Below are 57504 nucleotides of genomic sequence, written 5' to 3'. Positions count from 1 at the left end.
GCGGGGCCGTGCCGTCGCCTTCGCCGTCGCCGGTCCTGGTGGCGGGCGCGGCCCCGCCGGTCCTGGTGGCCGAGGGCGTGGTGGACGGGGTGCGGCTCGGCGCGGTCGAGGACGGGGTGGCGGGCGGCGTCGCGGTGGCCGCCGTACCGGTGGTCGTGGCGGCGGTGGTGCCGGTGGCGCCGACGGCCCGCTGTTTTCCGTCGGCGGAAACCCCGCCGTTCCCGCCGTCCCAGGGCCGGTCCACGGCGAGGACCACGGCTCCCAGGACGGCGGCCACGGTGACGGCCGCGATCAGGGCGTGACGGCGGCGGCGTGACGGCGGTGCGGGCGCGGGCGTGCGCGGCAGGTCGGTGACGACGAGGTCACCGTTTCCGTCGGTCTCGGCCTTGGCCTTGGCCGGGGACCCGGCTTCTGCCCCGGCCCCGGTCTCGGCCCCGGCGCCCGCCTCCGCCGCTTGCGACAACGGCGCCGCCTGCTCCGTACCCGGTGCCGCTGCCTCCGCTGCCCCCGCTGCCGCCCCCGCCCGCGCCGCCGCGGCCTGTTCCGCGCGCCGGTCGCGCGCCGCGTCCGCGAGGATCCAGCGGCGGTGCAGCTCCATCAGTTCCTCGGGCGTCGCCCGGCAGACCCGCGCCAGGCGCTCGACCGGCGCGTACTCGTTCGGCACCGCGGTGCCGTTGCAGTAGCGGTGCAGCGTCGACGTGCTCATGTGCAGCCGCTTCGCCAGCGCCCCGTAGCTCAGGCCCGAACGGTCCTTGAGCTGCCGCAGCAGGGTCGCGAACTCGTTCGTCTCACCGGCCCCTGTTGCCACCGACATCAGTTCCTCCATCCCCCCGCGTCCCAGTCACGCATTCCAGGGGATGTGCGTTCCCCCTGCTCAGAGCCGGTTTCTCCATCCCAGCGTCCCCAACTGCCCGCCGACGGTGGTGGCTGGGACGGATTGCCCCGCAAGCTCCAGTCATCCAAGCAGCACCACCACCCGAACGACTAAGGGGCACCCGCCACATGTCCAGCATCCGGAACTCCCGTACCCGTACCCGCTTCGTCACCGCCGCCGCGACCGTGGCGCTCGCCGCGTTCGCCCTGACCGCCTGCGACGACGGGTCGGGCAGCAGGGACGAGGGCGCCTCGCCGGCCTCTTCGTCCTCCTCCGACGGCTCGCCCTCGGTCACCCCGACCCTCACTCCCGGTTCCGGCTCCACCACTGCGGACGCCGGGGGCACGCCGGTCGGTTCGAAGCCCGCCGCGGACGCCTCGACCAAGAAGCCCGTGGCCAAGGCACCCGCGCCGAAGAAGCCCGGGGCCAAGGACACGGCGGTCACCTGCCAGGGCTCCAACACCAAGACGGTCGCGTCCCCGCTGAACCGTCCCGTGAACCACATGCTGCTCACGGTCACCAACACCGGCGGCAACCCCTGCCTCCTCTACACGTACCCGTCCGTGCAGTTCACCGACGCGCAGGCCGAGCCGCCGGTCATCGAGGAGTCCCAGCCGCAGGCGGTCGTCACCCTGAACCCGGGTGAGTCCGGCTACGCCGTCATCGTCCTGGCCGCCGCCGACGGCAGCGCCGGGCACGGCCGCACCGTGAAGACCCTGAACGTCTACTTCCACGGCCGCTCCGGCAACGAGAGCGTCGGCACCGGCGCCCACCCGTCGCTGCCCGCCGGGGGCACCTACATCGACGACTCGCTCAAGGTCAGCTACTGGCAGCAGTCGATGAACGACGCGATCTCCTGGTAGCCGCCCCTTCGGGGGAAGGAGCCCGCCGACGCGGGGGCGGTTGGTTGACTGGTGCCATGACGTCATCGACCTCATCGCCCTCATCGAGCTCACCGAGTTCACCGACCTCAGGGGTCTTCGAGACCGTCGCTCCCGGCTCCGTCGTCTACCTCGACCGTCTCGCCGCGACCGACCTGGGCCGCTTCTACAAGGGCCGCATGCTCGACGCACTCGATGTCAGGACCGGCCAGACGGTCCTGGACATCGGCTGCGGCCCCGGCACCGACCTCGGCGCCCTCGCCGACGCGGTCAGCGGTACGGGCTCGGGCTCCGCCCCCGGCGCGGTCATCGGTGTGGACCACGACCAGGTCGCCGTCGACACCGCCAGGGAACGTACCGCCGACCGGGACACCGTCACCGTCCACCTCGGTGACGTCCACGAACTGCCCCTGGCCGACGGCAGCGTGGACCGCGCCCGCACCGACCGAGTGCTGCAACACGTCGCCGATCCCGTACGGGCGCTGCGCGAGGCCCACCGTGTGCTGCGGCCCGGCGGGCGGCTGGTGCTGGGCGAGCCGGACTGGGACACGCTGACCGTCGACCACCCCGACGACGAGCTGTCGCGCGCCTACACGCGGTACGTGATCGGCGAGGTGATCCGTAACGCCCGGATCGGCAGGCAGCTCCCCCGGCTGGCGGCGGAGGCCGGTTTCACGGTGCCGACGGTCGTCCCGGTGACGCCCGCCTTCCGGGACGTCGGCGCCGCCGACAAGGTCCTCGGCCTGGAGCGGACCACGCAACGGGCCCTCGCCGCCGGGTACTTCACCGTCGAAGGGGCCCGTCGCTGGCTGGACCACCTGGCCTCAGGGCCCTTCCTCGCGGCCGTGACCTTCTACATCGTGGTGGCGCAGGCGTAGCCGTGGCCCGGGCAGGTGGAGCCGGGGCGTCATTCCGCGAGCCCCTGAGGGGTCAGGGAACCCCGAGGGATCAGGCGGCCCGCACCGGCTGCCACAGCGCGTCGACGGCCTCCTCCGCCGCCGCGAGGCTCTTCTCGGCGAGCGGGATCAGCTCGGACATGGCCGGGGTGACCGGCGCGAGGGTCAGCTCGGCGGTGATGAAGCGCGGGACCAGGCCGGTCATGACCACGCCGTGCGGGAGCCACTGCTCCGCGTGGTCCCAGCCCTCGCGGGGGGTGCCGGGGGCGTAGCCGCCGCCGCGCGAGGCGAGGACGACGAAGTCGCGGCCGGTCAGCAGCGGGTCCCTCGTCTCGGCGTCGACGGAGAGACCGGGAACGATCAGGTGGTCGACCCATGACTTGACGCTGCTGGGCGCGCCGAAGTTGTAGACGGGCAGACCGAGCAGAACGGTGTCCGCCTCCTTGACCTCACCGATCAGCGTCTCGGACAGCGCGTAGGTGGCGGCCTGCTCGGGGGTGCGGTCCTCGGCCGGGATCATCGCCACGCCCACGGTGCCGGTGTGGATGTGCGGAATCGGGTCCTTGCCCAGGTCGCGGTAGGTGACCGTGCCATCGGGGTGGGCGGCCTTCCAGGCGGCGGCGGCCCGCGCGGTCAACCGGCGGCTGACGGATCGGTCGCCCTGGACGCTGGAATCGATGTGCAGGAGGTGAGGCATCTCGTTAACCCTTCATACTTGGTTTGTGTAACGCCAACGATTTATAGCACGTCATGATTCCACGCCGCCCGATAGACTGAGGAAGTGGCCTCACTGCCCGTGCTCAACCAGCCCCCGCGACGTTCAGGCGCGCTGCTCGAACAGCTGACGCGCCGGATGCGACTGCACGCCGAGTCCGTGCTGACCCCGCTCGGCCTGCGCCCACGGCACCTGGTGGCCCTCACCGTCCTGCGTGACCAGCACGGCAGCACCCAGCAGGCGCTCTCCACGACGCTGATGATGGACCGCGCCAATGTCGTCGGCCTGCTCAACGATCTGGAGGCGGACGGCCTGATCGAACGGCTCCGCTCGCCCGAGGACCGCAGGCGCCACCTGGTGCAGCTCACCGACGAGGGCGGCAAGCGGCTGGCCAAGGCCGAATTCGCGCTCGCCCGCGTCGAGGACGAAGTCCTCTGCGCGCTCGACACCGGCCAGCGCGACACCCTCTACGATCTGCTCCAGCTCGCCGCGTCGGGACACGGCGTGGACGGGACGGCGACGGACGCGGCGTTGAGCTGCGTGACCGACGCCCCGGCCGCCGTGCCGGAGTGCCTGGGCGAGGCGGGGGACACGGAGACCTGCTGACGGTGCCCGGGGAGCCACGGGCGGCGTCGGCCCGCGCACCCGGGCGGAGAACGGGGGCGTGATGTTCGGCATCCTGGGCGCGACGCGGGTGGTGGGCGCGGACGGCGCCGAGGTCGCGCTGGGCGGCCCCCGGCGGCGCGCGGTGCTCGCCCTGCTGCTGCTCGACGCGGGCCGGGCGGTGCCCGCCGAGCGGCTGATCGACGGCCTCTACGGCGACGATCCGCCCGCGGGCGCGGGGAACGCCGTGCAGTCCCAGATCTCCCGGCTGCGCCAGGTGCTGCCGGTGCCGCTCGAAGGGCTCCCCGCGGGCTACCGGCTCGCCGTCGCACCGGACGAGGTGGACGCCCACCGCTTCCGGCGGCTGAGCGCCGAGGGCCGCGCCGCCCTGGCCGCGGGCGACCCGGTCCTGGCCGAGCGACTGCTGCGCACCGCCCTCGCGTTGTGGCGCGGCCCCGCACTCGCCGACGTCGGCGCCGCGCCCTTCGCCGCCGCGCAGATCACCCGGCTCGAAGAGCTGCGGGCCGGCGCCGTCGAGGACCGAGTCGACGCCGACCTCGCCCTCGGCCGCCACCGCTCCCTGGTCGCCGAACTCGGCGAACTCGTCACCGCGCACCCGCTGCGGGAGCGCCCGCGCGGCCAGTTGATGCGCGCGCTGTACGGCAGCGGACGGCAGAGCGAGGCGCTGGAGGCGTACGAGGAGGCCCGGCGCGAACTGGCCGACTCCCTCGGCGCCGACCCCGGACCCGAACTGGCCGCCGTCCACCTCGCGGTGCTGCGCGGCGACCCGGCGCTGCTTCCACGGGACATCTCACGCGAGGCCCCGCGGGGCGCGCCGGGGGTCGCCCGGCGGGATGTTCCACGGGACGCGTCGCGGGCCGCCCGGCGGGATGTTCCACAGGACGCGCCGCAGGATGTTCCACGTGAAACAGACACGGCGGACAGGGTGGGCGCCGACGGACATGTTCCACGTGGAACATCGACGGAAGGCGCGGCAGGCTCAGGGGACGGCGCGCCCGCCCCCGCCCCGCCCCGGCACGAACTCCCCGCCCAGCTCACCAGCTTCGTCGGCCGGTCCGCCGAACTGGAGCGGATCGGTGAGCAGTTGGCGCGCCAGCGGCTCGTCACGCTCACCGGCCCCGGCGGCGCGGGCAAGACGCGCCTGGCGGTGGAGGCCGCGGGGCGGTACGCGCACGACGCCTGTTTCGTGCCGCTGGCCGGGCTCAGCGACGGCGCGGAACTCCCGCAGGCCGTCCTCGGCGCGCTCGGCCTGCGGGCCGGCGGGCTGCTGGCGGCCGGATCGGCCGCGTCCGGCGGCGCGGGGCACGACCCCGGCCCGCACGACCCCGTCGCGCGGATCACCGCCGCCCTGGACGGCCGCCCGCTGCTGCTGGTCCTCGACAACTGCGAGCACGTGGTGGAGGACGCGGCCCGGCTGGCCGAGCGGCTGCTCGCCGGGTCACCGCTGCTGCGACTGCTCGCCACCAGCAGGGAAGCCCTCGGCATCAACGGTGAGACGCTGTGCCCGGTGCCCACGCTCGACGTGCCCCGGCCCGGCACCGACCGCGAGCAGGCGCTGCGCTCCCCCGCCGTGCGGCTGTTCACCGAGCGGGCCGCCGCCGTACGCCCCGACCTCGACCTCGACGCGACCGCGGACCCGGCCACCGTGGACGCCGTCCTGCGGCTGTGCACCGCGCTCGACGGGCTGCCGCTCGCCATCGAACTGGCCGCGGCCCGGCTGCGTTCGCTGTCGGTGACCGACATCGCCGACCGGCTCGGCGCGCTGCCCGACGACGACGCCCCGTACAGCCTGGGCGTACGGCCCGACGCGCTCTTCCGGCTGCTGTCGCGCGGCAGCCGCACCGCCCAGCCGCGCCAGCGCACCCTGCGCGGGGTCGTCGACTGGAGCTGGGACCTGCTGCCCGACGACGAGCGGGCCGTGCTCCGCCGTGTCTCGGTCTTCGCGGGCGGCTGGACGCCCGCCGCCGCGGAGGCGGTGTGCGCGGACGGCGCGCGAATCCTCGCCGAGGACGTGCTGGACCTGCTGGACGCGCTGGTCGACAAGTCCCTGGTGGTGGCCGAGCAGCCGGACGGCGCGGGCCGGATTCGCTACCGCGCGCTGGAGTCGATCAGAGCGTACGGCGCCGAGCGGCTGACGGAGGCGGGGGAGCGCGAGGCGACGGTGCGCGCGCACGCCGCGTACTTCCTGGACTTCGCGCTCACCGCCGACCCGCACCTGCGCCGCGCCGAGCAACTGGAGTGGCTGCGGCTGCTCGGCGACGAGCGCGACAACCTCCAGGCCGCGCTGCACCGCAGCCTGGAGGCGGGCGAGGTGCGTACCGCGATGCGGCTGATCGCGGCCCTGTCCTCGTACTGGCTGCTGCGCGGCGTGCGCTACGAGGGCTTCGGACCCGCCCGCCAGGTCCTCGCCGCCCTCGGCCCGAATCCGCCGGAGGGGATGGAGGAGGAGTACGCGCTGTGCGTGATGGCGGTGGTCGGAATGCTGCCCGACCCCGAGGAGTTCGCCGACCATGTCGCGGCGGCGACCCGGGTGGTCGAGGCGATGCACCGGCTGTCCCGCCGCTACCCCGTGCTCACCTTGCTGTGGGCGCCCTTCGCCGGGGTCCCCGACGAGGGCATCGACGTCCTGGAAGCGGTCTTCGACGAGTTCCTCACCGAGCGGGACCACCCCTGGTACCGCGCGCTGATCCTGCTCGGCAGCGGATTCCAGTCCTGGCTGACGCGCGCCGACCCGGTCGCCGCGCGGATCCACTGCACCGCCTCCTACGAGGAGTTCCGCCGCCTCGGCGACCGCTGGGGCATGATCACCAACCTCAACGTGCTGGCCGACCTCGCCGACCACCGCGGTGAACTCGCGCTCGCCGACTCCCTCCTCGATGACGCGCTGCTGCTCGCCGAGGAGCTGGACTCGGCGCTCGACATGGCGGAGCTGCTCTGCATCCGCGCCGCGTACAGCACCAAGGCGGGCGACTACGCGACCGCCGCCGCGTACAGCGAGCGGGCCGTGGAGCTGTCCCGCCGGGCGGGCACCCCCGAGTGCCTGGCACTCGCCCACCTGGCGCTGGCCGAGTCCGTCCGGCTGCGCGGCGACGGCGACGGCGCCCGCGCGCTGTACGAGCAGGCGCTGGCCGAGTGCCCGGTCGGCTGGTTCTCCAGCAACGGCACCCGTTCCGCCGTCCTCGTCGCCCTGGGCCGGGTCGCCGTCGCCGACCGCGACCCGGACCTGGCCCGCGGCCACTTCCGCGAGGCGGTCACCCTCGACAGCGTCGCCATGCGGCTCCCGCTCAACGGCGCCGTCGCCGCCGAGGCCACCGCGGGCCTCGCCCTGCTCAACGGCGACGCGCCACGGGCCGCCGCCCTCCTCGGCGCCGCCGAGGCCCTGCGCGGCCGGCCGCCCACCGGGCCGGACGCCGCCGCGACCGTCGCCGCCGTACGCGCCGCGCTGGGCGACGAGGCGTACGAGCGCGAGCGCGCGCGGGCCGCCGCCCTCGACCGCGACGCGGCACTCGCCGTCCTGACGGCGTACCTCACGGCGGACTGAGCGGACGGCGAACCGCCCGCCGCGTGGGCGAGACCGGCCCCGAGACCCGCGCCCCTGACGCTCTCCGACCGCCTGCCGCGTGCGGCTCCCGTCCTGGGACCCGCGCCCCGGCCCAGCCCCGACCGCCCGCTGACCGGATCGCGCCCCGGCCCTGTCAGCCGACGGTGCGCCGGCCGTCAGCGGGCCGCCGCACGCTGCTTGCCATGACGACGACACCGAACGACGACGTGAGGGGCGGCGGGAGCGCCGCCGAACAGGCGCACCGGCGGCGCTGGGCCGTCCTGGCCATCTGCTGCGTGGCCGCCGCGCTGCTGGGCATCGACAACAGCGTCCTCAACTACGCGATCCCGTCCCTGTCCCGCGAGCTGGGCCCGTCCTCCACGCAGCTCCTGTGGATCGTGGACATCTACGGCTTCGTCCTCGGCGGCCTGCTGATCGTGGCGGGCAACATCGGCGACCGGATCGGCCGCAAGAAGCTCCTGCTGTTGGGCGTCGCGGGCTTCGGCGCGGCCTCCGCGCTCACCGCCTACGCCGACGGCCCCGGCATGCTGATCGCGTCCCGCGCGCTGCTCGGCCTGGCCGGGGCCACGATCATGCCGTCGACCCTGTCGCTGGTCCGCAGCGTCTTCGACGACCCCAAGGAGCGGACCACCGCGATCGGCATCAGCAGCGGCATCGGCGCGGCCAGCTTCGCGCTCGGCCCGGTCGTCGGCGGCGTGCTGCTCGACCACTTCTGGTGGGGCTCGGTCTTCCTGATCAACGTCCCCGTGATGGCCGCCGTCCTCATCGCGGGCGCCGTCCTGCTCCCCGAGTCCCGCAATCCGCACCCCGGACGGCTGGACTGGCCGAGCGTGCCCCTGTCGATCGCCGGGCTCTTCGGCGTGATCTACGCGATCAAGGCCGCCGCACGCGACGGCGTCGACGACCACGCCGTCTGGATCTCGGCGGCCGTCGGCCTCGCCGCCCTCGTCCTCTTCCTGCGCCGCCAGACCACCCTCGCCGAACCGCTGCTCGACCTGAGGTTCTTCCGCAACCCCGCCTTCGCGGGGGCCGTCGGCTCCAACGTCGTGACGCTGTTCACCGCCACCACCCTGTCCCTCGGCTTCTCCCTGTACTTCCAGGTGGTACGCGGCTGGTCGCCGCTGACCGCGGGGCTCGCGCTGCTGCCGGGACCGCTGTCCGCCGCCTTCGCCGCGCCGCTGTCCGCGCTGCTGATCCCGAGGATCGGCCGGGCCCGTACCGTCTCGTTCGGCCTGCTGCTCATGGCGCTGAGCACCGCCGCGTTTGGGCTGATCGGCGCCGACACCAGCTACTGGCTGCTGCTTCCGGCGCTCGTCGTCAACGGCGCAGGACTGATCTTCGTCTTCTCGGTCACCGCCGACACTCTGCTGGCCAGCGTGCCCAGGACCAAGACCGGTACGGCCGCCGCCATTTCCGAGACCGCCATGGAGCTCGGCGGCGCCCTCGGTATCGCCATCCTCGGGTCGGTCCTCAGCGCCTTCTACCGCAACGGCCTCACCCTGCCCGCCGGGCTCTCCCCCGACCGGGCCGCCACCGCGCGCGAATCCGTCACCTCCGGCGTCGAGACCGGCGCCGCCCTGCCCGGCGCCACCGGGCGGCAGGTCGTCGCCGCCGCCAAGTCGGCCTTCACTGACGGGTTGCACGGCACCCTCTACATCGCCGCCGCGCTGATGCTGGCCGGTGCCGTCGCCGCCCTGTTCGCCCTCCGCGGGGTCCCCGCCGTGCTCGACGTCCCCGAAGCCCCCGCGGAGCAGGCCCCCCAACCCGCCCCTGCCGTCTGACGACGGCGCACTTGTGCGCACGGTGGGTACGAGCCCAGAAGGGGCGCGGGGAACTGCGCGCTCAGCCCCCACCGGGCTTTCAGCCCGAAAACGACGGCAACCGCCCCGCTGGGGACGGTTCTCACCCGCGCCACGGCGCGATCAGCCGTGACGTGCCACACACGTCACGGCTGATCGCGCGATTCGTCCCTCGTCGGCGGTTAGGGGTAGGTGCCACCCCGGCCCTCGTCGTCGGGGCGGTCGGCGTCGGCCTGCTTGGCCTCGACCTCGGGGTCGAGGCCATCGGCCTCGAGGGAGCCGTCGACCTGGTCGATCGTGCCGTTCGGCGAGGACCCGTTGGGGTGGCCGACCGGCTCGACGACGGTGAGGGTGCCGCTGCTGTTCACGGGACCGCGGTCGGCGACGTCGGTCGCCTCGGGCGGCTCCACCAGCCAGTCCGGGTTGGTCTGCTTCGACCACCACTTCCAGGCGGCGAAGGCCGCACCGCCGACGAGACCGGCGACGACGAGCCCGCGGAAGACCCGGCCGGTGCGCTCGCGGCGCACCCGCCTGCGGACCAGCCCGTCGATCTCGGCCGCGGTCACCTGACCGCGCAGGGCGTGCAGCGCGGCGGCACCGCGCAGCACCGCCTCGTCCTTGGCCGGACCGGCGACCGAGCGGGTCGCGGTCACGGCGGACTCCACCTTGGGCGCGGTGTAGTCGGCCGCCGCCCGCACCTTCGGCGCGGTGTAGTCGGCGGCGGCCCGCGCGCCGCGGCGGGTCCGCTTGGCGGCGGTGCCGAGCGCGTCGGCGGCCTTCGGCGGCACGGCCGACTTCGCCTGTTCGCGGGCCTGGTCGACCCGGTCGGCGAGATGGGCGTCGTACTGCTGCCTGGCCAGTGCGCCGGCCTGCTGCGCGTAGTACGCGGCGTTGTCCTTAGCCGTGCTCGCGTACGGCGCCGCCACCTCCGCGGCATGCCGCACGCTGTCCTTGGTCACGTCGGCTGCGTGGCGCACGCTGTCGATGCGGGTCACGGGATCCTCCTCCTCGGTGGCGTACGGTTTTCGCCTTTCCACCCAGTTTGAAATCATGCCTGTCGATGGCGGGTCCGGCATGTGTGGACGCGCATACGGGTCAGGTACCCGTTCCGAGCGGTCCGTCCCGGTGTCCGGGAGGGCCTTCGGGACGCGCCGCCGGCTCCCTTGCCACGGACCCTCGGGGAACCCCGCGCGCGCCACCGCGTCCGTGAAAGGATTTGTCCCTGTCAGCGAAGACTATGGAAGGTAGACCGTGGCCGAGCAGCTCTACGCCACCCTGAGGACCAACCACGGCGACATCGTGATCCGGCTGCTGCCGAACCACGCGCCCAAGACGGTGGACAACTTCGTCGGGCTCGCCGAGGGCACCCGCGAGTGGACCGACCCCCGTACCGGCCGGCCTTCCACGGCCAAGCTCTACGACGGCACCGTCTTCCACCGCGTCATTTCCGGCTTCATGATGCAGGGCGGCGATCCGCTGGGGAACGGCACCGGTGGTCCCGGCTACGAGTTCGCCGACGAATTCCACCCCGACCTGGCCTTCGACAAGCCCTATCTGCTGGCGATGGCCAACTCGGGCCCGGCCACCAACGGCTCGCAGTTCTTCATCACGGTCGCGCCGACCACCTGGCTGACCCGTAAGCACACCATCTTCGGCGAGGTCGCGGACGAGGCCAGCAAGAAGGTCGTCGGGTCGATCATCGGCGCGCCGACCAACCCGCGCACCGACCGACCGCTGGACGACGTCATCATCGAGACGGTCGTGATCGAGAAGCGCTGACGCGGCCCGCCGCCCCGCGGCCCGTATCCCGTACCCTTCGGAAGCACCTTCGGGGAACGTCTCAGGGGAACGTCTTCGGGAACATCGCGCCCCGCCCGCACGTAGGAGTGGGCGGGGCGTCTCAGCGCCTCCGCGCCGCATCGCGAGGCGCTTCATTCAGGGAGAAGGCTCATGGACCAGGCGGTCTGCTGCTACCGGCACCCGGACCGGGAGACCGGTATTCGCTGCACCCGGTGCGACCGGCCGATCTGCCCCGAGTGCATGGTCAACGCGTCGGTCGGCTTCCAGTGCCCGGACTGCGTCAACGAGTCCAGCCGGCACACGGCGGCGCCGCGTACGGTCGCCGGCGGCACGGTCGCGGCCGACCCGTTCCTGATCACCAAGATCCTCATCGGCCTGAACATCGCGGTGTTCCTGCTGGTCCAGGCGGTCGGCGACCGGCTGGTCTACGACCTCGGGCTGTACGCGGTCTGCGGCAACGACCCGTTCGGACAGCACGGCTGCATCGGCGTCGCCCAGGGCCCCGACCAGTGGTACCGCCTCATCACCTCGGCGTTCCTGCACCAGGCGGTCCTGCACATCGGCTTCAACATGCTGTCGCTGTGGTGGATCGGCGCCCCGCTGGAGCGGATGCTCGGCCGGGCCCGCTATCTCGCGCTCTACCTGGTCTCCGCGCTCGGCGGCAGCGCGCTGGTGCTGCTGCTCGCCCCGTCCTCGCTCACCCTGGGCGCCTCGGGCGCGGTCTACGGCCTGTTCGGCGCGACGGCCGTCTTCATGCGGCGGATGCGCTACGACATGCGGCCGGTGCTGATCCTGCTGGCGCTCAACATCGTGTTCACCTTCACCTGGGCCGACGTGAGCTGGCAGGGCCACATCGGCGGACTGGTGGCGGGCACCGCGATCGCCATAGGGATGGCCTACGCGCCGCGCGAGCGCCGCGATCTGGTGCAGTGGGGGACCACGGCGGCGGTCCTGATGGTCTCGATCGCGCTCAGCGTGATCGCTGTGGCGCAGGTCACGTCCTGAGGGACGGATTCGCGGCCGTGGACCCGTGTCCATTGGCGTTGATCACACGTTATCCACAGCGTGTAGGCGGGTCTTCGCAAGTTGTGCACAAGTCGCCGGAAGACCGTGTTTCACGCCCGCGCAAGCCCAAGATCAGCGAAAGACCGGTGGCCGACGTCCTGGCCACCGGTCGTACCGGCGTCAACCTCGTAGAGGTTATCCACAGATCTTCCGACCTTTTCCCCACTGTGGATAACCGTGTGGACAAACGTCCGGCAGCACGCCGACGCGGCCCCCGGCACCCCGCTGGGGACGGCTACTTCCACTGGGTGGACACGACGAACCCACCCGCGATGAAGCCGAAACCGACCACGATGTTCCAGTTGCCGAACGCTTCGACGGGCAGACTGCCCTGCGTCACGTAGAACAGCACGATCCACGCCAGACCGACGATGAAGAACGCCAGCATGAGCGGCGCGACCCAGTTGCGGTTGGTGTTGAACTTTATGGCGGTGGCCGTCTTCGCCGGTGGCGGCGTGAAATCGGCCTTCTTGCGGATCCGTGACTTCGGCACGAGGGACGCTCCTGTCGATGCGCTGCGTAACCGCGCGGGTGTGCGGGGTAAGCCGGGCGGGTTCTGGGCCTGGTAAGGGTCACTACCGCTTCCGGGCGTCCGTTAGCGTAGTGCTTCCTCGGGTTATAAGGAGACAGGGTACGGTGACGGATTCAGACGGGGTATCCCCCACCCCCTCCTCCCGTCCTGCCCACCGCACCGTAGCGCTGCGGACCATGAGTGCGGGAGTCTTCGCGCTCGCCGGACTGATCTTCTGGACCAGCTTCAACACCGCCAAGGGCGTCGACATCCGCAGCGACGACCCGCTGCCGAAGCTGTCCGACACCGTACGTACCAAGAACACCCGTAATCAGCAGCTGGAGGACCAGCTCTCCGGGGTGCGCAAGGACGTGGACCGGCTGACCCGGCAGGGCGACGGCGTCAGCCCCGCCGAGCGGGCCAGGCTCGACGCCCTCGACAAGGCGGCGGGCACCGGCAAGCTGACCGGCCCCGCGATCGACGTGACGCTCAACGACGCCCCGCCGAACGCGACCGCGCTGGTCCCCGGCGTCCCCGACCCGCAGCCCAACGACTTGGTCATCCACCAGCAGGACCTCCAGGCCGTGGTCAACGCGCTGTGGCAGGGCGGCGCCCAGGGCATCCGCGTCATGGACCAGCGGCTGATCTCCACCAGCGCGGTGCGCTGCGTCGGCAACACCCTGATCCTCCAGGGCCGCGTCTACTCCCCGCCGTACCGCATCACCGCCGTCGGCGACCAGGCCAAACTGCGCAAGGCGCTCAACGACAGCCCGGCCATCCAGAACTACCTCCAGTACGTGAACGCGTACGGCCTCGGCTGGAAGGTCGGCGCGCAGAAGCGGACGACACTGCCCGGTTACTCGGGCTCGACCGACCTGCACTACGCGGAGCCGGCGTCGTGAGCGGCGGGCGTCCCCGGCCGAAGCATTGGCGAACGCATGCCGAAGCCTTTGTCCAGCCGGGCCCCCTATCACGCCGATCTCCCTTTACTCTGTTCCGGGGAAGAGGAAGGAAGGCAGCGCATGTACGGCTGGATCTGGCGGCATCTGCCGGGTAACGCGTGGGTGAGGGCTCTGATCTCGCTCGTGCTCGCCCTGGCCGTCGTCTACCTCCTCTTCCAGTACATCTTTCCGTGGGCGGAGCCGCTGCTGCCGTTCAACGAGGTCACCGTCGACAACGGGATGGCCGTCGTACGCGAGACGGGGACGGCCGCTGTCCGATGAGCGCACGCATTCTCGTGGTGGACAACTACGACTCCTTCGTCTTCAACCTGGTCCAGTACCTCTACCAACTCGGCGCCGAGTGCGAGGTGCGGCGCAACGACGAGGTCAAGCCCGCGCACGCGCAGGACGGTTTCGACGGCGTACTGCTCTCGCCCGGCCCCGGCACGCCGGAAGAGGCGGGCGTCTGCGTCGACATGGTGCGGCACTGCGCGGACACCGGGGTGCCGGTCTTCGGCGTGTGCCTCGGCCTCCAGTCGATGGCCGTCGCGTACGGCGGGGTCGTGGACCGCGCGCCGGAGCTGCTGCACGGCAAGACGTCGCTGGTGACGCACGACGGGACCGGCGTCTTCGCCGGGCTGCCGTCGCCCTTCACCGCGACCCGCTACCACTCGCTCGCCGTCGAACGCGACACCGTGCCCGAGGAGTTCCGGGTCACCGCGTGGACCGAGTCCGGCGTGATCATGGGGCTGCGGCACCGGGACGCGGCCGTCGAGGGCGTGCAGTTCCACCCGGAGTCGGTGCTCACCGAGTGGGGCCATCTGATGCTGGCCAACTGGCTCGCCGAGTGCGGTGATCCGGGGGCCGTCGGCCGCTCCGAGGGGCTGGCGCCCGTGGTCGGTACGGCGGGGGGCGCCGGAGGTTCGGGGAGTCCTGCGGGGAGGGCCGGGGCGTGACCACGCTCCGCCCGGAGCGCCCCTCGGACGGCCCGATGTCCTATGAGGACACCGGGCAGTTCAAAGCCGTTGTCGAGCAGCTCGACGACCCCCTGAACGACCCTCTCCCCGGAAGACCCCCCGCGGTTCCCGAGCCGTCCTACGACGAACCGGCGTACGAGAAGCCGGTGTTCGACGAGCCGGCCTTCCCGGAACCGGCGTACGAGAAGCCGGTCTTCCCCGAACCGGCCTACGAAGAGCCGGTGTTCGACGAACCGGCCGCGCCCTGGTTCGTCCCCGAGGAGCCGCCGCAGGCGGCCCCGCCGCCTCCTGCGCCGCCCCCGGTCCGGCCCGTCACCGCGGACGAGGAGCTGGACCTCGGCACGGCGACGGTCGTGCAGCCCGTCGTACGCCCGGTCGAGCAGCCGGCCGTCGAACCGCCCGCGGACGACGTACTCGAATCCGTCTTCCCCACCACGGAGTCGGCCCCGGAACCGGCCCCCGAGCCCGCGGGTCCCGGGCCCGGTCCGGCGCCGGGTCCCGTGCTCGGCCCCGACGGCGAGGGCGGGCGGGCCGCGCGGCGGAAGGCGGCGCAGGCACAGCAGCGCGGCGGCGCCGGACACGGCGGCCACCGCGCCAGGGGCCGTACGCCCGGTGGCGCGGCCGGTGCGGCCCCCGCCGGAGCCGTCCCGCTCAGCCGGGTCGAGGCCCGCAGGGCCGCGAAGGCCGCCAAGGAGAGCCCGGCGGTCGTCGTCAGCCGTATCGTCGGTGAGCTGTTCATCACCACCGGCGTGCTGATGCTGCTGTTCGTCACGTACCAGCTGTGGTGGACCAACGTCCGCGCGCACCAGCAGGCCAGCGGCGCCGCGAACAACCTCCAGCACCAGTGGGACGCCACGAAGGACGACCCGAACCGGGTCCCCGGCACCTTCTCGCCCGGCCAGGGCTTCGCGATCATGTACATCCCCAAGCTGGACGTCAAGGCGCCCATCGCGCAGGGCGTCTCGAAGCACAATGTGCTGGACAAGGGCATGATCGGCCACTACGACGGCGTGTTGAACACCGCGATGCCGTGGGACAAGTCCGGCAACTTCGCGGTCGCCGCCCACCGCAACACCCACGGTGAACCGTTCCGCTACATCAACCACCTGGTGCCCGGCGACAAGGTCGTGGTCGAGACGGCGGACACCTACTACACGTACGAGATCACCAGTTCGCTGGCGTCCACCCCGCCGTCCAACATCAGCGTGATCAAGCCGGTGCCGACCGGCTCCGGCTTCACCGGGCCCGGTCGCTATCTGACGCTGACCACCTGCACCCCCGAATTCACCAGCACCAACCGGTTGATCGTCTGGGGAAAGCTGACCGAGGAACGGCCGCGCAGCAAGGGCAAGCCCGACGCGCTGGTGGAGTGATCCATGCTCCAAGCGGAACTTGAGGAACGGAACGGCGTGACCACGACCAAACGCGGCGGCCGGGGGCCCATCGCGGCCACCATCAGCGTCATCGGCGAACTCCTCATCACCGCGGGCCTGGTGCTCGCGCTGTTCGTCGCCTACTCGCTGTGGTGGACGAACGTCCTCGCCGACCGCCATGAGCACAAGGCGGCGGACAAGGTCCGGCAGGACTGGGCCCGGACGCCCGACGCGGGACCGGGGAGCCTCGACACCAAGGACGGCATCGGCTTCCTGCACGTCCCCGCCATGGGCAAGGACTACGAGGTGCTGGTCAAGAAGGGCACCTCGACCAAGGTCCTCAACGAGGGCGTCGCCGGTTACTACACCGACCCCGTCCCCGCCGCGCTGCCGACCGCCAAGACCGGCAACTTCACCCTCGCCGCCCACCGCGACGGCCACGGCGCCAAGTTCCACAACATCGACAAGATCCACGACGGCGACCCGGTCGTCTTCGAGTCGAAGGACACCTGGTACGTCTACAAGGTCTACAAGATCCTCGACCAGACCTCGAAGTACAACGTCGCCGTCACCGACCAGGTCCCCAAGGAGTCCGGCAAGACCACGCCGGGCCGCTACATCACCCTCACGACCTGCACCCCCGTCTACACCTCCCGCTACCGCTACATCGTCTGGGGCGAACTCGTCCGCACCGAGAAGGTCGACGCGGCCCGCACCCCGCCGGCCGAGCTGCGGTAGGCGCGTACGGCGACCCACGTGAAAGGGGGGCGGCCCGCACACCAGGTGTGCGGGCCGCCCCCCTTCACGTACTGCCGGGGGTCAGCCGCCCCCGCCGTTGCCGTTGCCGCCGACGGCGATCAGCTTGACCGGCTGGCCCTCGGAGAGCTGCGCGCCCGCTCCGGGGTCGACCGAGATGACCATGGCGTTGTCGCCGACCGGGTTGCCGCCGGGACCGACCGCGGAGACCTGGAGGTTCAGGCCGAGCCCGTCGAGTTCGGCCTTTGCCTGACCCACGGTCTTGCCACCCAGATCCCCGGGCATCTGCTTCTGCGGGTCCTGCGTCTGCGGCGGGCCGGACGAGACCGTCAGGACGATCGAGGTGTCCAGGGCGATCGGGCCCGCGCCCGGGTCCGGGGTCTGGGCGGTGACGCTGCCCTTGGCGGTCGTGTCCGAGGGGACGTCCTGCGGCGCGCGGGTGATGTTGGTGAAGCCCTGCGCCTTGAGCTGGGCGACCGCGTTGTCGTACGGGACGCCCTTGACGTCGGTGGGCGCCTTCTTCTCGGGGGCCACCGCGACGGTCAGCGTGATCTTTGTGCCCTTGGGCTGCTTCGTACCGGCCTTCGGGGTCTGGTCGAGGACGGTGTCCGGGTCTTCCGTGGTGGTCGTCTTGTTCTTGCGGTCGACCTCGAAGCCCTTGGCGGTGAGCTGGCTCGCCGCCGAGTCGTACTTGTCGTTCTTGACGTCCGGGACCTCGATCGGCGCCTGGCCCTTGGACAGGACGACCGTGACCGTCTTGTCGTCCGGGATCGCGGCGTCGGCTGCCGGGGTCTGCTTGCAGACGAGGTTCTTGTCGATGCTGTCGCAGAACTCGGCCGGACCCTGGACGATCTTCAGATCGACGTTGGTGGCCTTGGCCTGCGCGTCGGTGAGGGACGCGCCGACCAGATTTGGCACGGTGCCGTTGTCCGCGGCGCCGCTGCCGCTGAACAGCGCCTTGCCCAGGAAGATCGCGCCGACCAGGACCAGGATGCCCGCGACGACCAGCAGCACCGTGGAGGTGTTGTTGCCGCCCTTCTTCTGCCGGCGGCGGTCCGGGCGGTCGTCGTAGCCGTAACCGCCGTCCTCCTCGCGCAGCGGCGGCAGCATGGACGTGTGCTGGTCGTTCTGCGACGGCATCGCCGTGGTGGCCTGGCTGTCCGGGTAGCCGTACCCGTAGCCGACCGAGCCCATCGCCGCCGTGGCGGCCACCGGCTGCCCGTCGAGGGCCGCCTCGATGTCGGCCCGCATCTCGTCGGCCGACTGGTAGCGGTAGTTCGGGTCCTTGGTCAGCGCCTTGAGGACGATCGCGTCCATCGCGGGCGTGACCTCGGGGTCGTACACCGACGGCGGCTGCGGCTCCTCGCGCACGTGCTGGTAGGCCACCGCGACCGGGGAGTCGCCGACGAAGGGCGGCCGCACGGTCAGCAGTTCGTAGAGCAGGCAGCCGGTCGAGTACAGGTCGGAGCGGGCGTCGACCTGCTCGCCCTTGGCCTGCTCGGGGGAGAGGTACTGCGCGGTGCCGATCACGGCCGCGGTCTGCGTCATGGTCATACCGGAGTCGCCCATGGCGCGGGCGATGCCGAAGTCCATGACCTTGACCTGGCCGGTCCTGGTGAGCATGACGTTGGCGGGCTTGATGTCGCGGTGCACGATGCCGGCCCGGTGGCTGTACTCCAGGGCCTGGAGGATGCCGACCGTCATCTCCATGGCGCGCTCGGGCAGCAGCTTGCGTCCGGAGTGCAGCAGCTCACGCAGGGTGGAGCCGTCCACGTACTCCATGACGATGTACGGGATCGAGACCCCGTCGACGTAGTCCTCGCCGGTGTCGTACACGGCGACGATCGACGGGTGGTTGAGCGAGGCGGCCGACTGGGCCTCTCGGCGGAACCGGGCCTGGAACGACGGGTCGCGGGCGAGGTCCACCCGCAGCGTCTTCACGGCGACAGTGCGGCCGAGCCGGGTGTCATGGGCGAGGTACACCTCGGCCATGCCACCACGGCCGAGCACTGAGCCCAGCTCGTACCGGCCGCCGAGGCGACGCGGCTCTTCCATAGCTCTGCCCTCTCCTCAAACCCGTTCTTGACCCAAAACCGGTAATGCCGTGCCCTGCGGATGCTCGGGCATACGCTACCGGGCGTTTCTGGTCCCTTCGCGCCCTGCCCGCCCGCCGATACCCGACCGGTACCTGTCCGGTACGTGCGCCGGTCCCGGGGGCGGTCTCCGGACCGTTTCCGGCGCCGGGACCGGGCCTGACACCGGGTTCGACGCCGGGCCCGGGAGCGTGCGGGGGACCGGGCCTGCCGGGCGGCCGGCCCTCACTTGTTGAGGACGGCCTCCATGACCTTCTTGGCGATCGGCGCGGCCAGACCGCCACCGCTGACGTCGTCGTGGTTGGCCGCACCGTCCTCGACGACGACCGCGACGGCGACCGGCGACCCCTGGTCGGTCATCGCGTACGAGACGAACCAGGCGTACGGCGTGCCCTCGTTGTTGATGCCGTTCTGCGCGGTGCCGGTCTTGCCGCCGACCTTGACGCCGGAGATCTTGGCGTTGGTGCCGGTGCCGGAGTTGACCACCGTCTCCATCATCGTCTGGAGCTTCTGCGCGTTCTCCGGCGACAGCGGCTGCGACATCTCGCTCGGGTTGGTCTGCGAGATGGTGCTCAGATTCGGCGCCACCAGCTTGTCGACCATGTACGGCTTCATCAGCTTGCCGTTGTTGGCGATGGCCGAGGCGACCATCGCCATCTGGAGCGGAGTGGCCGCGGTGTCGAACTGGCCGATGGAGGAGAGCGCGACCTGGTCCTTGGTCATCTTGGTGTCGAAGTTGCTGGCGTTCGCGCGGACCGGGACGAACTGCTCCTTGTTGAAGCCGAACTTCTCCGCCTCGTCGACCATCGCCTGGAGACCCACCTTGTCCGCGCCCAGGTGGCCGAAGACGGTGTTGCACGAAACCCGCAGGGCGTCGATCAGCGACGCTTCCTTGCAGGGGATGTTGCCCTCGTTCTTCAGCGGGGTCGTGGTGCCGGGAAGGATGTAGGGCAGCGGGGTGTCGGTCTTCGCGTTGATGTCGGTCACCGCGCCGTTCTCCAGCGCCGCGGCGGCCGTCACCAGCTTGAACGTCGAACCCGGCGGGTACGTCTGGCGCAGCGCGCGGTTCTGCGTCGGGTCGTCGGGGTCGTTCTTCTTGTCGAGCGCGACCCAGTTCTTCTCGTCGGTCTTGGAGTTGCCCGCGATGGTCGACGGGTCGTACGACGGGGTGCTCGCCATGGCCAGGATCGCGCCGGTGCCGGGGTCGAGCGCGACGACCGCGCCCTTCTTGTTCCCCAGGCCCTGGAACGCGGCCTTCTGCGCCTTGGCGTTCAGCGTCGTGACGACGTTGCCGCCCTGCTTCTCCTTGCCGGTCAGCAGGTCGATGGTGCGGTTGAAGAACAGCCGGTCGTCGTTGCCGGTGAGGAACTTGTCCTCGACGCCTTCGAGGAAGGTGGTGCCGAACGCCTGCGAGGCGTGGCCGGTGACCGGCGCCCACATCGGGCCGTCGACGTAGGTCCGCTTGAACTTGAAGTCGCTGCCCGTGGTCTCGGTGTGACCGGTGATCGCCTTGCCGCCGTCGACGATGATGTCGCCGCGCGGCTGGGCGTACTGGTTGATGGCGACCCGGCGGTTGTGCACGTCGTTGGAGAGCTGGTCGGCCTGGACGAACTGCACGTAGTTCACGCGCAGCAGAAGGGCGAGGACGAGCAGACCGCAGAAGACCGCGACCCGTCGGAGAGGCTTGTTCACTGGGTGCGCACCACCTGGGTCGGTTCGGCATCGGGGGAGGGAGCCGGGCTCGGGGCCGGACGGCGGGCGGTGTCGCTGATCCGCAGCAGGATCGCGACCAGCGCCCAGTTGGCGATCACCGAGGAGCCGCCCTGCGCCAGGAACGGCATGGTCATACCGGTCAGCGGGATGAGCCCGGTGACGCCGCCCGCGACCACGAAGACCTGGAGCGCGAAGGCGCCCGACAGGCCGATCGCCAGCAGCTTGCCGAACGGGTCGCGGGCCGCGAGGGCCGTCCGCACACCGCGCTCGATCAGCAGGGCGTACAGCAGCAGGACGGCCATCAGGCCCGCCAGGCCCAGCTCCTCGCCGACGGTGGCGAGGATGTAGTCGCTCTTCGGCGCGATGCCGCCGATCAGCCGGGAGTAGCCCTGGCCGAGTCCCGAGCCGAAGATGCCGCCGGAGCCGAACGCGTACATCGTCTGCGCGGTCTCGGTGACACCGCCGTTGGACGCCAGTTGCAGGGGGTGCAGCCAGTTGTGGACGCGCTCCTTGACGTGCGGCTCGATCGAGGAGACGACGACCGCGCCGCCCGCGCTGAGCAGCAGGCCGAAGACGATCCAGCTGGTCCGCTCGGTGGCGACGTACAGCATGATCACGAACAGGCCGAAGAAGAGCAGCGAGGTGCCGAGGTCGGTCTCGAAGACCAGGATCAGCAGGCTGATGCCCCAGATCACCAGGATCGGGCCGAGGTCGCGGCCACGCGGCAGGTACAGGCCCATGAAGCGGCGGCTGGCCAGCGCCAGCGCGTCCCGCTTGACCATCAGGTATCCGGCGAAGAAGACGGTGATGACGATCTTCGCGAACTCACCGGGCTGGAGCGAGCCGATGCCCGGCAGCGTGATCCAGATCTTCGCGCCGTTCACCCCGGGGAAGAAGATCGGCGCGACCAGCAGGGCCAGCGCCACCATCATCGAGATGTACGTGTACCGCTGGAGGATGCGGTGGTCCTTGAGGAAGACCAGCACGCCGACGAAGAGCGCCACTCCGAGCGTGGACCACATGAGCTGGTTGGGCGCCATGGCCTTGCCCAGCGACGGCTCCTGGTCGAGCCGCCAGATCAGCACCAGGCCGAGGCCGTTGAGCAGCGTGGCGATCGGCAGCATCAGCGGGTCGGCGTACGGCGCGAATTTACGGACCAGCAGGTGCGCGATCCCCGCGAGCAGGCCGAGGCCGAGGCCGTAGCTGAGCAGCCCCGCCGGGACCGAGTCGTTCTTGGCGAGCCCGACGTTGGCGTAGGCGAAGACCGGGATGAGCACCGCGAAGACCAGCAGCGCCAGTTCGGTGTTGCGACGGTTGGGCGCGCCGATCGACGTGATGGTGGTGGTGTTGCTGGCGCTCATGACGAGCCGACTCCTCCTGCTGGTCCCGCCGCCGGCGCGCTCGCCGGTCCCCGCGGGGCTTCCGGTGCGCGACCAGCCGCTACTGCTGGCTCGTACCGCACTGCTGGGCCAGCTTCTTCTCGTCGGGCGTCAGCGGCGGCGTGGGGTCCGCCGTCGGGGTGGCGCTGCTCTTCTTCGCACCCGGCGTGCCGGTGGTGCCCGCTGCGGGCATCTTGTCCTCGGCGGCCTTCGCCGCCGCCTTGGCCTGGTCGGCGAGGGTCTTGGCCGTCGCGACCTTCTTGCAGACACCGGCCTGCGTCGCCAACTCGTCGGCCTTGTCGTCGGCCTGGCCGAGGCTGCTGAGCGCGATGGTGTCCTGGACCTGCTTCTGCTGGTAGGCCGGTAGGTACTTGAGTTCGATGTCGGGGCGGTCCTTGTGGACCTTCGACAGCTTGATCCAGGCCAGCTTCTGGTCGATGCCCTGGTACACGGCGACGTGGTCGCCCTTGGCGCCGACGTAGTACTGCGTCTGCGTCCACGCGTAACCGCCGTACAGACCGCCGGCGATGACGGCGAGCACGATGACGGTGATCGCCGTGCGCTTGGGCCACTTACGGGTCTTGGCGGGCTTGGTCTGGCCGTCGTCGTCGTACGACCCGAAGGTGCCCAGCGGCGCGGCGCCGGCCGCGCCGGGTTCGCCGCTGCCGGGCGGGCCGAAGGAGCCCGCGGGGCCCTGCTGCTGCGGCGGGGGCGTACGGCCGAGTTCGGAGGCGCGCCCCGCCGGGGTCTGGAGGTGCCGCGGGTCGCTCAGCGGGAGCTGGGTCTCGGCGACCGCGCCGACGACCACCGGGGTGTCGTTGAGCTGCGCCGCCAGCGTGTCGCCGTCGTCGGTGTCCAGCACGTCCGCGACGATGCAGGTGATGTTGTCGGGTCCGCCGCCGCGCAGCGCGAGCTGGATCAGCTCCTGCACGGTCTCGTGCGGCGCCTGGTACCCGGCGAGGGTGTCCTCCAGCGTCTGGTGGCTGACGACGCCGGACAGGCCGTCGGAGCAGATCAGATACCGGTCGCCGACCCGCACCTCGCGGATCGACAGGTCGGGCTCGACGTGTTCGCCACTGCCCAGCGCGCGCATCAGCAGGGAGCGCTGCGGGTGGGTGGTGGCCTCCTCCTCGGTGATCCGGCCCTCGTCGACCAACCGCTGCACCCAGGTGTGGTCCTGGGTGATCTGGGTGAGGACGCCGTCCCGGAGGAGATACGCGCGGGAGTCGCCGACGTGCACCAGGCCGAGCCGCTGGCCCGTCCACAGCAGCGCGGTCAGCGTGGTGCCCATGCCTTCGAGCTGCGGGTCCTCCTGGACCATGTGCAGCAGTTGGTCATTGGCCCGCTGCACGGCGGTGCCGAGCGAGGTGAGGATGTCGGAGCCGGGGATGTCGTCGTCGAGCGTGACGATGGTGGAGATCACCTCGGACGAGGCGACCTCGCCGGCGGCCTGTCCGCCCATGCCGTCGGCAATCGCGAGCAGACGCGGACCGGCGTAGCCGGAGTCCTCGTTCCCCTCGCGGATCATGCCCTTGTGCGAACCGGCGGCGAAACGCAGGCTCAAAGACATGCGCACCTCCCCCGTCGGCTCCGGGTACATCCGCACGCTGCCCACCCTCTCGCTCGCGCGTCGTGGCTCCGCTCGCCCATAGTGCGACTACTTCCGCAGCTCGATGACGGTCTTGCCGATGCGGATCGGCGCACCCAGCGGGACAGGGGTCGGCGTGGTCAGCCGGTTCCGGTCCAGATAGGTGCCGTTCGTGGATCCGAGGTCCTCGACGATCCACTGGCCGTCGCGGTCCGGGTAGATCCTGGCATGCCGACTGGACGCGTAGTCGTCGTCGAGCACAATCGTCGAGTCATGTGCCCGGCCGAGGGTGATCGTCTGGCCCTGCAACGCGACCGTCGTCCCCGCGAGCGAGCCCTCGGCGACCACCAGTTTGGTGGGGGCGCCGCGGCGCTGGCGGTTGTTCTGCGGCTGCTGCCGCGGCTGGGCCTGCGCGGCGGCGGCCTGCTGCTGGCGCTGCTGCGGAGGACGCGACTGGCCGTCCCCGCGGCGCGCCGCTCGCTGGGTCACCCGGGTACCGAAGAGGTCGCTGCGGATGACCTGCACCGCGACGATCACGAACAGCCACAGAACGGCGAGGAAACCCAACCGCATGACCGTCAGGGTCAGCTCTGACATTGCCCCCGCTTCACCCTTCGGCTTGCCTGTACACGATGGTGGTGCTCCCCACGACAATGCGGGAGCCGTCGCGGAGCGTAGCGCGCGTGGTGTGCTGTCCGTCCACCACAATGCCGTTTGTCGACCCGAGGTCCTGGACCACGGACGGCGTTCCGACCCGGATCTCGCAGTGTTTGCGCGATACGCCCGGGTCGTCCACCCGCACGTCGGCCTCGGTGGAACGGCCGAGAACGAGCGTCGAGCGGGAGATCTGGTGGCGGTTGCCGTTGATCTCGATCCAGCGGCGGGTGGCCGCGCCGGGGGCCCCCGCGGGAGCGCCGGTGCCGGGCAGCCGCGTGACGGGCGCCACACCGTGACGGGCGCCACCGCCGCCGGGGGGCGGTGCGGCGGGCATCGGCGGCGGACCCGAGGGCCGCTGCGGTCCGCCGGGCTGCGCGTACGTCGGACGCTGCGGCGCCTGCGGCTGGTGCTGCGGGCTCTGCTGGTACGAGGGGGCGGCCGGGGCCTGGTGGGCGGCCTGGTGGGCGGCTTGGGGCGCGCCGCCCTGGTGCTGCGACTCGCTGGAGGCCAGCGTGCGGCTGCGCACCCGGTAGAGCCCGGTGTCCAGGTCGTCGGCCCGCTCCAGGTGCACCTTGATGGTGCCCATGAACGTGTAGCGCTGCTGCTTGGCGTAGTCGCGGACCATCCCGGCCAGCTCGTCGCCGAGCTGCACCGCGTACGGGCTCAGCCGCTCGAAGTCGCCGGAGCTGAGCTCCACGATGAAGTCGTTGGGCACGACGGTGCGGTCGCGGTTCCAGATCGTGGCGTTGTTGTCGCACTCGCGCTGGAGCGCGCCCGCGATCTCGACGGGCTGCACCTCGCTCTTGAACACTTTGGCGAAGGTGCCGTTCACCAGGCCCTCCAGGCGCTGCTCAAAGCGCTTCAGTACTCCCACGGGGCACCTCCCTCCTCGCGACCTTCCGGCCCAACGATTTCCGATACTGCTTACTGATCGTATCCACGCGCGGGAAAAACCTGTGGTTCCCCGAATCCCCTGGACCGGGCAGTGTCAACCCTCACACCGCCCGCGCCTCCTCCGCCGTCCCCCACTGGGATGGTAGATGCGCGTTCTGTCCATGGTGCCCGGTTCGCCGTCGTTCACCGCCGCCCTGTCCCCTCCCAGTGTCCCGCACCGCCCCCGGGTCCCTCTCCCACCTGCCCCCGCCCGGCTCCCGGCACTCCCCGGGCCGCCCGAACGCATGTGATTCCACCCCGGACCTCGTGCTAATCTTCTGCATGTCGGGAGGCCATCCCACACCACTCGGACCCACCGGTCCGGACCGTGTGTGAGAATCAAACGGCAACACCCATGCGCGGGTGGCGGAATAGGCAGACGCGCTGGATTCAGGTTCCAGTGCCCGAAAGGGCGTGGGGGTTCAACTCCCCCCTCGCGCACAAAGAGGTACCGACGACACGGGCCTCCGGAAGTGACGAAAGTCGCGACCGGGGGTCCGTTTCGCTTTGTGGTGCGCTGCGGGGGCCCCGGTCAAGGCCTGGGGTCTTGAGACAGACGTGACAGGGATCGCGGGAAACGATCGGGTCTGGTGCAAGGGTTGGGTGACAGGTTGACCTGCCCCATCTCTCAGGTTCAGTTCTGCTGGCTAACTGACGGCCTTCACGAGAGGCTGCCGGACATGCCCCGCGCCTACCCCACTGAGTTCCGCGCCCGCGCCGTCGCGTTGGTGCGGGCAGGAAAAGAACAGAAGCAGACCGCCGTCGACCTCGGCATCCATCCGGTCACGTCGTCGAAGTGGTTGCGCCAGGACGACATCGACAACGGCCGGCGCCCTGGCAGGGGCTCGGAGGAGTCCGCAGAGCTGCGAGCAGCGCGGCGACGAATCCGCGAGCTGGAAACCGAGCTCGAGATCGTCCGCAAGGCCGACAAATTCCTCGGCGAGGACAAGCCGGCCCCAAAAGGCTCTACCCGGTGATCGACCGTCTTGTCGATGCCGGGGCACCAGTCGACCGATGCTGCCGGATCCCCGGGGTCGCCCGGCAGAACTACTACATACACAAGCGCACCCCGACCACACCGCGGCAGCTGCGACGGGAGTGGCGGACCGGGCTGATCCGGGAGGTCCACCTCGCCTCACGCGACACCTACGGCTACCGCCGCGTCCACACCGAGCTCACCCTGGGCACGGGCATCCAGGTGTGCTCGAGGACCGTGTCGGTCCTGATGACACAGGCCGGGATCTACGGACTGCCCGGACCGGTGCGGATCAAGCGCCTGCGGGGTGTCGTCACCGCCGATGACCTGGTCAACCGGAAGTTCCATCGGCTGCGTCCCAACGAGCTGTGGGTCACCGACATCACGCAGCACCGCACCAGAGAAGGGTGGGTGTACTGCGCGGCGGTCCCGGACGCGTTCAGCCGCAAGATCGTGGGCTGGTCGATCGACTCCAGACAGGACTCCACACTCGTGGTCAACGCGCTGGACATGGCCATCCGCAACCGGCGCCCCGAACCGGGCGCGATAGTGCACGCCGATCACGGCACTCAGTTCACCTCCCGGGTCTTCGGGGAAAGGATTCGCTCCGCCGGGCTCCCACCATCGTTCGGCACGGTCGAAGACGGCTGGACAACGCGATGATGGAGTCGTTCTGGTCCTCGATGCAGATCGAACTGTTGAACCGCAAACGGTGGAAGACCCGGGTCAAATTGGCGAACGCGATGTTCGAGTACATCGAGGTCTTCCACAACCGACAACGGTGCCACTCAGCACTGGGCTACCGCACCCCGATCGAGTACGAGCTGCTCTCCGAACAAGACAGCATCCCCGCCGCCAGTTAGCCACCGCAGCTGGAATCCGAACCGTGGGGCAGGTCAAGACGTCACCCAAACCTGCACCAGACCCGGCCTCGGGTGCACGCGGTTGGGGTGCATCGGTTCGCAGCGTCCGGGAGTTCGTGGCGGCCATGAGTGAATCCTGTGCCGGTGCGGCGTTGTCCACGCGCCGCTCGATAGGAGATCACCGATGTGAGTGATCTGGAGGCGGGAGTTAGCCCCGGGCTTTCACGAGGTGAGCTGTCCAGGAGTTGATCAGAAACGCAGAAAGTTCCCTTGACCTGCAACGATTAGACTTGTTGAGGGTCCTGTTGGCTGCAAGAGATCGGCTTTGACCAGGCGATATCCACAGCCCTGGTGTCCTGGCGCAAGCCGCGGGCTGTTCACGATCCTGGGAAGATCCTTCTGGACCTTTCTCTCGCGGTCGCGCTGGGCGGTGACTGCCTCGCGGACGTCGCGATGCTGCGGTGTGAGCCGGCTGTCTTCGGGCCGGTCGCTTCCGATCCGACGGTCTCCCGCCTGATCGACGCCCTCGTCGGCTCCGACGAGAAGGCCCTGCAGCCATCCGGTCGGCACGGGACGAAGTCCGCAGCCGGGTCAGGTCGTTGGCGGGCAAGAACGCCCCGGACGCTGATGGACGGGTCACGGTCGACATCGACGGTGTTCTCGTGATCGCGCGCTCCGACAAGGAGGACGCGGCCGCGACCTGGAAGAAGACCTACGGCCGTCCCCCCTGACGGCCTTCGTCGACCACGGCCCGCGCGGAACCGGAGAACCGGTCGCCGCTTTCCCCAGACCGGGTAACGCGGGCTCGAATACGGCCGCCGACCACATCACTACCGCCCAACTGACCCTGGCTCAAGTGCCGAAGAAGTACCGGCGAGGACGGAGGACGCTGATCCGCACCGACTCCGCCAGCGGCACCCACGACTTCGTGTCCCGGCTCGCGAAGCGAGGCCGATGGCTGTCCTACTCGGTCGGCATGGTGATCACCGAGGCGATCCACAGCACGTGCTGAAGATCCACGGCCCGGCATAGACGGCGGCCGTCGAGGCCGACGGCCAGGTCCGCGACGGAGCCTGGGTCGCCGAGCTCACGGGCCAGCTGCTGGACGGCTGGCCCAGCGGCATGCGGCTGATCGTCCGCAAGGAACGACCCCACCCCGGCGCCCAGTTGGGAATCACGGACGCGGACGGCATGCGGATCACCTGCTTCGCCACCAATACGACCGGTCGGCCGATCGCCGAGCTCGAGCTTCGTCACCGTCTGCGGGCCCGGGCGGAGGTCCGGATCCGGGCCGCCCGGGCCACCGGCCTGCGCAACCTGCCCCTCCACCACACCGCGCAGAACAAGGTCTGGCTGGAGATCGTCCAGATCGCGCTCGACCTGCTGGCCTGGATGCCCATGCTCGCTCTGACCGGCAAAGCCCGACTCTGGGAACCCCGTCGCCTGCGGCTCCGCCTGTTCTCCGCAGCCGGACAGCTCGTCACCACCGGCCGGCACCGCATTCTCCGCCTCCCCACCACCGGCCCTGGACCCGTGACATCACCGACGGGCCCTCAGCCTGCCCGCCCTCCACCACCGACAACGTGATGGGCCGCCGACTTCGTCGGCGGCCCATCACGAAACTTCGTGGTTAACTGATCAGCCCCGGATTCATCCAGAATCCCATGGCCGCTGGCTGACGGCCGAACCCTCTCGCCAGGCAGCGGTTCAGCGGTGCGGATCGCGGCGTGGATGAGGGATACCAAAAGCGAGGTTAACGCTTTTTCAGAGCCCTAATGCTCAAGCGCTGAAGATAATATCGACTCGTTGATTCCTTCAGTGGCATCTCTTCGCTGCGAGCTTCCGGATGAGTCTCGATCATCAACCTGATCTCATTCCGAAGCTGCACAAGCGCACGGTCTCCCATCGCCTTGCTCAGCTCGAAGGATTCGGCGTCACCTTCGATCCGGGCATTGCGCAGCACCCGCAACTGCTCGTCGCTGAACTGCCGGGCCTTCAGGGCCGCGACCAGACGCTCTCGCGCCTCGGCGCTACTCATATCGACTTGAGGTTCTTCGGCCGAGGACTCGACGGCGGCGTCTGTCGCAACGACTGTGGAGCGGCTGCCGTCCCTGCGGACCCTGGCGACCCTGCCCCATGTCAACTTCACGACCGGGAGCGCCTGCTCGTTCCACCACACCCTGGCATGGGGCGCTACCTGCTCCACCCACTTGGCGATGGTGTAGACGAACTCCAGGAGCTCGATGATCTCCTCAAGCTCCAGCCGCTCATCGTCTAGAGAATCCGACGCGCGCTCATCGGTGACGTAGACGAAGACCGGCGGCGCATCTTGGATCGAGCCAGCTTCATCCTCGTCGTCAATGGAAAACAGCGTGGCATGCGTTTCGAGGTAATTCGTTTCGACATCGCGCGCAAGCGAGCTGTATCCAGCGGCGGTTCGCGACTTCGAGAGCCGAGCTCGGGTTGGATACTCGACCCACATGTTGAGTCGGGTTTTCTCCGTGACCAGCGGCTCGCTCAACACTCACTGATCTGGCTGCGGCCGAGACCCACTTCGCGAAGGAGGGATGCTTCTCCAACCACCGTAGACAGGCCGGGTCGGCCGCGTGGGGCGCGCCTTCCACGTGGTTGCCGTCGGAGCGGGCGGTGCCAACAAGTCCATGTTCATGAGCATCGTTATGGCTGCGTGCCCACCAGTCATGAACCAAGACCTGAGGCCCCGGCGGGGCGCGTTCCCTGAGCAGACGCTGGAGGTGATCCAGCCGGATCCGGTACCGCGCCCGTTGGCAGCCCTGATTGGGATAAGTGCAAGGCTGAGATCCCCGGAGCGCACCGTTTTGCAGTACGTCCCGAACGCGAAGGCTCCCTCGCCCCACTCTGGCCAAGGATTGTCGTCGGCTGGGGTACTGACCTCGATCTCTTTTTTTCCTCAACCCGATCGGAGTCTCCGGATACGGACCAGGTCCGGATCGTTCAGACCGTAGATGCCTTCGGCGGCAGGGAGGTTCTCGTGCAGGAGTTGGCGGGCCTCTTCGTGCTGGTCAGCTGCCGCGAGGCGTTCAGCGAGGAGAATGCGGGCTTTCGTCGTGAGGGGGTGCTCGGGACCCAGGAGGCGTTCGCGGCCTGCTACGGCTTCGCGCATCATGGCGACAGCTTCGTCATGCTGCCCGCCCAGCATCAGGGCCCAGCTCAGGACCAGTTTGGCGGAGTAAACCAGGGGGTGGTCCACGCCGTGGAGGCGGATGCGGGCCTCCACGGCACGTCGCGCTGCGGTTTCGGCCTCTTCGGGAGCGGCGGTGTGGAGCAGGCCGAGAGCGTAATTGCTGTAGGCGATGACGGTTACGGGGTGTTCGGGGCCAAGGGCGCGCTCGCAGGTGGCGACGGTGTCCGGGCCCTCGCGTACGAACGCGTCGGTGTGGCCGGTCTCGGCGAGGAACTCCAGGCTCAGGGCACGACTCTTGAGGGTGTCGACGTGGTCCTCGCCCAGGACTCGGCGCTGGCCGTCAATGGCGCCACCGAGCCAGGTCAAGCTTTCATCATGCCGACCGAGGAGGTAGAGCGGCAGGCTCACCAACGCCGCGGTGCGCAACGTGTCAGGGTGCTCACCGCCGAGGACTTCCGTGCGCTTTTCGTGGACGCGCCGCAGAAGCTGCTCGGCGTCGGCAAGCCTGCCAACCCGGCGTAGCGAATCGCCTTGCTGGTGCCGCGCGGTGAGAGTGTCGGGGTGCGTCGCTCCCTGGAGGCGCTGTGAGGTGTCGCCGGAGAGAGTGGTGAGGGCGATTGCAGCGGCGTAGTCGCCCATTTCGTGGATGCATTGGGCCACCTGCACGGACAGTTCAACGGCCGGAGAGACAGTGGCCTCGTCGACGTGGTGGAGTAGCGCGGTGACATGCGGTGTGATGAGCCTGAGTTGCTCGGCATCGACTGACGTGGTGTCCTGCGCTGGGGCAACTGCTCGCAGCAGGTTTGTGGCGACGCTTACGTGGCCGGGTCGGTGCTCCACGGGGATGCTGCTGTATACGCCCTCCAGAAGGAGACCGTGCACTTGGACGCAGCGAGTTCCGTCCGAGCGTTGGTGCATGGTGGCCAGCGAGTGGTCCAGCAAGCCCCGGAGCGCTGGCTCTAACTGTCTTGCATGGAGTGGTGGTTCGAGTGATTCAAGGTCGACCGTGTTGATTGCGTTGGATGCGAAGACCGTCAAGGGAAGGGGATCCGAGGCCCAGCAGGACAGAAGTCGCAGCAGCGTGGCGGCTTCGGGCAGGCCTTGAGTCGACAGGTTCTCCAGGCTGATCTGCCAGGTTCGGGAAATCAGGTGGCGGGAGTCCTGTACCTGTGCGCCCTGGTCGATCAGGTCAGCGGCGTCTTCTTCTTGTAGTCGATCGTGGTAGTCGCTCATCGTCCACGACTCCAGGAGTTGGTGGGCCAGATACGTTCCGGCGAGGTTCAGCGCCAACGGAAGGCAGCCCAGCCGGCGGGCGACGGTCTTCGCATCCTGGAGGCTTCCCGCATCTGGGGCGAGATCACACAGGACTTGCGCGGCATCATCCAAAGGCAGGACATCGAGTTGGTGCAGGCTGGCGCCCCGCCACAGCGTGGCGCTGGAGCGGCGGGAGGTGACCAGGACGGTTCCGGCCGCACTCGCGCGTAGCCAACCACCTTCATCCAAGACCGCTGGCTCGTCCGCGTTGTCGATGACCAGCAGCCAGGGCTGGAGCGAGCGGTCTAGGTAGTGCCACACCAAGTCAGCGGCTGCGCGCTGGCCGAGCTGGGCGGCAGCCACCTCTCCGGGATCAGCGCCGCGGTCGGCGGCAACAGCAAGCATCCCTGCCCGCAGCGTCACCCGATCCGATGCACTTACCCACAGTGCTATACGGCCCTGTTCCAAGGCCTCGTGAAAGGCCCAGAACGCGAGCGAGGTCTTCCCACAACCGCCCATGCCATGGACGACGTGGATGCCGTGGCCCTCGCCGATCGCCGCAGTGAGCGCGGCTCGCAGGCTTGATCGATTGCGGAGGATCTTCGGGGCTCGTTCGGCCAGTGCGACACGTACGGAGTCTGGTCCTGGCCATGGGTTGTCGGAGGAGGGCTGCGAATAGTGGTGGTGATGCTCGGTAATCAGCTGATCGCGGGCGGCTTGGTAGACGCGGCCCTGCCCGGAGGCTTGGCCTTCGATCGAAGCGCTGGAAGCCGGGTAGCCACCCGAGCCTGCCGGGTTCACGCCTCGGTGATGTGCTGGTCGCGGCCCGCCTGATACACCCGGCCGTGTCCGGTCGCGGTTGCCCTCATCCGAACCTCCGAGGCAGCGACCGGATCCTGCGGGGTGACTTCTTCCAGCAAGCGCAGTAGCTGATCGGCAACGGCGGGGTCGGCGGCTAGCAGTCTGCGGAGCCGTCCCTGCCATTCAACGCGCAACTCATCTTCGGATTGGTCGTCATGGGCGGCGCGGGCCGCGAGCAGGTCCGCACGCGTTGCCTCCAACTCGGCGTCGACGACATCCGCGCGGTCGGGATGGACCCGCCGCCACATGGCGACGAGTCCCTCGCGAGTACGCTGCCAGGCATCGGTAGCCATAAGTGTGACTACCGTGGTTCCCGCCGTACCCGCCAGCGCAGCAATCTCCGGATCCATCCAACCCTCCACTGCGACGTGACTCCGCTGCACTCAGTCCATCAGTTCGCGATGCCTTGGGCTGGGCTCCTCGCGATGTTGGCTCACAATCGCCCTATCGATCACCTTGCGCGTGGCACCGCCGGTCGGGTTGTGTGGCAACGCTCACCATCATCCCAAGGCGGAGGTACTTGTGGCTGACGTGAACTTCGATACTGCGCTCTGGCGCAAGAGCAACAACAGTGGCGACACAGGGTGCGTGGAAGTCGCGCTGAACACCCCTTCAATCGGGGTCCGAGACACCAAACAACACGGCACTGGACCCGTACTCGCCTTCAGTCGCCATGCATGGACGTCCTTCATAGGTGGCGTGCGAGCGGGCGATTTCGAATACGAGGAGAGCGCGACCTGAGTGCGAGCCAGGAGAACCACGCGGCACAGACAGCGGACCCACCCGTAAGCACGGTCGGCCCGGTCGGTCCGCTCCTGACCTCCACCGGGATCTCCGTCACCGGCGACGGCGCATTCATGGCCGCAGCCCCTCTGCTGGCGGCGTCCCTCACACGCAACCCGCTGGCCATTTCTACGGTCACCGCGGCCTTCTACCTCCCCTGGCTGCTTGTCGGTCTGCCCGCCGGGGCGCTCGCCGACCGCTGGCCGCGCAGGACCGTCATGATCACAGCCGACCTTCTGCGCGCCGTGGTCCTGGGCGCCCTCGCTGCGGTCGTAGTGAGCGGCCATGCCACGCTGCCGCTGCTCGCTGCGACGATCCTGATCGTTGGTGTCGCTCAGTGCTTCTTCGACGCCTCCTCACAAGCTGTTATCCCGCTCCTGGTGGGCCGGGGCAAAGAAGCACTCACGAAGGTGAACGGGCGGTATTGGGCCATCGACACCATCGGACGTTCACTGGCCGGACCGCCACTCGGCTCGGGCGCCTTCGCGCTTAGCCCCACGCTGCCCTTCGCCGCCGACGCCGCTTCCTTTATTTGTTCCGCCGCTTTCATCAGCCGCCTGCCAGAGATGGTCCCGAGCACGCCGCACACCGGGTCGCTCGCTACGGCGATACGCGCCGGACTCCGACACTTGCGCACGACCCCTGACTTGCGCATGCTCGCGGCGAGCATGGCCGCGTACAACTTCGCCTACAACCTCTCCATGGCGACCTTCGTGCTGTACGCGACCAGCAAGTTGCATGTCGCGACGGCTGGTTACGGCGTCCTGCTCGCAGTCGCTGCCCTTGGCGGAGTCGCTGCGGGCTGGCGCGCGGCCCCATTGACCCGCCCGCTCAGTTACCGACAGATGATGGCCATCGCCAGCGTGTTGCAAGCCCTCGCCTGGAGCGGCATCGCCGCAGTCCCCAACGCCTTCGCCGCGGGAGCCTTCCTCGCGATACTGGGTGCCGCTTCCACCCTCACCAGCGTCGCGGCGGGCTCCGCTCGGCAGGCGCTCACACCCGATGACCTCCTCGGACGTGTGGTCTCCGCCTTCCGCCTCTTCGGCGTCGGAGCCGCAGGGCTGGGTGCCCTGACAGGCGGCCTCGTCGCCGGCGAACAAGGCCTGCGTGCACCGATGTGGGGCGCGGCCGTGCTGCTGCTGGCATCTGCGGTTGGGCTGCGGCCATGGCGACGGCCCAGCTGACGGTACGTGAACGCATCGGCTGGTGATGGGCGGGCGGGAAGGGCAGCAGTGAGCGATTGGAAGCAGGACGGTCGGTACGCTGCTGGCTCCGGAGGAGTCAGCTCGGCGACGAGTTGATCCAGGTCATCGGCTCGCGCAGCACCGCAAGCGCCCCGTCCGCGTCGGCAATGCGCTCCGCCGGCGTCGCCGCGACCAAGTCGGGCGGTAGCACCTCGTTGAACTTCAATCCATCGAGGACCTTGATGTCGATCACGGGCGGCCGTAGGAGGACGCGCGGCCCGTCAGGGTCCAGCGATTCGCTGACGAGTCGATCGCGGGTGGTGGAAGGAAGGTCTTGGCGCAGCCGGAGTCAGTAGTCGCCGACCTGCTGCTCCGGATCTGCGTACTGGGGCAGCGAGGCTGCGAGGACGACGTTAGCCCGGCGGCCGGCCCAGGTCCACCTCGGGCGGTCAGCCGCACTGGTGGGTCGGCACCGAGGATCACATCACGTCGAGCTCGGCACATAGCGACGCTGGGCACCGCGCCACGTCCTGTCCACCGGGCGCGGCCGCCCGAACCGTCATACGCTTCCGCGAAGCAGCGTTGTCGCCGCCAGTCAATATGGGTGACCCGACAGGTGCGTCCTGTCAGCAGGATCAACCGGGGCCCGGGAACCTCCTCGACCAACATTCCCACCTCGACGAGCCCGATGTCGGCGCGCCCGGAGATGACGCGGAACTGGGGCGGAGCGCAGAAGACCGCAGTTATGCCCATGAAATGATGCCGCCCGAACTGCTTCTCCGCTTCCGGGCCGATGAACAGCATTTCGCTGTCCCACTCCAGAAAGCCTTCGTCGAGCAGGTGCTGGACGAAGCGGGATGTCGACTCGTCGAAGAGCGGCAGATCCCCCCACCACTCGCGCCACGTGCGTTCGCCGACCTGGTGCTCCTGCAGACATAGAGCCAGCAACTGATGGGCGACGATGTGCCGGGGGGGCGGACGGCGGCACGATCGGTTCGACATACCCGCGTGACCAGAGCAGGAACAGACCCGCAGCGTCGAGCAGCCCGGGCTCGGAGAGCGCGAGGAAGAGGCAGTTGCGGGTTGATCCCGTGCGCCGTCCCGTGCGGCCGAGGCGTCACATGAAGGCTGCGACGGTGGCGGGTGCGTCCAGCTGGAAGACTCGGTCCAGATCTCCGACGTCGATGCCGAGTTCAAGCGTTGAGGTTGCGACGATCACGCAGTCGCGGTCGTCGGCGAATGCTTGCTCCGCGCGACGGCGCTCGTCCTTGGAGAGCGAGGCATGCGACAGGTAGGTGCTGACACCGAGGGCCCGCAGCGCCTCACCGAGCTCTTCCACGCGTCGCTTGGAATCGCAGAACACCAGGCGTTTCTCACCTCGGTGGAGAGCGGCGATGACGGTGGCCGCATTGGCGATCGAGCCGACGAAATTCACTTCGACGTCGACGCCTTCTGTGGCCCCGACCGCTGTTCTAGCCGGTACGGCCGCGGATCGCGGGGCGATCACCTCGCCCGGCCGCGTCCCCACGCCAGATCCCTGGAGCCAAGTCAGCATCTGGTCGGGGTTGCCAACAGTCGCCGAGAGCCCTACCCGCTGGATTAGCCGACCTGCCACCTTTGTCAGCCGTTCCAGCACGGCAAGCAAGTGCCAGCCGCGGTCGTCCCCGGCGAAGGCGTGCACCTCGTCCACGACGATGGTCCGCACGTGTCGGAAGAGTTCGTGATGGTCGACCCGGGTGGAGACCAGCATCGACTCCAGCGACTCCGGTGTGGTGAGCAGGACATCGGGAGGCTCGGCGAGCATCCGCCGCCGCCCGGAGTCGCCGATGTCCCCGTGCCAGACGCTGACCGTGCGGCCCAGCCACGCCGCGTAGGCGGTCAGGCGCGGCTCCAAATTGTTGGAGGGGTGCAGTGCGTCGAGCGGACTGTCCGTCACAGGTCCAACTCCACGTCGTCCGCGCTGGAGGCTGTCGACGCACGGGCCAGGGCGCCCGCGGCGGCGCTGCGCTTTACATGGGTCAACTCGGTGGCCGATAGAGTGAGCCGATAGTCGCGGCGGGGGTCGAAGTCCTCGAACTCCTCCACGCGGTCGAGCACGTCGGCGATGAGCTTGCGCAGAAAGACGCGCGGCGCGACGCCGACCTTCCCGCCGAGGTCCCCGGTGACGGGGCGCGCCAGCTCGCCGAGGTAGCGGTCGTCCACACGCACCGCGATCCGCTCCTGGTGGCGGGCATCCACTGCATACAGGTTGCGGACTGGGCGTCCCAGCTCCTCCAGGCCGGCTAGGTCGAAACCAGCTAGCCGGATCTGCACCGCCCGGGGATTCTCGAACCGCGCGTCAGTGATGAAGTCCGTGCTGAGGCGCTGTGCCAGCGGGGCCAGGCGCTGCACGCCCTGAGTGCCGTCGTAGGGGGCGGGCGTATCTGTGATGACCAGGTACAGGCCGGGGAAGCGTCCGGAGTCCACGTCGTCAATGAGCTGGCGCAGCGAATTGAGTCCCTTCTCCCGCACGTCGGAGCGGACACGCTGAAGGGTTTCCGTCTCGTCGAGGACGACAAGCAGCCCCGGGTGCCCGCAGTCGCGCAGCACTGTGAGCAGGCCCTGCAAGAACCCGAGCGCTGCGAAATGGCCGAGATCTCCACGGACACCCGCGGCCCGCCGCGCCGAGGCGGCGACATTTAGCTGCCCTCCGAGCCAGGTCACCAGTGCCTCGGCGTGGGCATGATCGAGGCCGCGCGAACGCGCACGTCATACGAGCTCGGTGGCCGGAAAGTGCCGTGTTCGCGGATGCGCTCCGCGCTGTGGACGCTCGGCCAGGAACACGCCAGTCGGGACGAGTGGGACCGGTACGCGTACTGCATCGACATGGTCGGAGACTTCTTCGGCGGAGGGGGGCCGTCAGCAGGTCTCCCCTCCTGGCTCACTGCCGAGCTGCATGAAATCCTGACTGGCATTGAGGCGCCGAGGAACACCGGGCGGAGTAGCGAGGCCCCAACAGGAAGGTTGCAACGCGCTGACCATCGGCTCCCGTCCCCGCGCCGCAGCAAGGGAACATCCGCCAGAGTCGCCGCTCGAACCGACCGCCTGGGGAGTGGTCGTCCGCCATCTGAGTCGATCCGGCCGTACAGCCGCGTCGTAGGCCGTGGGTCCCGAAGGACCAAAGGAAGGCGGCAGCCGGCGCCGGGTACAGCCGGAGGTCGCGACGAACACGATGGCCGCCAGCACCTCACGGTCTCCGTACCGACGCCGGCCGCCACCCTGCGGCCGCGACGGCGCAGGGAAAACGACTTTCTGGAACAGCTCCCACCGTTCATCCGGCACCAAGGCGCTCCACGATCCCCACGGCCGCAGACTACCGAACTGCCAAATGAGACGACTTCTAAGCCTCTGCGATGAGCACGAGGTCGCCAGTCGGCTCGTTGCCGCCGTCTGGCCCTACTTGGGCCGGCCCTCTACGGAAGTCGGCGCCATCGCACGCACTCGCACTGGCCGCACGGCCGATGGCACCGGCCCATCGAAGAGAGCCGCACGAGCAACTGCGGCCCAAGCCCTCCTGGGGTCTGGTTGGCGCACGAACGTCGTACGACTGAGCCCCCGGGTCCGGGCGCGAGCGCGGGATCAATAGCTGAGTGCTGGGCCCACCTGGGCTGTGGGAAACGATCTTCAGCGGCTCTGCATGGCCCCTGACCGGGGCTTTTCGTCGGTGGACCACAAAGAGGTACCGACGAGACGGGCCTCCGGAAGTGACGAAAGTCGCGGCCGGGGGTCCGTTTCTCATTCCCCGGCGGGCCGGCTCCGGTCGGCAGGTCGCCCTTCCCCCGCCGATCCCCGCGGAGCGGTCACGGTGGACGGCCCCGCGCGGCGCATCCCGGTGACGTACTGAAGGCCCGGGGGATCGAACGGCGGCGAACGGTGGCATCGGGGCGGGAACCGGTGCAGGGTGGTGTGCGTTGGAGTCATTGGGCAAAGGAATCGTCAAGTGGCGCGGCCCGCGCCGGATTGAGCAGGGAGATACACCATGGGTGTCAGCCTCTCCAAGGGCGGCAATGTCTCACTGACCAAGGAGGCCCCCGGACTCACGGCGGTCACTGTCGGCCTGGGCTGGGACGTGCGCACGACCACCGGTTCGGACTTCGACCTGGACGCGAGCGCGCTGCTGCTCGACGCCACGGGCAAGGTCCTGTCGGACAAGCACTTCATCTTCTTCAACAATCTCAAGAGCCCGGACGGCTCCGTCGAGCACACCGGCGACAACCTCACCGGTGAGGGCGAGGGCGACGACGAGGCGGTCAAGGTCAATCTGGCCACCGTGCCCGCCGAGGTCGACAAGATCGTCTTCCCGGTCTCGATCTACGAGGGCGAGAGCCGTCAGCAGAGCTTCGGCCAGGTGCGCAACGCGTTCATCCGCGTCGTCAACCAGGCCGGCGGCGCCGAGATCGCCCGCTACGACCTCACCGAGGACGCCTCCACGGAGACCGCGATGGTCTTCGGCGAGCTGTACCGCAACGGCGCCGAGTGGAAGTTCCGGGCCGTCGGCCAGGGCTACGCCTCCGGCCTGCGCGGTATCGCCCAGGACTTTGGCGTCAACCTCTGACGTGACGCCGTCGTTTTCGACGCGGCGCTTGACGTAGAGTCGGGCTCGTAGCGGCCCCGCCCGCGACCGTGCAGGTCGCGGGCGGGGCCGTTTTCGCTTGGAGGGCCCGTGCTTGACGAGGCTGCGCGTGACGGGACCTCGTAGGACGGGGCCGCCCGCGGGTTACGGCAGCGGGTGCGCCGCCGCGTCCGCGTTGTAGCGGACCAGATACGCGGCGAAGCGCGCCAGATCCTCCGGGTCCCAGGCGGCCAGCCGCTCCTGGAAGATCTCCTTGCGGCTGACCCGCGCCGCGGCCAGCGTCTCGATCCCGTGCTGCGCGAGGTGCAGCACCTGCACGCGGTGGTCGGTGGCGTCCACCCGGCGCTCGATGTACCCGAGCCGTTCCAGCGCGGCCACCTGGCGGCTGACCGTGGACTTGTCGAGCAGATAGTGCGCGGCGAGGTCCGTCGCCCGGCAGCCCTGCTGCTCCTCCAGGTGCGCGAGGATGGTGAACGACACCAGCGACAGCTCGGGGTGCATGCGCGCGGCCGTGGCACGCGCCCGGCGCGCGAAGGCGGTCAACTCCCGCTGGATGCTCTCCACGGACGCCTCCCGTGCGGACATCGCGGCCACTCCATCCCGTCTCCACCTGCGCCGTTGTGGGACGCAACGGTATCAAGCGGGCAACGGAAGTTCGAACCAGACGACCTTCCCGACCGCCTTCCTGCTGGTGCCCCAGCGCCGCGACAGATTCGACACCAGCGCCAGCCCGCGCCCCTGCTCGTCGTCGGCGTCCGCGCGCTGCAACTGGGGCAGATTGTGGTTGTCGTCGCTGACCTCGACCAGCAGCTTCCCGACCCGCATCAGCCGTAGCTCGACCTCGTACGAGGCGGCCCGGATCGCGTTGGTGACCAGCTCGCTGACCAGCAACTCCGTGGTGTCGCTGAGGCGTTCGAGGCCCCACGCGGCGAGCTGGCGGCGGGTCAGGTCGCGGGCGGTGGCGACCTCGGCGTGGTCGAGCCGCAGCGTCCACTCGGCCACGTCCCGCGGTGCGATGCCCTCGAACCGGGCGACGAGCAGCGCCACGTCGTCCCTGCGGTCCTCCGAGTGCAGGCGCGCGAGGATCTGCGCGCAGACGTCCTCGGGGGTCTGCTCCGGCTCGATGACGGTGGCGCACAGCGCGGCGAGCCCCGCGTCTATGCCCTGGCCGCGCACCTCGACGAGGCCGTCCGTGCACAGCACCAGCCAACTGCCGTCGGGCACCGGGATCTCCACCGTCTCGAACGGCACCCCGCCGACGCCGATCGGCGCGCCGCCGGGGATCTCCAGCAGCTCGGCCCGCCCGTCGTAACCGACCAGGACCGGCGGGATGTGACCGGCGTTGGCGAGCGTGAGGCTGCGGTGGATCGGGTCGTAGACGGCGTAGACGCAGGTGGCGAGGTGTTCGGTGCCGAGCCGGTGCGCGAGGTTGTCCAGGTGCCGCAGCAACTGGGCGGGCGGCAGGTCCAGGGCGGCCATGGTGATGACCGCCGTACGGAACTGGCCCATCACGGCCGCGGCCTGAAGGCCGTGGCCCATCACGTCGCCGACGATCAACGCCACACGCCCGCCGGGCAGTTGGATGGCGTCGAACCAGTCGCCGCCGACCTGGGCCTGCCGGTCGCCCGGCATGTAGTGGTGCGCGATCCGGACACCGGGAATCCGCGGCGGCCGGGTGGGCATCATCGAGCGTTGCAGCGTGGCGGCGGCGCGCGATTCCTGGCGGTGCAGGCGGGCGTTGTCGATGTGGACGGCGCCGCGCGCGACGACCTCGGTGGCCGTGGCGGCGTCCCGCGCGTCGAAGGGGCGGCGGCCGGGGCCGCGCAGGAAGCAGACCCGGCCCAGTACGGTGCCGCGCGCGGTGAGCGGCGCCACGATCATCGAGTGTCCGGGCAGCAGCGGGCCGAGCGCGGGCACGCCGAGGTCGAGCGCTATGTCGGGTGCGACCGAGGAGTCCACGACGGGGACGAGGACGTGATCGCCGAGCCGCGGCACGATCCCGTCGACGGCGAGGGAGAGCAACTCGCCCTCCGGCAGGGCCGTTTCCCACGGTCCGGGCGGTCCGTCGTGGGCGATGGCGACGCGCCGGACGAGCACGGTGGCGGCCGGGCGGTCGTCCTTGGGCGGTTCGGAGTCGGAGAAGAGCTGGTCCACGATCAGGACGGCCGCGAAGTCCGCGAAGCGCGGCACGGTCACCGCGCACAGCTCGCGGGCGGTGGTCTGGAGGTCGAGCGTGGAGCCGACCACCGCGCCGGTCTCGCGCAGCAGCGCCAACTGCTCGTCCAGCGCGGTGCCCGGCAGGTGGGAGGCGTAGGGGCGGCCGAGTACGTGGCCGCCGAGCGGGTGGGCGCCGGACGCGGGGCCGCCGGGTTCGGGTCCGAACGGGGCGTGTCCGTAGGGGGGTTGGCCGAAGGGGGCCTGGCCCGGTGGCGTGCCGAGCGGCTGGACGGACGGCGGGCCGCTGAGGACCGGGGCGAGGCCGGGCGCGAAGCCGGGGGCGAGACCAGGTGTGAACTCGGTCGGGGACAGCGGCTGTTGGCCGGTCAGGGCGTCCGCCGAGCCGTTGGGGCCGAGGTCGGAGGTCAGGGAGGTGAGGGAGGCGAAGGGCACGGCGGTCAGTGCCGAGGCGCTGGAACGGTCGCCTGCGGGGGCGGCCTCCGCGCCGCCGTTCGCCCCGTGGACGTACTCGGGGTCGCGGCCGGGGCCGTACGCGGCGGCGTGTCCGGGGGTCTGATCGGGGGGCTGGCCGTGGCCGGGTCCGGGTGCGGGTCCGGGGCCGTGTTCCGCTCCGGGGCGCGGGCCGGGCAGCAACTCCCTGCGCAGGGACGGGTCCTGCTGGTCGGCGCGGGCGGCGGCGGCCATGCGGGCGTAGTCGTGCGGGGTGACCGGGAGCCGTGTGCCGCCGTCCACTTCGAGCGCCGGGGGACCGAGCGGCGCGATCTGCCGGACGAGCCGGTCGAGCCGTCCCGCGCTGACGCCGGGCAGTACGGTGCCCAGCCGGGCCGCGAGGGCCAGCGCCTGCGCCGGGTCGGCGACGCTGCCCAGGACGGCGGCCACCGAGATGTCCTGACGCTGCGGGCCTTCCGCGGTGTAGGGGAGTAAGCGACCGCCGAGCGCGATCCGCAGGCCGCCCGTGCGCAGCGGTTTGGCGTGCGCCGCGATGGCCAGCAGGCTGCGTCCGCCCGGTTCGGCGACGCGGTACGTCCACCACAGGACGTCCTTCAGCGCGCCGTCCCGGTCGGTGGCCGCGAGCGCGCCCGCCCACGCGGGCTGCGTGAGGTCGTCCAGCAGGTCGAGGGTGTCCTGGTGCGGCGAGGACGAGGTGCGCGCGGCGCCCGCGGCGGACCGGGCGGGTGTCAGCAGCCCCGAGGCCCGGTGGCCGAAGACGTGATCCCAGCGGTGCCCGAACAGCTCCTCCGCGCCGCGGTTCCAGTACGAGATCCGGCCGTCGGGGTCGACGCAGAGGACGGCGAGGCGTAGCAGGGCGGCCACTCCGGTGAGGCCGTCGCCGAGCGGGCTCCGGCCGTTGGCGCTCCGGCCGCCGGGGACTTGGGTGGTGGGGTCTGGGGCGTTGGGGCCTTGGGCATGGGGAACCTGGCCGTCGGACTCTCGCGTGTGGGGACCCGCGCTGTCGTGACCTGCGCTGTCGTGACCTGCGCTGTGGGGCGCGTCGAGGCTCGTACGGACGCTGTCCGTACCGGCGTGCTCCGTACCGGCCCTGTCCGTATCGACGTCCTCCGTACGGCTGCTGGTGTCGCTGCCACCGGTCGGCGGGTGGTCGGAGGCATGGGGGTCGCGCCGTGGGTGCCGCTCGGTGCCCTGGCGCGGCCGGTCTGCCTGTGCCGACTCGTCGGCCCGGGGTTCCGGATGCTCCGGTTGGTCGTGGAGGTCCTGCTGTTCGCGCTGTTCGTAGCGGGCGGAGCGGTCCGTCCGGTGTTCTGCGTCGCTGGCTGCGGGCTGCCGGGTGATCTCGTCCAACGTCGTGCACCTGCGGTTCGGCGCTGAGTAGGGTCCTGACGTCAAGGCAAGCACGAAACCCTGTGCGGGGTCGACCTATTGGCCGGATTACCCCCGGCGGTGGGGATTTGGCGTCCGTCCGTTGACGTGGGCGGTGGGGAGGGTGACCGGTGGATTCGAGAGTGCCGCATGTGGCGGGATTCGCGCGATGGCCGCATGGGGCGTCGCCGAAGCGGGCGGGGAAGGCGCTGCGGGAGAAGGTGCCGCGCGCCGCGCACGGCCGGCCGCCCTCCGGCATGTGGCGCGACACGGCGGACGTCGTCCCTGCGGTGGCCGGCGCGCTCGCGGCGACCGTGCCCCGGACCTCGACCGTGCCCCGGACCTCGGCTGCCCCCTGGACCTCGGCCGCGCTCCGGGCCGTCCACGACTCCAACGCGGGCCGGATACCCGAGCTGATACCGCTGCGCGTCGGCCGTATGGCCGCGAGCCCCTTCGCCTTCCTGCGCGGGTCCGCCGGGCTGATGGCCGCCGACCTCGCCGACAGCCCGGTGACCGGTGTCGGCGCGCAGATCTGCGGTGACGCGCACGCCGCGAACTTCGGCCTCTACGGCGACGCCCGCGGCCGTCTCGTCATGGACATCAACGACTTCGACGAGACCGTCGTCGGCCCCTGGGAGTGGGACGTCAAACGGCTCGCGGCCTCGCTGGTGCTGGCCGGGCGGGAGGCGGGCGCGGCCGAGGACGTGTGCCGGGCGGCGGCGTACGGCGCGGTGGGCGCGTACCGGCGGACGATGCGGCTGCTGGCGACGCTGCCCGTGCTCGACGCGTGGAACGCCATCGCCGACGAGGAACTGGTCACCCACGCCGACGCCCGCGACCTGCTCGGCACGATCGAGCGGGTCTCGGCGAAGGCCATGGGCAACACCAGCGCCAGATTCGCGGCGAAGGCCACGGCGGCCGTGGACGGCGGCGGGCGGCGCTTCACCGACGCGCCGCCCGTGCTGCGCCGGGTCGCGGACCGCGAGGCGACGGCGGTCGCGGGCGCCCTGGACGGCTATCTGCGGACGGTCGGCGAGGACCGGCTGCCGCTGCTCGCCCGTTACTCCGTCCACGACGTGGCCTTCCGGGTCGTCGGCACCGGAAGCGTCGGCACCCGCTCGTACGTGGTGCTGCTCCTCGACCACCTGGGAGAGCCGCTGGTGCTCCAGATCAAGGAGGCCAGGGCGTCGGCGCTGCTGCCGTACGTGGCCAAGGCCGGATTTCCGGCCGATCCGGTGGGGCACGAGGGCCGCAGGGTGGTGCTGGGCCAGAAACGTATGCAGGTGGTGAGCGACTTCCTGCTGGGGTGGACGGACGTGGACGCGGTGCCGTACCAGGTGCGGCAGTTCAGGAACCGCAAGGGCAGCGTCGATCCCGCCGGGCTGGAGCCGGGCCTGCTCGACGACTACGGGCGGATGACCGGCGCCCTGCTGGCCAGGGCGCACGCCCACAGCGCCGACCCCCGGCTGATCGCGGGCTACTGCGGCAAGGGCGAGGCGCTGGACGAGGCCGTCGCGGACTTCGCCGTCGGCTACGCGGACCGTACGGAGGCGGACCACGCGGAGCTGCTGGCGGCGGTCCGGTCGGGGCGGCTGCCGGCGGAGCTGGGGGTGTAGGGGGTTCCCCGGCCGGGGTGTCCGGGGTGTCCGGGGTGTCCGGGGCGACCGGGGCGACCGGGTTGCCGGGGGCGTCCGCGTTGCCCGGGGCGTCCGGGTTGTCAGGGCGGTGTCAGGGCGGGGCGGTGCGAGCCCGTACGGGGGCGGGCGCGCGGGTCGGCGCAGGTGGGCGGGGCACCGTGGCGTGATCCGTGCGGGCGGGCGCTGCCGCGCCCCGCGGCCCCGCGAAGATCGGCCGTGCAGGGCCTAGGCTGTCCGAGTGACGAACAGCTCAGGAACCGAGTCCTCCGCCTCTTCCGCCACCTTCGCCGGACCCTCCGAGCCCGGCTCGCAGGATCGGCTGGCGAAGGCGGTACGCGCGGCTGAGCAGGCGTTGATCGAATTCGAGATCGCGGTCGAGACCTTCCGGGTCGAGGTGGAGAACTTCTCCCGGCTGCACCACCAGCGGCTCGGCCCGATGTACGCGCGGCTGGACGAGCTGGACGCGCTGGTCGCGGAGGCCGTCGCCGCCCACAGCGGTGAGCGGGAGGACATCGAGCGCGCCTGGGAGGCCAGGGCGCTGGTGATGCCGATGCCGGGCGTCGAGGAGCTGTTCGGCGGGCTGCTCGGCACGGACGGGGTACGGCCGGTCGACGACCCGAACCCGCCGCGCCGCGTCCGCCCCGGCAAGGAGGCGCAGCGCCTCTACCGCGAGCTGGCCCGCAAGGCGCACCCCGACCTCGCCCAGGACGAGAAGGAGAAGGAGCGCCGCAGCGCCTTCATCGCCCGCGTCAACGAGGCGTACGCCTACGCCGACGAGGACGCGCTGCGCGCCCTGTCCGCGGAGTGGGACGCGGGTCCCGTCGCGGACGAGGAGCTGCCGAGCGAGGCCGAGGTCCTCTACGCCCGGCTGGAGTGGCTGGCCGAACGCAAGGAGAAGCTGGCCGCCATCGCCGTCGAGCTGGACGAGAGCGCCATCGGCCAGATGATGAAGCTCTCCCCGGACGACCCCGACGCCCTCCTCAACGAGATCGCCGAACAGCTCCTGACCCAGGTCGCCCAACGCGAGGCCCGCCTGGCGGAACTGGTCCGCGACCCCGAATAGCGCCCTCCGCGGCCCGCTCGCACGACCCGCGCTTCCGCCCGGACGCCCCCTGCGGGCCCGGTCCCGGTGCGGGGGCCGGGGGACCCCGGGGAATCGGGCGGGGCGGGGGGTGGTTGGGGGCTGAGGTAGGTTTTTTCGGGTCAGCCAGTGATCTGGTGAGCCAAGGTGAGCGGGTCGCGGTTTCGCGGGCCGCGATTTCGTGCCCAGGAGGCCGCGTCCGATGTTCCGCTCTGAGCTGCCCGCGGTGGATGCCGCCGCCGTACCGGCCGACGCGATCCTGCTGGACGTGCGGGAGAACGAGGAATGGGCGGCCGGTCACGCCGAGGGCGCCGTGCACATCCCGATGGGCGAGGTCGTCTCGCGGATCGGTGAGGTGCCGGAGGGCGGCCGGGTGCACGTGGTGTGCCGCGTCGGCGGTCGCTCCGCCCAGGTCGCGCAGTACCTGATCGCCCAGGGCGTGGACGCGGTGAACGTCAGCGGCGGCATGCTCGACTGGGAGGCCGCCGGCCGCCCGGTGGTGGACGGCAGCGGCAGCGACGGCTTCGTCCTGTAAGCAGCCCCGCAGGGGTCACGTGGTCAGCGGATGGGCGGCGATCAGGTCGCCCAACGCCTCCTCGTGGGCCGCGGCCGGGCCCAGCGCCAGCTCCCACTGCTTGGCCCACGCGTGGTACCGGTGCAGCGGATAGTCGGTGTCCGCGCCGAATCCGCCGTGCAGGTGCTGCGCGGTCTGTACGACCCTGCGGACGCCCTCGGCCGCCCAGATCTTCGCCACCGCCACATCACCCGCGACCGGCAGGGGTCCGGACGCCGAGGTGCTGAGCCGCCAGGCCGCCTGCCACAAGGTGGCCTCCATCGCCCGCAGGTCGATGTAACGGTCGGCGGACTGCACCGCGACCGCCTGGAACGTGGCGATCGGATACCCGAACTGCTGCCGTTTCGAGGCGTACGCGCTGGTCATCCCCAGCACCGCCTCCCCCAGCCCGAGCGCCAGCGCGCAGGTGCCGACGGTCAGCGCCTGCCGCAGCCACTCCCAGGCGCCGTCCGCGTCCAGCACATCCGTCGCGGGCACCCCCACACCGTCCAGCGTGACCTCGGCGAACCGCTCGCCGCTGGTGGAGACCTGCTCCGCCGGCGCCACCCCGTCCGCGTCCAGGGGAACGACGGCCACCACCGCCGCGCCGTCCGCCGTGTGCGCGGGCACCAGCACCAGGTCGCAGCTCCGCGCCCACGGCACCCCGGTCTGCACCCCGTCGAGCACGAAGCCGCCGCCGTCGGTGCCGCCGACGTCCACCCGCTGTGCCCGGACGGCGAGTTCGGCCCCGTCGTGCCCGCTGCGGCCGTTGGCGGCGACGGTGAGGACGGTCTCGCCGCGACCGGCCGCCGCCAGCAGCCGTTCGCGCAGGGGCGCGGAGCCGTAGCGCTGGACGGCGAGCGCCCCGGCGCAGCTCTCCAGCAGCGGGACCCGCGCCAGCACCCGCCCCGCCTCGCGCAGTACGAGGCAGAGCGCGACGGGGTCGAGCCCGGCCCCGCCGTACGCCTCGTCCAGCGTCAGGCTCAGCAGGTCGCCGTCGGCGAGCTTGCGCCACAGCGCGCGGTCGAAGTCCTCGGCGACCGCGCCGGGGGTCAGCGCGGGGCTGGGCACCCCGTCCACCGCCACCCCGGAGAAGACGGACTTCGCCGCCTCGACCGCCGCCAATTGCTCCTCGGTGAAGCCGAAGTCCACGATCCGCTCCTCCCGCCACCAATTCTGACGATGCGTCAGATTAGGGCGGTCAGGCGTCGAAGTCCACCTCGACGACGGAAGTCACGGGGTGCGACTGACAGGCCAGCACATATCCGGCCTCCGTCTCCTCGGGCTCCAGCGCGTAGTTCCGGTCCATCCGCACCTCGCCGCTGACCAGCCGCGTCCGGCAGGTCCCGCAGACCCCGCCCTTGCAGGCGTACGGGGCGTCCGACCGGTTGCGCAGCACCGTCTCCAGCACCGACTCCCCTGCCAGGGACGGCCATTGACCGCCGCGGCCGTCGAGCGTCGCCCGTACAGTGCCGCCGCCGGGTATCGGCTCGGCCGCGGTGACGGCCGCCGGTACCTCGTCCACATGGAAGATCTCCTGGTGGACGCGGGACCGGGGGACACCCAGCGTGCGCAGCGCCCGCTCGGCCGCGCCGACCAGTCCCAGCGGGCCGCACAGATACCAGCCGTCCACCGCCGCCACCGGCATCAGCGCCGGGAGCAGCGCCGTCAGCCGCTCCGCGTCCAGCCGCCCCGACGGCAGCCCCGCCTGCTGCTCCTCGCGGGACAGCGCGGACACCAGGTGGAAGCGGTCGGGCCAGCGGTCCTTGAGGTCCGCGACCTCCTCCAGGAACATCGTGGACGCCGCCGTACGGTCGCTGCGCACCAGGCAGAAACTCGCCCCCGGCTCACGCGCCAGCGCGGTGCCGATCTGCGACAGCACCGGTGTGATGCCGCTGCCGCCGACCACCGCGGCGAACCGCCCCGGCCTCGGCTCCAGCACGAACCGCCCCGCGGGCGTCATCACCTCCAGCACATCGCCCGCGGCCAGCTCCTTGAGCGCGTAGGTGGAGAACTCCCCCTGCTCGACCAGCCGCACCCCCACCCGCAGGGTCCGCGGCCCGGGCTCCACGCCGTCGTTCCCGAAACCCTCCTCGGGCAGCACCGGGTCGCACAGCGAATACGTGCGGCGGATCTCCACCCCGTCGGCGAACCGGCGGATCGCTATGTGCTGCCCCGGCGCGTACCGGTACTCCGCGCGCAGCTCCTCGGGGACCTCGAAGGCGATGGTCACCGAGTCGTCCGTGAGCGGGCTGACCTCCGTCACCCGGAGCGGATGGAACATTCACAGCTCCTTGAAGTGGTCGAAGGGCTCGCGGCAGGACTCGCAGCGGCGCAGCGCCTTGCAGGCGGTGGACGAGAACGGGCTGAGCAGCCGGGTGTCGGTGGAGCCGCAGTGCGGGCAGCGCACGGTCAGCTCCACGGCGACGGGCCCGCCGCCCGCCGGTCGCGCACCGGCCAGCGGGCGCGGCGGCGCCACACCGTGCTCGGCGAGCTTGCGGCGGCCCTCCGCGCTGATCGCGTCGGTCGACCAGGCGGGGGAGAGCACGGTGCGCACCTCGACGTCCGACATGCCGTGCTCGGTCAGCACCTCGGTGATGTCGGTGGCCATCGTGTCCAGTGCCGGGCAGCCCGTCCACGTCGGCGTCAGCTCGACCTCGACCCGGCCGGGCCCGGTCACCCGCAGGTCGCGCAGCACCCCCAGCTCGGCCAGCGAGATCACCGGCAGCTCGGGATCCGGCACGGCTCCGGCCAGCCGCAGCAGCTCCTTCTCCAGCGCGCTCGTCGCCTCGGCGGCGGGCGCGCTTCCGGTCACCATGACGCACCCGGGTGAGCGCGGTGCAGGTGCTGCATCTCGGCGAGCATCCGGCCGAACGCCTCGGTGTGCACACCCTGCCGTCCGGCCCCCGCCGACCACGGCGTCCGGTCGACGCCCTGGGGTATCTCCAGCGTGGCCCGGTGCAGGACGTCGGTGACGCGCTCCAGCCACGGCTCGCGCAGCGCCGGAAGGTCGGTGCCGAGCCCGTCGAGCGGTTCGAACAGTTCCCCGGTGTAGCGCCACAGGCCGTCCACCGCGCGCTGCGTGCGCCGGTGACTCTCCTCGGTGCCGTCGCCCAGCCGCAGCGTCCAGTGCTCGGCGTGGTCGCGGTGGTAGGCGACCTCCTTCACCGCTTTCGCGGCCAGCGGCGCCAGCTCGCCGTCCCCGGCCGCCAGGGCGGTGAACAGCAGCTCCTGGTGGACGGAGAAGAAGAGCTGCCGCACGATCGTCTCGGCGAAGTCCCCGTTGGGCCGCTCCACGAGCTGCACATTGCGGAATTCGTGCTCCTCGCGGCCGAACGCCAGCTCGTCCTCGTCGCCGACCAGCGAGAGCAGGGTGCGGGCCTGCCCCAGCAGGTCGAGCGCGATATTGGTGAGGGCGACGTCCTCCTCAAGGACCGGCGCGTTCCCCGCCCACTCCCCCAGCCGCTGGGCGAGCACGAGCGCGTCGTCGCCCAGCGCGAGCGCGGCGGGGGCGGAGGCCCGTGCGGGGCGCGCCGCGGTGGCCGATGCCGTGGTCGTAGAAGAGGCCGTAGCCGTAGCCGCAGCCGTGGCCGAGGCCGGGCCCGGTGCGGGGTTCGGTGCCGTGTTCACAGGTGCTTCACCCCTTCCGGGATCTCGTAGAACGTCGGGTGCCGGTACGGCTTGTCGGAGGCCGACTCGAAGAACGGGTCCTTCTCGTCGGGGGAGGAGGCGGTGACCGCGGACGACGGCACCACCCAGATCGAGACGCCCTCGGCCCGCCGGGTGTAGAGATCCCGCGCGTTGCGCAGCGCCATCTCCGCGTCGGGCGCGTGCAGGCTGCCCGCGTGGCTGTGGCTCAGACCGCGGCGGCTGCGGACGAAGACCTCCCACAGCGGCCAGTCGCCGCCCGTCTGCTCGGTCATGCCCGTGCCTCCCCGTGCTTGGCCGCGTATGCGGTGGCCGCCTCCCGGACCCAGGCGCCGTTGTCGTGTGCGGCGCGGCGCCGGTCGATCCGCTCCTCATTGCACGGCCCGTTGCCGCGCAGCACCTCCTGGAACTCCGTCCAGTCGATCGCCCCGTAGTCGTAGCCGCCCCGCGACTCGTTCCACCGCAGGTCGGGGTCGGGGAGGGTGAGCCCCAGCACCTCGGCCTGCGGGACGCAGATGTCCACGAAGCGCTGCCGCAGCTCGTCATTGGAGTGCCGCTTGATCTTCCACGCCATGGACTGGGCGGAGTGCGCGGACTCGTCGTCGGGCGGGCCGAACATCATCAGCGAGGGCCACCACCAGCGGTCCACCGCGTCCTGCGCCATCGCGTGCTGCGCCGGGGTGCCGCGGCTGAGCGTCAGCAGCAGCTCGTAGCCCTGCCGCTGGTGGAAGGACTCCTCCTTGCAGATCCGCACCATCGCGCGGGCGTAGGGACCGTAGGAGCAGCGGCACAGCGGCACCTGGTTGGTGATCGCGGCGCCGTCCACCAGCCAGCCGATGGCGCCGACGTCAGCCCAGCTCAGGGTGGGGTAGTTGAAGATCGAGGAGTAGCGCTGGCGGCCCGCGTGCAGCTTGTCGAGCAGCTCCTCGCGGCTGACTCCGAGGGTTTCCGCGGCGCTGTACAGATAGAGCCCGTGCCCCGCCTCGTCCTGCACCTTGGCCATCAGGATCGCCTTGCGGCGCAGCGAGGGCGCGCGGCTGATCCAGTTGGCCTCCGGCTGCATCCCGATGATTTCGGAGTGCGCGTGCTGGGCCATCTGGCGGACGAGGGTGGCGCGGTAGGCGTCCGGCATCCAGTCCCGCGGCTCGATCCTGGCGTCCTCGGCCACCGCGGCGTCGAACGCGGCCAGGAAGGCGTCCTGCCCTGCCGCCACCGCCTCCCCTGCGGTCGCCGCCGGCTCTGCCGTCGTCGTCATGCGGCCCCCTCCTTCGTCATCACCGTCATCGGTGCCATCAGGCGTGCCACTCGGGCTTCGGCGCGGGCTCGACCACCCGTCCCGTCACCGTCACCGGCTCCATCGGACGACCGGCCGGCCGACTCCTCAACCGACCGACCGATCGTTCGGTTCATTCCATGGTCGGTGGCGGGCCGAAGGGTGTCAAGGCCACCTCCCACGCCTGTGGATAACTCGGTATGGTCCCCGCCGGGACCTGCGGTGGGTAGCGTGCTGCCCGGCAGGCGTGCGTGCCCGGCACGGGTGAGAGCGGAGAGACGATGGAGTCATTCGAGGGGCCGCCGCCCCGGACCGCGGCGCTGTCCACGCCCGCGCGCATAGCCGTCGCCCTGGCGATCGGCGCGGTCGTCGTGGGCGCGCTGTACCACCTCGGCATGGTGTTCCTGCACGTCGCGCCCTCGAACACGCTCAGCAGGGAGCACGGCGCGGCGGTCGACGACTACGTCTATCCGGAGTTCGAGCAGAACTGGAAGCTGTTCGCGCCCGACCCGCTGCAACAGAACATCCATGTGCAGGCCCGCGCCGAGGTCCGCAAGCCCGACGGCGGCCTCTCCACCACCGGCTGGGTCGACCTCACCGCGATGGACGTCGCCGCGATGCGGCACAACCCCGCCCCCAGCCACACCCAGCAGAACGAGCTGCGTCGCGCCTGGAGCTTCTACACCGACACCCACGACGACAAGGAGCAGCCCACCGGCGGCGACCGCAGCGACATGAGCCGTACGTATCTCCAGCGGATTTTGCAGGAGCGTTTCGGCCCGCGGCTCAACGGCGGCGACGTCGTCCGCGTGCAGGCACGTTCCGCCACCACCGCGGTCCCGCCGCCGTCGGGCAACGGGCAGCAGACCGGCACCCAGCCCTACTACCGGGAACTGCCCTGGTGGCCGGTCACCACCGCGCCCGCCGGTCAGGAGAACGCATCGTGAGCGCGCGCGACTCCTTCGTCCCCTCGCCGTTCGCCGGACTCGGCAAAGGACTCGACCGCGCCGTCGCGCGGGGGATCAACGCCATCACCGGCCGGGCCATCGGCCCGTACCAGAGCGCGATCATCCGGATCGGCTTCTCGCTGACCTGGCTGCTGTTCCTGCTGCGCGAATTCCCGCACCGCGCCGAGCTGTACGGCCCCGACGCGCCCTGGAGCTGGGACCTCGCCAAACGGCTGGTCGCCGGGAACCACGCCTTCACCGTGCTGCTGTGGAACGACGGCCGCGCCTGGTTCGAGTGCGTCTACGCCTTCGCGATCGTCGCCAGCGCGATGCTGCTCCTGGGCTGGCGGACCCGTACCGCCTCGGTGTTCTTCATGATCGGCGTGCTGTCGCTCCAGAATCGCAGCGTCTTCGAGGGCGACGGCGGCGACAACGTCATCCACCTGATGGCGATCTACCTCGTCTTCACCCGCTGCGGCCAGGTCTGGTCGCTCGACCGGCGCCGCGCGGCCCGCGGGGAGGCGGCCGAGGCGGGTGCCGGACCGTCGGCCGCTTCCGCGTCCGACGCGGAGCCGGGCGCCGATCCGGTCGGCGTCGCCCTGTGGGCGGTGTTCGGCTTCGCGCTCGTGGCGGCGACGCTGTTCGGCAAGCTCAGCACCGGATGGGCGGTGCTGTTCTGGCTGTTCTGGCTGGTCCAGGCGCTGTGGTGGGCGGTGCGGCGGGTCGCGCCCGGCGAGCCGCGCACCGTGCTCGACATCATCGCCAACGTCATCCACAACGGCGCGATGCTCGTGATCGTCGCCGAGGTCTGCCTGATCTACTCCACCGCGGGCTGGTACAAGATCCAGGGCAGCCGCTGGCAGGACGGCACCGCGCTCTACTACCCGCTCCATCTGGACGACTTCACCCCCTGGCCCGCCCTGTCGCACGCCCTGGCGGGCAATGAGTTGATGGTCATGCTCATCACCTACGGCACGGTCATCGTCCAGGTCGCCTTCCCCTTCACCCTGTTCAACCGTCGGGTGAAGAACGTGCTGCTGGTCGCGATGATGCTGGAGCACGCCTCGATCGCCGTCGTGCTCGGCCTGCCCTTCTTCTCCCTCGCGATGATCGCCGCCGACGCGGTGTTCCTGCCGACGGCCTTCCTGGTCTGGGCCGGGGACCGGCTCGTACGGCGGCTGCGGCCGGGTGCCGCGCGCCCGCGGCCGGTGGTCCACGGGCAGCGCACCGCCCCCGACGACGCGTCCGCCGAGCCGGGGGAACCGGCCGTGGGACCACCGCCGCCCAGCGCCGTGACATGACGTGATCGGGCAGGCGGGCCGCACCGTACGCTGAGGCCATGACCGAGGACGAGGCCGCCCACCGACCCGGCGCCGCAGCCGAACCCGACCCGGCGACCGGAGCCGACCCGGCGACCGAAGCCGCTCAGGCCACCGGGGCCGACGCGGCCACCGCAAGCGCCACGGCCGCCGTCCTCGCCTGGCAGGCCGCCGCGCCGGACGCGGTGCTGCTCGACGGCTTCCACGCCCTCAAGCACGCGCTGCGCTTCGGCGCCCGCGTGCGCACCGCGGTCAGCAGCGACAAGGCGGCCGCGCTGCGCCTCGCGGCGGAGCTGGCCCCCGACCTGGCCGAGGAGCTGGCGGCGCGCGTCACCGAGATCCCCGCCGCGGCGCTGCGCGGGCTGGTGACGCGGGTGCACCCCACCGCGGTGGCCGCGCTCGCCGACCGTCGCGACCGGGCGGCCAATCTGGCGCTGCTGGCCGAACGGTCCCGGCAGGCACCGGTCGTCGTCCTGGACAGCCCGCGCAATCTCGGCAACGTCGGGGCGGTGATCCGGCTGGCGGCCGGATTCGGCGTCACCGGCGTGGTCAGCACCGGAGATCTCGACCCCTGGCACCCCAACGCCCTGCGCGCGGGCGCCGGACTGCACTACGCGACCGCGGTGGAACGTACGGCCGCCGACGCGCTGCCGCCGGGACCGCTGTACGTCCTCGACCCGGAGGGCAAGGACATCCGCTCCGTCGAACTCCCCGACGACGCGCTCATCGTCTTCGGCTCGGAGCGGCACGGCGTCTCCGACGAACTGCGCGGACGCGCCGCCGAGTTGGTCGCGCTGCCGATGCGTCCGCAGGTCTCCAGCTACAACCTGGCCACCAGCGTCGGCATGGCGCTCTTCCACTGGGCGGCCACGTCCCGCTCGCCGCGGGTACCCGGCCGCCCCTGAACCCCGCGATCAGGCGGGCCGCCGCACCTCCACCATCCGGAAGCGGCTCGCGACGAACGCGCCGTCGCACAGCGCCGCGTTGGCCGCCGGATTGCCGCCGGAGCCGTGGAAGTCGGAGAAGGCGGCCGTCTGGTTGACGTACACACCGCCGGTCAGATTGAGCGAGAGCTGCGCGCACTCCTCCCAGCAGACCTCCTCCAGGCCGCGCTCCACCTCGGCGGAGGTGGTGTAGCCGCCGACCGTCATCGCGCCCTTGTCGCGGACGGTACGGCGCAGCAGCTCCAGCGCGTCGGCGGTCGAGTCCACGGCCACGGCGAAGGCGACCGGGCCGAAGCACTCCGACAGATACGCCGCCTCGGCGTCCGGCTTGGCGCCGTCGAGCTTGACCAGCACCGGGGTGCGGACGACCGCGTCGGGGAAGTCCGGGTGGGTCACCGAGCGGGAGGCGAGGGCGACTTCGCCCAGCCCGGGGGCCGCTTCGAGCCGTGCCTTGACGTCCGGATTCACCAGGGCGCCGAGCAGCGCGTTGGCCCGCGCGTCGTCGCCGAGCAGCCCGTCGACCGCGCCCGCGATGTCGGCGACCACCTCGTCGTAGCTCCGCCGTCCCGCGTCGGTGTCGATGCCGTCGCGCGGGATCAGCAGATTCTGCGGGGTGGTGCACATCTGGCCGCTGTAGAGGGACAGCGAGAAGGCGAGGTTGGAGAGCATGCCGCGGTAGTCGTCGGTGGAGTCGATCACCACGGTGTTGACGCCGGCCTTCTCGGTGAAGACCTGCGCCTGGCGGGCGTTGGCCTCCAGCCAGTCGCCGAAGGCGGTGGAGCCGGTGTAGTCGATGACCCGGACCTCGGGGCGCAGCGCCAGGGTCTTGGCCAGGCCCTCGCCGGGCCGCTCGACGGCCAGGCAGACCAGGTCGGGCGAGAAGCCCGCCTCGGCCAGCACCTCGCGCGCCACCCGTACGGTCAGGGCCAGCGGCAGCACCGCGCGCGGGTGCGGCTTGACCAGCACCGCGTTGCCGGTGGCCAGGGAGGCGAAGAGCCCCGGATAGCCGTTCCACGTCGGGAAGGTGTTGCAGCCGATCACCAGGCCGATGCCGCGCGGCACCGCGGTGAAGGACTTCCGCAGATTGAGCGGGTCGCGCTTGCCCTGCGGCTTGATCCACTCCGCGGTCTCCGGGGTGCGGACCTGCTCCACGTACGCGTACGCCACCGCTTCGAGGCCGCGGTCCTGCGCGTGCGGGCCGCCGGCCTGGAAGGACATCGTGAACGCCTGCCCGGAGGTGTGCATCACGGCGTGCGCGAACTCGTGCGTCCGCGCGTTGATCCGCGCCAGGATCTCCAGGCACACCATGGCGCGCGCCTCGGGTCCCGCGTCCCGCCAGGCGGGCATCGCGGCGCGCATCGCGGGCAGCAGCACGTCCGGATCGGGGTGCGGGTACTCCACGCCGAGGTCCGGCCCGTACGGGGAGCGCTCGGTGCCCGTCCAGCCGTCCGTGCCGGGCTGGTCCAGCTCGAAGCGGTGGCCGAGCAGCGCGTCGAAGGCGGCCTTGCCCTCGTCGGCGTCGGCGTACGCCTTGGGGTGCTCGGGGTAGGGCGACCAGTACGCCCGGGTCCTGACGGCATCGAGCGCCTTGTCAAGCGTGTCACGATGGCGTTCGATCAAGGTCACGGCGGAGACAGTGGCGGACATGGCGGACCAACTCCTCGTCGAGCTGGGCTGAGTAGCAGAGACAACGCTAGATTAACCGAATGTTCGGTCGGGACAAGAGGGACGTCCCAGCCTGTGGATAACTCGGAAAGACCCGGCAGGATCTCGGCAGTACCTCGGGAAGGAGCTGTGCCACCGTGACCGCACTTGACCGCGACGGTGTCGTCGCCGTCGTCGGCGCAGGCACCATGGGCCAGGGAATCGCGCAGGTCGCGCTGCTCGCGGGGCACCGCGTGCTGCTGTACGACGCCGCGCCGGGACTGGCCGCGAAGGCCGCGGCGGGCGTCGGGGCGCGGCTGGCCCGGCTGGCCGAGAAGGGCCGCCTCGACACGGCCGAACACCGGGCCGCGCTGGACCGGCTCGTCCCCGCCGACGGCATCGCGGACCTGGCACCGGCCGCGCTCGTCGTCGAGGCCGTCGTGGAGGATCTGGCCGTCAAGCGGCGGCTCTTCGCCGAACTGGAGGAAACCGTCGGCGACGGCTGCCTGCTGGCGACCAACACCTCCTCCCTGTCGGTGACCGCCGTCGCGGGCGCCCTGCGGCTGCCCGGCCGCCTCGTCGGCCTGCACTTCTTCAATCCGGCCCCGCTGCTCCCGCTGGTCGAGGTCGTCGCGGGCACCGCCTCGGACCCCGCAGCCGTCGACACCGCCTACGACACGGCCGCCGCCTGGGGAAAGACCCCGGTGCGCTGCGCCGACACCCCGGGCTTCATCGTCAACCGGATCGCCCGTCCCTTCTACGCCGAGGCCCTGCGCGTCCACGAGGAGCGGGCCGCGGACCCCGCCACCATCGACGCGGTGCTGCGCGAATGCGGCGGCTTCGCCATGGGCCCCTTCGCGCTCACCGACCTGATCGGCCAGGACGTGAACGAGGCGGTCACCAGATCGGTGTGGGAGTCGTTCTTCCACGACCCCAAATTCACGCCGTCGCTCGCCCAGCGCCGCCTGGTGGAGTCCGGCCGCCTCGGCCGCAAGACGGGCCGCGGCTGGTTCGTGTACGAACCGGCGCCGGAGCCCGGTGCCGCGCCCGGACCGCACACCGCGGAGCCCGCGGACGCGCCGCGGCGCGTGGTGCACGGCGATCTGGGTCCCGCGCAGGCCCTCGTCGGCCTGGTGCGCGCGGCCGGGATCGAGGTCACCGAGGACGACGGCGTCCAGGGCTTCGAGCTGAGTGACGGAACGTATCTCTACCCGGCGGACGGCACCCTGGAGCCGGGTATCCAGTTCGACCTGGCGGCCGATTACACGACGGCCACCAGGATGGCGCTCGCGCGGACCCCGGAGGTGCCGGACGCGGCGCTCGCGGAGGCCGTCGGGCTCTTCCAGGCGCTCGGCAAGCAGGTCAGCGTCATCCGGCTGGTCCCCGGACTGATCGTGGCGCGGACGGTCGCGATGCTGGTGGACCTCGCGGCCGACGCCGTCGCCAAGGAAGTGGCGTCCGCCGCCGATGTCGACACCGCCATGCGCCTCGGTGTGAACTACCCGCTGGGCCCGCTGCAATGGGGCGAGCGGCTCTCCCTGTCCTGGGTGCGCGAAACGCTGGAGTCGCTGCACTCGTACTACCCCAACGGCCGTTACGCGCCTTCGGTCGAAGTGCTGTGGCGCGCGA

47 protein-coding genes, 1 tRNA gene and 4 pseudogenes (2 of these 52 cut by a window edge) are annotated in these 57504 nt (G+C 71.0%); 25 read left to right on the top strand and 27 right to left on the bottom strand.

Annotated features, from left to right (window positions below):
• Positions 1 to 814, bottom strand: the 5' portion of a protein-coding gene (locus ACFZAM_RS01905; RefSeq protein WP_391041990.1) for a helix-turn-helix domain-containing protein. The gene continues 599 nt to the left of window position 1, outside the view; only the first 814 of its 1413 coding nucleotides appear in the window; it begins with the start codon at positions 812 to 814; its stop codon lies beyond the left edge, outside the window.
• 188 nt (positions 815 to 1002) lie between these two features.
• Between ACFZAM_RS01905 and ACFZAM_RS01900 the strand changes: the two genes are divergently transcribed.
• The gene (locus tag ACFZAM_RS01900) at positions 1003 to 1737 is read left to right on the top strand and encodes a DUF4232 domain-containing protein (RefSeq protein WP_391041988.1); all 735 of its coding nucleotides are present in this window, start codon (positions 1003 to 1005) and stop codon (positions 1735 to 1737) included.
• A 56-nt stretch (positions 1738 to 1793) separates the two neighbouring features.
• The gene (locus ACFZAM_RS01895) at positions 1794 to 2633 is read left to right on the top strand and encodes a methyltransferase domain-containing protein (protein WP_391041986.1); all 840 of its coding nucleotides are present in this window, start codon (positions 1794 to 1796) and stop codon (positions 2631 to 2633) included.
• Between the two features lie 70 nt (positions 2634 to 2703).
• On the opposite strand, the gene ACFZAM_RS01890 is transcribed toward ACFZAM_RS01895, so the two are convergent.
• Positions 2704 to 3348: an NAD(P)H-dependent oxidoreductase gene (locus ACFZAM_RS01890; protein WP_391041984.1), complete on the bottom strand. Its 645-nt coding sequence runs from the start codon at positions 3346 to 3348 to the stop codon at positions 2704 to 2706.
• An 84-nt stretch (positions 3349 to 3432) separates the two neighbouring features.
• On the opposite strand from ACFZAM_RS01890, the gene ACFZAM_RS01885 reads away from it, so the two are divergent.
• The 3 genes from ACFZAM_RS01885 to ACFZAM_RS01875 all read left to right on the top strand — a co-directional run bounded on the left by ACFZAM_RS01885 (position 3433) and on the right by ACFZAM_RS01875 (position 9333).
• Complete coding sequence (locus tag ACFZAM_RS01885) at positions 3433 to 3972, top strand: MarR family transcriptional regulator (RefSeq protein ID WP_391041982.1); 540 nt, start codon at positions 3433 to 3435, stop codon at positions 3970 to 3972.
• Between the two features lie 61 nt (positions 3973 to 4033).
• The gene (locus ACFZAM_RS01880; RefSeq protein WP_391041980.1) at positions 4034 to 7531 is read left to right on the top strand and encodes a BTAD domain-containing putative transcriptional regulator; all 3498 of its coding nucleotides are present in this window, start codon (positions 4034 to 4036) and stop codon (positions 7529 to 7531) included.
• Between the two features lie 203 nt (positions 7532 to 7734).
• Positions 7735 to 9333 carry an MFS transporter gene (locus ACFZAM_RS01875; protein WP_391041978.1) on the top strand — a complete coding sequence of 533 codons (1599 nt, stop codon included), beginning with the start codon at positions 7735 to 7737 and terminating at the stop codon, positions 9331 to 9333.
• A gap of 200 nt (positions 9334 to 9533) precedes the next feature.
• Here the strand turns inward: ACFZAM_RS01875 and ACFZAM_RS01870 are convergent, their stop codons facing one another.
• On the bottom strand, positions 9534 to 10346 hold the full coding sequence (locus ACFZAM_RS01870; RefSeq protein ID WP_355336692.1) for a DUF5324 family protein: 813 nt from the start codon (positions 10344 to 10346) through the stop codon (positions 9534 to 9536).
• Positions 10347 to 10602: 256 nt separating this feature from the next.
• Here ACFZAM_RS01870 and ACFZAM_RS01865 point away from each other — a divergent pair, with 256 nt between their 5' ends.
• Both ACFZAM_RS01865 and ACFZAM_RS01860 read left to right on the top strand, forming a co-directional pair.
• Positions 10603 to 11130: a peptidylprolyl isomerase gene (locus tag ACFZAM_RS01865; RefSeq protein WP_355336693.1), complete on the top strand. Its 528-nt coding sequence runs from the start codon at positions 10603 to 10605 to the stop codon at positions 11128 to 11130.
• Between the two features lie 171 nt (positions 11131 to 11301).
• Positions 11302 to 12156 carry a rhomboid family intramembrane serine protease gene (locus ACFZAM_RS01860; protein ID WP_391041976.1) on the top strand — a complete coding sequence of 285 codons (855 nt, stop codon included), beginning with the start codon at positions 11302 to 11304 and terminating at the stop codon, positions 12154 to 12156.
• Positions 12157 to 12451: 295 nt separating this feature from the next.
• On the opposite strand, the gene crgA is transcribed toward ACFZAM_RS01860, so the two are convergent.
• Positions 12452 to 12709 carry a cell division protein CrgA gene (gene crgA, locus ACFZAM_RS01855; protein WP_188281586.1) on the bottom strand — a complete coding sequence of 86 codons (258 nt, stop codon included), beginning with the start codon at positions 12707 to 12709 and terminating at the stop codon, positions 12452 to 12454.
• Between the two features lie 215 nt (positions 12710 to 12924).
• Between crgA and ACFZAM_RS01850 the strand changes: the two genes are divergently transcribed.
• The 5 genes from ACFZAM_RS01850 to ACFZAM_RS01830 all read left to right on the top strand — a co-directional run bounded on the left by ACFZAM_RS01850 (position 12925) and on the right by ACFZAM_RS01830 (position 16756).
• Positions 12925 to 13629, top strand: coding sequence for a DUF881 domain-containing protein (locus tag ACFZAM_RS01850; RefSeq protein WP_355336695.1), 705 nt, complete (start codon positions 12925 to 12927; stop codon positions 13627 to 13629).
• A 120-nt stretch (positions 13630 to 13749) separates the two neighbouring features.
• Complete coding sequence (locus ACFZAM_RS01845; RefSeq protein ID WP_355336696.1) at positions 13750 to 13950, top strand: hypothetical protein; 201 nt, start codon at positions 13750 to 13752, stop codon at positions 13948 to 13950.
• Positions 13947 to 14624: an aminodeoxychorismate/anthranilate synthase component II gene (locus tag ACFZAM_RS01840; RefSeq protein ID WP_391041973.1), complete on the top strand. Its 678-nt coding sequence runs from the start codon at positions 13947 to 13949 to the stop codon at positions 14622 to 14624. The genes ACFZAM_RS01845 and ACFZAM_RS01840 overlap by 4 nt, the downstream gene beginning before the upstream one ends.
• The gene (locus ACFZAM_RS01835) at positions 14621 to 16018 is read left to right on the top strand and encodes a class E sortase (RefSeq protein ID WP_391041971.1); all 1398 of its coding nucleotides are present in this window, start codon (positions 14621 to 14623) and stop codon (positions 16016 to 16018) included. Before ACFZAM_RS01840 ends, ACFZAM_RS01835 begins: the two co-directional genes overlap by 4 nt.
• Positions 16019 to 16054: 36 nt before the next feature.
• Entirely contained in the window at positions 16055 to 16756 is a 702-nt protein-coding gene (locus ACFZAM_RS01830) for a class E sortase (RefSeq protein ID WP_391041969.1), read from the top strand.
• 81 nt (positions 16757 to 16837) lie between these two features.
• Here ACFZAM_RS01830 and pknB read toward each other — a convergent pair whose 3' ends face one another.
• The 6 genes from pknB to ACFZAM_RS01800 form a co-directional block, all read right to left on the bottom strand.
• Complete coding sequence (gene pknB, locus ACFZAM_RS01825; protein WP_355336700.1) at positions 16838 to 18829, bottom strand: Stk1 family PASTA domain-containing Ser/Thr kinase; 1992 nt, start codon at positions 18827 to 18829, stop codon at positions 16838 to 16840.
• A gap of 263 nt (positions 18830 to 19092) precedes the next feature.
• Complete coding sequence (locus tag ACFZAM_RS01820) at positions 19093 to 20559, bottom strand: penicillin-binding protein 2 (RefSeq protein WP_355336701.1); 1467 nt, start codon at positions 20557 to 20559, stop codon at positions 19093 to 19095.
• Positions 20556 to 21941, bottom strand: a complete 1386-nt coding sequence (locus ACFZAM_RS01815) for an FtsW/RodA/SpoVE family cell cycle protein (protein WP_355336702.1) — start codon at positions 21939 to 21941, stop codon at positions 20556 to 20558. Before ACFZAM_RS01815 ends, ACFZAM_RS01820 begins: the two co-directional genes overlap by 4 nt.
• Positions 21942 to 22020: 79 nt before the next feature.
• A complete protein-coding gene (locus ACFZAM_RS01810) occupies positions 22021 to 23559 on the bottom strand; it encodes a Stp1/IreP family PP2C-type Ser/Thr phosphatase (RefSeq protein WP_355336776.1) in 1539 nt (512 codons plus the stop codon).
• 57 nt (positions 23560 to 23616) lie between these two features.
• Positions 23617 to 24144, bottom strand: coding sequence for an FHA domain-containing protein (locus tag ACFZAM_RS01805; protein ID WP_355336703.1), 528 nt, complete (start codon positions 24142 to 24144; stop codon positions 23617 to 23619).
• A gap of 10 nt (positions 24145 to 24154) precedes the next feature.
• On the bottom strand, positions 24155 to 25078 hold the full coding sequence (locus tag ACFZAM_RS01800) for a DUF3662 and FHA domain-containing protein (protein ID WP_355336704.1): 924 nt from the start codon (positions 25076 to 25078) through the stop codon (positions 24155 to 24157).
• Between the two features lie 416 nt (positions 25079 to 25494).
• Here ACFZAM_RS01800 and ACFZAM_RS01795 point away from each other — a divergent pair.
• The 3 genes and pseudogenes from ACFZAM_RS01795 to ACFZAM_RS01785 form a co-directional block, all read left to right on the top strand.
• A tRNA-Leu gene (locus ACFZAM_RS01795) sits at positions 25495 to 25578 on the top strand.
• 239 nt (positions 25579 to 25817) lie between these two features.
• Positions 25818 to 26976, top strand: a pseudogene (locus ACFZAM_RS01790) (IS3 family transposase).
• 312 nt (positions 26977 to 27288) lie between these two features.
• A pseudogene (locus tag ACFZAM_RS01785) lies at positions 27289 to 28610 on the top strand (IS1380 family transposase); the annotation flags it as partial.
• A gap of 119 nt (positions 28611 to 28729) precedes the next feature.
• On the opposite strand, the gene ACFZAM_RS01780 reads toward ACFZAM_RS01785, so the two are convergent.
• The 3 genes from ACFZAM_RS01780 to ACFZAM_RS01770 form a co-directional block, all read right to left on the bottom strand.
• The gene (locus tag ACFZAM_RS01780) at positions 28730 to 29497 is read right to left on the bottom strand and encodes a hypothetical protein (RefSeq protein ID WP_391041965.1); all 768 of its coding nucleotides are present in this window, start codon (positions 29495 to 29497) and stop codon (positions 28730 to 28732) included.
• Positions 29498 to 29905: 408 nt separating this feature from the next.
• Positions 29906 to 32194: a tetratricopeptide repeat protein gene (locus tag ACFZAM_RS01775; protein WP_391041963.1), complete on the bottom strand. Its 2289-nt coding sequence runs from the start codon at positions 32192 to 32194 to the stop codon at positions 29906 to 29908.
• Complete coding sequence (locus ACFZAM_RS01770) at positions 32191 to 32604, bottom strand: hypothetical protein (protein ID WP_391041961.1); 414 nt, start codon at positions 32602 to 32604, stop codon at positions 32191 to 32193. Before ACFZAM_RS01770 ends, ACFZAM_RS01775 begins: the two co-directional genes overlap by 4 nt.
• Before the next feature lie 112 nt (positions 32605 to 32716).
• Here ACFZAM_RS01770 and ACFZAM_RS01765 point away from each other — a divergent pair, with 112 nt between their 5' ends.
• The gene (locus ACFZAM_RS01765) at positions 32717 to 32995 is read left to right on the top strand and encodes a DUF397 domain-containing protein (protein WP_391041960.1); all 279 of its coding nucleotides are present in this window, start codon (positions 32717 to 32719) and stop codon (positions 32993 to 32995) included.
• A complete protein-coding gene (locus ACFZAM_RS01760) occupies positions 32932 to 34221 on the top strand; it encodes an MFS transporter (RefSeq protein ID WP_391041958.1) in 1290 nt (429 codons plus the stop codon). Before ACFZAM_RS01765 ends, ACFZAM_RS01760 begins: the two co-directional genes overlap by 64 nt.
• Before the next feature lie 97 nt (positions 34222 to 34318).
• Here ACFZAM_RS01760 and ACFZAM_RS01755 read toward each other — a convergent pair whose 3' ends face one another.
• The 5 genes and pseudogenes from ACFZAM_RS01755 to ACFZAM_RS01735 form a co-directional block, all read right to left on the bottom strand.
• Entirely contained in the window at positions 34319 to 34474 is a 156-nt protein-coding gene (locus ACFZAM_RS01755; RefSeq protein WP_391041956.1) for a hypothetical protein, read from the bottom strand.
• Positions 34471 to 35223 (bottom strand): hypothetical protein, encoded by a 753-nt coding sequence (locus tag ACFZAM_RS01750; RefSeq protein ID WP_391041954.1) that lies wholly within the window; start codon positions 35221 to 35223, stop codon positions 34471 to 34473. Before ACFZAM_RS01750 ends, ACFZAM_RS01755 begins: the two co-directional genes overlap by 4 nt.
• 115 nt (positions 35224 to 35338) lie before the next feature.
• Positions 35339 to 36157, bottom strand: a complete 819-nt coding sequence (locus ACFZAM_RS01745) for a helicase-related protein (protein WP_391041952.1) — start codon at positions 36155 to 36157, stop codon at positions 35339 to 35341.
• Positions 36154 to 36948 (bottom strand): annotated as a pseudogene (gene brxD, locus ACFZAM_RS01740) (BREX system ATP-binding protein BrxD); the annotation flags it as partial. The pseudogene brxD and the gene ACFZAM_RS01745, both read right to left, overlap by 4 nt.
• 408 nt (positions 36949 to 37356) lie before the next feature.
• Positions 37357 to 37545, bottom strand: a pseudogene (locus tag ACFZAM_RS01735) (transposase); the annotation flags it as partial.
• 694 nt (positions 37546 to 38239) lie between these two features.
• Between ACFZAM_RS01735 and ACFZAM_RS01730 the strand changes: the two are divergent.
• A complete protein-coding gene (locus tag ACFZAM_RS01730) occupies positions 38240 to 38815 on the top strand; it encodes a TerD family protein (RefSeq protein ID WP_355336705.1) in 576 nt (191 codons plus the stop codon).
• A gap of 162 nt (positions 38816 to 38977) precedes the next feature.
• Here ACFZAM_RS01730 and ACFZAM_RS01725 read toward each other — a convergent pair whose 3' ends face one another.
• Positions 38978 to 39418 carry a MarR family winged helix-turn-helix transcriptional regulator gene (locus ACFZAM_RS01725; RefSeq protein ID WP_355336706.1) on the bottom strand — a complete coding sequence of 147 codons (441 nt, stop codon included), beginning with the start codon at positions 39416 to 39418 and terminating at the stop codon, positions 38978 to 38980.
• A 51-nt stretch (positions 39419 to 39469) separates the two neighbouring features.
• Entirely contained in the window at positions 39470 to 42811 is a 3342-nt protein-coding gene (locus ACFZAM_RS01720; protein WP_391041950.1) for a SpoIIE family protein phosphatase, read from the bottom strand.
• A gap of 149 nt (positions 42812 to 42960) precedes the next feature.
• On the opposite strand from ACFZAM_RS01720, the gene ACFZAM_RS01715 reads away from it, so the two are divergent.
• From ACFZAM_RS01715 to ACFZAM_RS01705, 3 genes are all read left to right on the top strand, one after another.
• Positions 42961 to 44445, top strand: coding sequence for a DUF2252 family protein (locus tag ACFZAM_RS01715; RefSeq protein WP_391041948.1), 1485 nt, complete (start codon positions 42961 to 42963; stop codon positions 44443 to 44445).
• A gap of 259 nt (positions 44446 to 44704) precedes the next feature.
• Positions 44705 to 45529 (top strand): hypothetical protein, encoded by an 825-nt coding sequence (locus ACFZAM_RS01710; protein ID WP_391041946.1) that lies wholly within the window; start codon positions 44705 to 44707, stop codon positions 45527 to 45529.
• Between the two features lie 220 nt (positions 45530 to 45749).
• Complete coding sequence (locus tag ACFZAM_RS01705; protein WP_355336710.1) at positions 45750 to 46082, top strand: rhodanese-like domain-containing protein; 333 nt, start codon at positions 45750 to 45752, stop codon at positions 46080 to 46082.
• Between the two features lie 15 nt (positions 46083 to 46097).
• Here the strand turns inward: ACFZAM_RS01705 and ACFZAM_RS01700 are convergent, their stop codons facing one another.
• Genes ACFZAM_RS01700 through paaA form a run of 6 tightly spaced genes read right to left on the bottom strand, consistent with a single transcriptional unit; the run spans position 46098 to position 51003 of the window.
• A complete protein-coding gene (locus ACFZAM_RS01700) occupies positions 46098 to 47252 on the bottom strand; it encodes an acyl-CoA dehydrogenase family protein (RefSeq protein ID WP_391041944.1) in 1155 nt (384 codons plus the stop codon).
• A 49-nt stretch (positions 47253 to 47301) separates the two neighbouring features.
• Positions 47302 to 48384, bottom strand: a complete 1083-nt coding sequence (locus ACFZAM_RS01695; RefSeq protein WP_391041942.1) for a 2Fe-2S iron-sulfur cluster-binding protein — start codon at positions 48382 to 48384, stop codon at positions 47302 to 47304.
• Positions 48385 to 48918, bottom strand: coding sequence for a 1,2-phenylacetyl-CoA epoxidase subunit PaaD (gene paaD, locus ACFZAM_RS01690; RefSeq protein ID WP_391041941.1), 534 nt, complete (start codon positions 48916 to 48918; stop codon positions 48385 to 48387).
• On the bottom strand, positions 48912 to 49730 hold the full coding sequence (gene paaC / locus ACFZAM_RS01685) for a 1,2-phenylacetyl-CoA epoxidase subunit PaaC (RefSeq protein ID WP_391041939.1): 819 nt from the start codon (positions 49728 to 49730) through the stop codon (positions 48912 to 48914). Before paaC ends, paaD begins: the two co-directional genes overlap by 7 nt.
• Positions 49727 to 50023 (bottom strand): 1,2-phenylacetyl-CoA epoxidase subunit PaaB, encoded by a 297-nt coding sequence (gene paaB, locus ACFZAM_RS01680; RefSeq protein ID WP_188279883.1) that lies wholly within the window; start codon positions 50021 to 50023, stop codon positions 49727 to 49729. Before paaB ends, paaC begins: the two co-directional genes overlap by 4 nt.
• On the bottom strand, positions 50020 to 51003 hold the full coding sequence (gene paaA, locus ACFZAM_RS01675) for a 1,2-phenylacetyl-CoA epoxidase subunit PaaA (protein WP_391041937.1): 984 nt from the start codon (positions 51001 to 51003) through the stop codon (positions 50020 to 50022). The genes paaB and paaA overlap by 4 nt, the downstream gene beginning before the upstream one ends.
• A 299-nt stretch (positions 51004 to 51302) precedes the next feature.
• On the opposite strand from paaA, the gene ACFZAM_RS01670 reads away from it, so the two are divergent.
• Genes ACFZAM_RS01670 through ACFZAM_RS01660 form a run of 3 tightly spaced genes read left to right on the top strand, consistent with a single transcriptional unit; the run spans position 51303 to position 54192 of the window.
• A complete protein-coding gene (locus tag ACFZAM_RS01670) occupies positions 51303 to 51968 on the top strand; it encodes a DUF5819 family protein (RefSeq protein ID WP_391041936.1) in 666 nt (221 codons plus the stop codon).
• Entirely contained in the window at positions 51965 to 53269 is a 1305-nt protein-coding gene (locus ACFZAM_RS01665) for an HTTM domain-containing protein (RefSeq protein ID WP_391041935.1), read from the top strand. The genes ACFZAM_RS01670 and ACFZAM_RS01665 overlap by 4 nt, the downstream gene beginning before the upstream one ends.
• Before the next feature lie 38 nt (positions 53270 to 53307).
• A complete protein-coding gene (locus ACFZAM_RS01660) occupies positions 53308 to 54192 on the top strand; it encodes a TrmH family RNA methyltransferase (RefSeq protein WP_391041933.1) in 885 nt (294 codons plus the stop codon).
• 9 nt (positions 54193 to 54201) lie between these two features.
• Here the strand turns inward: ACFZAM_RS01660 and paaN are convergent, their stop codons facing one another.
• Positions 54202 to 55878, bottom strand: coding sequence for a phenylacetic acid degradation protein PaaN (paaN, locus tag ACFZAM_RS01655; RefSeq protein ID WP_391041931.1), 1677 nt, complete (start codon positions 55876 to 55878; stop codon positions 54202 to 54204).
• A 155-nt stretch (positions 55879 to 56033) separates the two neighbouring features.
• On the opposite strand from paaN, the gene ACFZAM_RS01650 reads away from it, so the two are divergent.
• Positions 56034 to 57504, top strand: the 5' portion of a protein-coding gene (locus tag ACFZAM_RS01650; RefSeq protein ID WP_391041929.1) for a 3-hydroxyacyl-CoA dehydrogenase. Its footprint extends 17 nt past the window's final position; 1471 of the gene's 1488 nt are visible here — the first part of the coding sequence; the start codon lies at positions 56034 to 56036; the stop codon falls past the right edge of the window.

This window comes from Streptomyces sp. NPDC008079, assembly GCF_042957385.1.
GTDB lineage: Bacteria > Actinomycetota > Actinomycetes > Streptomycetales > Streptomycetaceae > Actinacidiphila.
Note: the sequence above shows the minus strand (reverse complement) of the source record. Positions and strands in the feature narration are given on the sequence as shown.

Excerpts from the sequence above, each read along its gene's own strand:
- ACFZAM_RS01900 (WP_391041988.1), top strand. The coding sequence starts at position 1,003 with ATGTCCAGCATCCGGAACTCCCGTACCCGTACCCGCTTCGTCACCGCC.
- ACFZAM_RS01895 (WP_391041986.1), top strand. The coding sequence starts at position 1,794 with ATGACGTCATCGACCTCATCGCCCTCATCGAGCTCACCGAGTTCACCG.
- ACFZAM_RS01890 (WP_391041984.1), bottom strand. The coding sequence starts at position 3,348 with ATGCCTCACCTCCTGCACATCGATTCCAGCGTCCAGGGCGACCGATCC.
- ACFZAM_RS01880 (WP_391041980.1), top strand. The coding sequence starts at position 4,034 with ATGTTCGGCATCCTGGGCGCGACGCGGGTGGTGGGCGCGGACGGCGCC.
- ACFZAM_RS01875 (WP_391041978.1), top strand. The coding sequence starts at position 7,735 with ATGACGACGACACCGAACGACGACGTGAGGGGCGGCGGGAGCGCCGCC.
- ACFZAM_RS01860 (WP_391041976.1), top strand. The coding sequence starts at position 11,302 with ATGGACCAGGCGGTCTGCTGCTACCGGCACCCGGACCGGGAGACCGGT.
- ACFZAM_RS01850 (WP_355336695.1), top strand. The coding sequence starts at position 12,925 with ATGAGTGCGGGAGTCTTCGCGCTCGCCGGACTGATCTTCTGGACCAGC.
- ACFZAM_RS01845 (WP_355336696.1), top strand. The coding sequence starts at position 13,750 with ATGTACGGCTGGATCTGGCGGCATCTGCCGGGTAACGCGTGGGTGAGG.
- ACFZAM_RS01840 (WP_391041973.1), top strand. The coding sequence starts at position 13,947 with ATGAGCGCACGCATTCTCGTGGTGGACAACTACGACTCCTTCGTCTTC.
- pknB (WP_355336700.1), bottom strand. The coding sequence starts at position 18,829 with ATGGAAGAGCCGCGTCGCCTCGGCGGCCGGTACGAGCTGGGCTCAGTG.
- ACFZAM_RS01815 (WP_355336702.1), bottom strand. The coding sequence starts at position 21,941 with ATGAGCGCCAGCAACACCACCACCATCACGTCGATCGGCGCGCCCAAC.
- ACFZAM_RS01810 (WP_355336776.1), bottom strand. The coding sequence starts at position 23,559 with ATGTACCCGGAGCCGACGGGGGAGGTGCGCATGTCTTTGAGCCTGCGT.
- ACFZAM_RS01805 (WP_355336703.1), bottom strand. The coding sequence starts at position 24,144 with ATGTCAGAGCTGACCCTGACGGTCATGCGGTTGGGTTTCCTCGCCGTT.
- ACFZAM_RS01770 (WP_391041961.1), bottom strand. The coding sequence starts at position 32,604 with ATGGATCCGGAGATTGCTGCGCTGGCGGGTACGGCGGGAACCACGGTA.
- ACFZAM_RS01760 (WP_391041958.1), top strand. The coding sequence starts at position 32,932 with ATGGACGTCCTTCATAGGTGGCGTGCGAGCGGGCGATTTCGAATACGA.
- ACFZAM_RS01750 (WP_391041954.1), bottom strand. The coding sequence starts at position 35,223 with ATGTCGAACCGATCGTGCCGCCGTCCGCCCCCCCGGCACATCGTCGCC.
- ACFZAM_RS01730 (WP_355336705.1), top strand. The coding sequence starts at position 38,240 with ATGGGTGTCAGCCTCTCCAAGGGCGGCAATGTCTCACTGACCAAGGAG.
- ACFZAM_RS01725 (WP_355336706.1), bottom strand. The coding sequence starts at position 39,418 with ATGTCCGCACGGGAGGCGTCCGTGGAGAGCATCCAGCGGGAGTTGACC.
- ACFZAM_RS01705 (WP_355336710.1), top strand. The coding sequence starts at position 45,750 with ATGTTCCGCTCTGAGCTGCCCGCGGTGGATGCCGCCGCCGTACCGGCC.
- ACFZAM_RS01695 (WP_391041942.1), bottom strand. The coding sequence starts at position 48,384 with ATGTTCCATCCGCTCCGGGTGACGGAGGTCAGCCCGCTCACGGACGAC.
- paaD (WP_391041941.1), bottom strand. The coding sequence starts at position 48,918 with ATGGTGACCGGAAGCGCGCCCGCCGCCGAGGCGACGAGCGCGCTGGAG.
- paaB (WP_188279883.1), bottom strand. The coding sequence starts at position 50,023 with ATGACCGAGCAGACGGGCGGCGACTGGCCGCTGTGGGAGGTCTTCGTC.
- paaA (WP_391041937.1), bottom strand. The coding sequence starts at position 51,003 with ATGACGACGACGGCAGAGCCGGCGGCGACCGCAGGGGAGGCGGTGGCG.
- ACFZAM_RS01670 (WP_391041936.1), top strand. The coding sequence starts at position 51,303 with ATGGAGTCATTCGAGGGGCCGCCGCCCCGGACCGCGGCGCTGTCCACG.
- ACFZAM_RS01660 (WP_391041933.1), top strand. The coding sequence starts at position 53,308 with ATGACCGAGGACGAGGCCGCCCACCGACCCGGCGCCGCAGCCGAACCC.
- paaN (WP_391041931.1), bottom strand. The coding sequence starts at position 55,878 with ATGTCCGCCACTGTCTCCGCCGTGACCTTGATCGAACGCCATCGTGAC.